At 70.0% G+C, this 55,865-nt stretch carries 56 protein-coding genes, 1 tRNA gene and 1 rRNA gene (1 of these 58 running past the window's edge); 41 read left to right on the forward strand and 17 right to left on the reverse strand.

Annotated elements, in window-relative coordinates; genetic code table 11:
- The first annotated feature begins 72 nt into the window (after positions 1–72).
- From rrf to AC07VM_RS13545, 18 genes are all read left to right on the forward strand, one after another.
- Positions 73–189: ribosomal RNA gene (gene rrf, locus AC07VM_RS13460) — 5S ribosomal RNA — on the forward strand.
- A 75-nt stretch (positions 190–264) separates the two neighbouring features.
- Entirely contained in the window at positions 265–2,301 is a 2,037-nt protein-coding gene (locus AC07VM_RS13465; protein ID WP_494911725.1) for a primosomal protein, read from the forward strand.
- Positions 2,301–3,338, forward strand: a complete 1,038-nt coding sequence (locus tag AC07VM_RS13470) for an HAD-IIA family hydrolase (RefSeq protein WP_494911727.1) — start codon at positions 2,301–2,303, stop codon at positions 3,336–3,338. The genes AC07VM_RS13465 and AC07VM_RS13470 overlap by 1 nt, the downstream gene beginning before the upstream one ends.
- Before the next feature lie 52 nt (positions 3,339–3,390).
- Complete coding sequence (locus AC07VM_RS13475) at positions 3,391–3,567, forward strand: hypothetical protein (RefSeq protein WP_267415152.1); 177 nt, start codon at positions 3,391–3,393, stop codon at positions 3,565–3,567.
- Entirely contained in the window at positions 3,564–4,361 is a 798-nt protein-coding gene (locus AC07VM_RS13480; protein ID WP_494911728.1) for a TlyA family RNA methyltransferase, read from the forward strand. Before AC07VM_RS13475 ends, AC07VM_RS13480 begins: the two co-directional genes overlap by 4 nt.
- Positions 4,358–5,278: an NAD kinase gene (locus tag AC07VM_RS13485; RefSeq protein WP_494911730.1), complete on the forward strand. Its 921-nt coding sequence runs from the start codon at positions 4,358–4,360 to the stop codon at positions 5,276–5,278. The genes AC07VM_RS13480 and AC07VM_RS13485 overlap by 4 nt, the downstream gene beginning before the upstream one ends.
- The gene (gene recN / locus AC07VM_RS13490) at positions 5,275–6,966 is read left to right on the forward strand and encodes a DNA repair protein RecN (RefSeq protein WP_494911732.1); all 1,692 of its coding nucleotides are present in this window, start codon (positions 5,275–5,277) and stop codon (positions 6,964–6,966) included. The genes AC07VM_RS13485 and recN overlap by 4 nt, the downstream gene beginning before the upstream one ends.
- A gap of 17 nt (positions 6,967–6,983) precedes the next feature.
- Positions 6,984–8,678: a CTP synthase gene (pyrG, locus tag AC07VM_RS13495; protein ID WP_267415146.1), complete on the forward strand. Its 1,695-nt coding sequence runs from the start codon at positions 6,984–6,986 to the stop codon at positions 8,676–8,678.
- Positions 8,671–9,252, forward strand: coding sequence for an NUDIX domain-containing protein (locus AC07VM_RS13500; RefSeq protein ID WP_267415144.1), 582 nt, complete (start codon positions 8,671–8,673; stop codon positions 9,250–9,252). Before pyrG ends, AC07VM_RS13500 begins: the two co-directional genes overlap by 8 nt.
- A 3-nt stretch (positions 9,253–9,255) precedes the next feature.
- Positions 9,256–10,158 carry a site-specific tyrosine recombinase XerD gene (gene xerD / locus AC07VM_RS13505; RefSeq protein ID WP_494911734.1) on the forward strand — a complete coding sequence of 301 codons (903 nt, stop codon included), beginning with the start codon at positions 9,256–9,258 and terminating at the stop codon, positions 10,156–10,158.
- A gap of 168 nt (positions 10,159–10,326) precedes the next feature.
- Entirely contained in the window at positions 10,327–11,160 is an 834-nt protein-coding gene (locus AC07VM_RS13510; protein ID WP_267418565.1) for a ParA family protein, read from the forward strand.
- Positions 11,144–12,001 carry a segregation and condensation protein A gene (locus AC07VM_RS13515; protein WP_416383314.1) on the forward strand — a complete coding sequence of 286 codons (858 nt, stop codon included), beginning with the start codon at positions 11,144–11,146 and terminating at the stop codon, positions 11,999–12,001. Before AC07VM_RS13510 ends, AC07VM_RS13515 begins: the two co-directional genes overlap by 17 nt.
- Complete coding sequence (gene scpB / locus AC07VM_RS13520; protein WP_494911735.1) at positions 11,991–12,647, forward strand: SMC-Scp complex subunit ScpB; 657 nt, start codon at positions 11,991–11,993, stop codon at positions 12,645–12,647. The genes AC07VM_RS13515 and scpB overlap by 11 nt, the downstream gene beginning before the upstream one ends.
- On the forward strand, positions 12,644–13,450 hold the full coding sequence (locus AC07VM_RS13525; RefSeq protein ID WP_267415141.1) for a pseudouridine synthase: 807 nt from the start codon (positions 12,644–12,646) through the stop codon (positions 13,448–13,450). Before scpB ends, AC07VM_RS13525 begins: the two co-directional genes overlap by 4 nt.
- Positions 13,447–14,583 (forward strand): prephenate dehydrogenase, encoded by a 1,137-nt coding sequence (locus tag AC07VM_RS13530; protein ID WP_267415140.1) that lies wholly within the window; start codon positions 13,447–13,449, stop codon positions 14,581–14,583. The genes AC07VM_RS13525 and AC07VM_RS13530 overlap by 4 nt, the downstream gene beginning before the upstream one ends.
- On the forward strand, positions 14,576–15,298 hold the full coding sequence (gene cmk / locus AC07VM_RS13535) for a (d)CMP kinase (protein WP_267415139.1): 723 nt from the start codon (positions 14,576–14,578) through the stop codon (positions 15,296–15,298). The genes AC07VM_RS13530 and cmk overlap by 8 nt, the downstream gene beginning before the upstream one ends.
- Positions 15,299–15,338: 40 nt before the next feature.
- Complete coding sequence (der, locus tag AC07VM_RS13540) at positions 15,339–16,811, forward strand: ribosome biogenesis GTPase Der (RefSeq protein WP_267418563.1); 1,473 nt, start codon at positions 15,339–15,341, stop codon at positions 16,809–16,811.
- Positions 16,812–16,872: 61 nt separating this feature from the next.
- Positions 16,873–17,778 carry an NUDIX domain-containing protein gene (locus AC07VM_RS13545; protein ID WP_494911736.1) on the forward strand — a complete coding sequence of 302 codons (906 nt, stop codon included), beginning with the start codon at positions 16,873–16,875 and terminating at the stop codon, positions 17,776–17,778.
- A 79-nt stretch (positions 17,779–17,857) separates the two neighbouring features.
- Here AC07VM_RS13545 and AC07VM_RS13550 read toward each other — a convergent pair whose 3' ends face one another.
- The 5 genes from AC07VM_RS13550 to AC07VM_RS13570 form a co-directional block, all read right to left on the reverse strand.
- Positions 17,858–19,279: an HNH endonuclease signature motif containing protein gene (locus AC07VM_RS13550; protein ID WP_494911737.1), complete on the reverse strand. Its 1,422-nt coding sequence runs from the start codon at positions 19,277–19,279 to the stop codon at positions 17,858–17,860.
- A 53-nt stretch (positions 19,280–19,332) separates the two neighbouring features.
- Positions 19,333–19,704 (reverse strand): RNA-binding S4 domain-containing protein, encoded by a 372-nt coding sequence (locus AC07VM_RS13555; RefSeq protein ID WP_267415136.1) that lies wholly within the window; start codon positions 19,702–19,704, stop codon positions 19,333–19,335.
- A complete protein-coding gene (locus tag AC07VM_RS13560; protein ID WP_494911738.1) occupies positions 19,704–20,372 on the reverse strand; it encodes a lysoplasmalogenase family protein in 669 nt (222 codons plus the stop codon). Before AC07VM_RS13560 ends, AC07VM_RS13555 begins: the two co-directional genes overlap by 1 nt.
- Before the next feature lie 62 nt (positions 20,373–20,434).
- Positions 20,435–20,890, reverse strand: a complete 456-nt coding sequence (locus AC07VM_RS13565; protein WP_494911739.1) for a hypothetical protein — start codon at positions 20,888–20,890, stop codon at positions 20,435–20,437.
- A 34-nt stretch (positions 20,891–20,924) separates the two neighbouring features.
- The gene (locus tag AC07VM_RS13570; RefSeq protein WP_494911740.1) at positions 20,925–21,509 is read right to left on the reverse strand and encodes a GNAT family N-acetyltransferase; all 585 of its coding nucleotides are present in this window, start codon (positions 21,507–21,509) and stop codon (positions 20,925–20,927) included.
- Between the two features lie 108 nt (positions 21,510–21,617).
- Between AC07VM_RS13570 and AC07VM_RS13575 the strand changes: the two genes are divergently transcribed.
- Positions 21,618–21,694: transfer RNA gene (locus AC07VM_RS13575), tRNA-Pro, on the forward strand.
- Positions 21,695–21,752: 58 nt separating this feature from the next.
- On the opposite strand, the gene AC07VM_RS13580 is transcribed toward AC07VM_RS13575, so the two are convergent.
- Positions 21,753–22,049, reverse strand: coding sequence for a site-specific integrase (locus AC07VM_RS13580; RefSeq protein ID WP_267415132.1), 297 nt, complete (start codon positions 22,047–22,049; stop codon positions 21,753–21,755).
- A 262-nt stretch (positions 22,050–22,311) separates the two neighbouring features.
- The gene (locus tag AC07VM_RS13585) at positions 22,312–23,049 is read right to left on the reverse strand and encodes an ankyrin repeat domain-containing protein (protein ID WP_494911741.1); all 738 of its coding nucleotides are present in this window, start codon (positions 23,047–23,049) and stop codon (positions 22,312–22,314) included.
- Positions 23,050–23,721: 672 nt separating this feature from the next.
- On the opposite strand from AC07VM_RS13585, the gene AC07VM_RS13590 reads away from it, so the two are divergent.
- From AC07VM_RS13590 to AC07VM_RS13605, 4 genes are all read left to right on the forward strand, one after another.
- A complete protein-coding gene (locus tag AC07VM_RS13590; RefSeq protein WP_494911742.1) occupies positions 23,722–23,847 on the forward strand; it encodes a hypothetical protein in 126 nt (41 codons plus the stop codon).
- A 62-nt stretch (positions 23,848–23,909) separates the two neighbouring features.
- Complete coding sequence (locus AC07VM_RS13595; RefSeq protein ID WP_494911744.1) at positions 23,910–24,353, forward strand: DUF6389 family protein; 444 nt, start codon at positions 23,910–23,912, stop codon at positions 24,351–24,353.
- 52 nt (positions 24,354–24,405) lie between these two features.
- Positions 24,406–24,825: a hypothetical protein gene (locus tag AC07VM_RS13600; protein WP_494911745.1), complete on the forward strand. Its 420-nt coding sequence runs from the start codon at positions 24,406–24,408 to the stop codon at positions 24,823–24,825.
- A complete protein-coding gene (locus AC07VM_RS13605; RefSeq protein ID WP_494911747.1) occupies positions 24,825–25,583 on the forward strand; it encodes a pentapeptide repeat-containing protein in 759 nt (252 codons plus the stop codon). Before AC07VM_RS13600 ends, AC07VM_RS13605 begins: the two co-directional genes overlap by 1 nt.
- Here the strand turns inward: AC07VM_RS13605 and AC07VM_RS13610 are convergent.
- Together AC07VM_RS13610 and AC07VM_RS13615 are read right to left on the reverse strand one after the other, a co-directional pair.
- A complete protein-coding gene (locus AC07VM_RS13610) occupies positions 25,580–26,146 on the reverse strand; it encodes a hypothetical protein (RefSeq protein ID WP_494911749.1) in 567 nt (188 codons plus the stop codon). The two genes, AC07VM_RS13605 and AC07VM_RS13610, sit on opposite strands and share 4 nt — an antisense overlap.
- The gene (locus AC07VM_RS13615; RefSeq protein WP_494911751.1) at positions 26,143–26,964 is read right to left on the reverse strand and encodes a leucine-rich repeat domain-containing protein; all 822 of its coding nucleotides are present in this window, start codon (positions 26,962–26,964) and stop codon (positions 26,143–26,145) included. Before AC07VM_RS13615 ends, AC07VM_RS13610 begins: the two co-directional genes overlap by 4 nt.
- 170 nt (positions 26,965–27,134) lie before the next feature.
- Here AC07VM_RS13615 and AC07VM_RS13620 point away from each other — a divergent pair, with 170 nt between their 5' ends.
- The 3 genes from AC07VM_RS13620 to AC07VM_RS13630 all read left to right on the forward strand — a co-directional run bounded on the left by AC07VM_RS13620 (position 27,135) and on the right by AC07VM_RS13630 (position 29,591).
- A complete protein-coding gene (locus AC07VM_RS13620) occupies positions 27,135–27,821 on the forward strand; it encodes a hypothetical protein (RefSeq protein WP_494911752.1) in 687 nt (228 codons plus the stop codon).
- A complete protein-coding gene (locus AC07VM_RS13625; RefSeq protein WP_494911753.1) occupies positions 27,818–28,396 on the forward strand; it encodes a DUF8467 domain-containing protein in 579 nt (192 codons plus the stop codon). The genes AC07VM_RS13620 and AC07VM_RS13625 overlap by 4 nt, the downstream gene beginning before the upstream one ends.
- Positions 28,397–28,499: 103 nt before the next feature.
- A complete protein-coding gene (locus AC07VM_RS13630) occupies positions 28,500–29,591 on the forward strand; it encodes an ATP-binding protein (RefSeq protein ID WP_494911754.1) in 1,092 nt (363 codons plus the stop codon).
- 7 nt (positions 29,592–29,598) lie between these two features.
- Here AC07VM_RS13630 and AC07VM_RS13635 read toward each other — a convergent pair whose 3' ends face one another.
- The gene (locus AC07VM_RS13635; RefSeq protein ID WP_494911755.1) at positions 29,599–31,413 is read right to left on the reverse strand and encodes a 2-isopropylmalate synthase; all 1,815 of its coding nucleotides are present in this window, start codon (positions 31,411–31,413) and stop codon (positions 29,599–29,601) included.
- A gap of 173 nt (positions 31,414–31,586) precedes the next feature.
- Here AC07VM_RS13635 and AC07VM_RS13640 point away from each other — a divergent pair, with 173 nt between their 5' ends.
- Together AC07VM_RS13640 and AC07VM_RS13645 are read left to right on the forward strand one after the other, a co-directional pair.
- The gene (locus tag AC07VM_RS13640; RefSeq protein WP_267415118.1) at positions 31,587–32,255 is read left to right on the forward strand and encodes a FadR/GntR family transcriptional regulator; all 669 of its coding nucleotides are present in this window, start codon (positions 31,587–31,589) and stop codon (positions 32,253–32,255) included.
- Positions 32,255–33,100 (forward strand): ABC transporter ATP-binding protein, encoded by an 846-nt coding sequence (locus tag AC07VM_RS13645; RefSeq protein WP_494911757.1) that lies wholly within the window; start codon positions 32,255–32,257, stop codon positions 33,098–33,100. The genes AC07VM_RS13640 and AC07VM_RS13645 overlap by 1 nt, the downstream gene beginning before the upstream one ends.
- A gap of 225 nt (positions 33,101–33,325) precedes the next feature.
- Here AC07VM_RS13645 and helR read toward each other — a convergent pair whose 3' ends face one another.
- Positions 33,326–35,458, reverse strand: a complete 2,133-nt coding sequence (helR, locus tag AC07VM_RS13650; protein ID WP_494911758.1) for an RNA polymerase recycling motor ATPase HelR — start codon at positions 35,456–35,458, stop codon at positions 33,326–33,328.
- A gap of 159 nt (positions 35,459–35,617) precedes the next feature.
- Here helR and AC07VM_RS13655 point away from each other — a divergent pair, with 159 nt between their 5' ends.
- From AC07VM_RS13655 to AC07VM_RS13665, 3 genes are all read left to right on the forward strand, one after another.
- Positions 35,618–36,202, forward strand: a complete 585-nt coding sequence (locus tag AC07VM_RS13655) for an NADPH-dependent FMN reductase (RefSeq protein ID WP_494911759.1) — start codon at positions 35,618–35,620, stop codon at positions 36,200–36,202.
- A 9-nt stretch (positions 36,203–36,211) separates the two neighbouring features.
- On the forward strand, positions 36,212–36,586 hold the full coding sequence (locus AC07VM_RS13660) for a DUF2255 family protein (protein WP_267415112.1): 375 nt from the start codon (positions 36,212–36,214) through the stop codon (positions 36,584–36,586).
- 286 nt (positions 36,587–36,872) lie between these two features.
- Positions 36,873–37,256 carry a hypothetical protein gene (locus tag AC07VM_RS13665; protein WP_267415111.1) on the forward strand — a complete coding sequence of 128 codons (384 nt, stop codon included), beginning with the start codon at positions 36,873–36,875 and terminating at the stop codon, positions 37,254–37,256.
- Between the two features lie 14 nt (positions 37,257–37,270).
- On the opposite strand, the gene AC07VM_RS13670 is transcribed toward AC07VM_RS13665, so the two are convergent.
- The 3 genes from AC07VM_RS13670 to imuA' are packed head-to-tail and all read right to left on the reverse strand — an operon-like array spanning position 37,271 to position 43,046.
- Positions 37,271–40,735 (reverse strand): error-prone DNA polymerase, encoded by a 3,465-nt coding sequence (locus tag AC07VM_RS13670; RefSeq protein ID WP_494911761.1) that lies wholly within the window; start codon positions 40,733–40,735, stop codon positions 37,271–37,273.
- On the reverse strand, positions 40,735–42,270 hold the full coding sequence (locus tag AC07VM_RS13675; RefSeq protein WP_494911763.1) for a DNA polymerase Y family protein: 1,536 nt from the start codon (positions 42,268–42,270) through the stop codon (positions 40,735–40,737). The genes AC07VM_RS13670 and AC07VM_RS13675 overlap by 1 nt, the downstream gene beginning before the upstream one ends.
- Positions 42,267–43,046, reverse strand: coding sequence for a DnaE2-dependent mutagenesis accessory factor ImuA' (gene imuA' / locus AC07VM_RS13680; protein ID WP_494911764.1), 780 nt, complete (start codon positions 43,044–43,046; stop codon positions 42,267–42,269). Before imuA' ends, AC07VM_RS13675 begins: the two co-directional genes overlap by 4 nt.
- 131 nt (positions 43,047–43,177) lie before the next feature.
- On the opposite strand from imuA', the gene AC07VM_RS13685 reads away from it, so the two are divergent.
- The 6 genes from AC07VM_RS13685 to AC07VM_RS13710 all read left to right on the forward strand — a co-directional run bounded on the left by AC07VM_RS13685 (position 43,178) and on the right by AC07VM_RS13710 (position 47,569).
- Positions 43,178–43,648, forward strand: a complete 471-nt coding sequence (locus tag AC07VM_RS13685; protein ID WP_494911766.1) for a prepilin peptidase — start codon at positions 43,178–43,180, stop codon at positions 43,646–43,648.
- A 50-nt stretch (positions 43,649–43,698) separates the two neighbouring features.
- On the forward strand, positions 43,699–43,911 hold the full coding sequence (locus AC07VM_RS13690; protein WP_267415105.1) for a response regulator: 213 nt from the start codon (positions 43,699–43,701) through the stop codon (positions 43,909–43,911).
- Positions 43,904–44,518 carry a CYTH domain-containing protein gene (locus tag AC07VM_RS13695; RefSeq protein ID WP_494911767.1) on the forward strand — a complete coding sequence of 205 codons (615 nt, stop codon included), beginning with the start codon at positions 43,904–43,906 and terminating at the stop codon, positions 44,516–44,518. The genes AC07VM_RS13690 and AC07VM_RS13695 overlap by 8 nt, the downstream gene beginning before the upstream one ends.
- A gap of 63 nt (positions 44,519–44,581) precedes the next feature.
- Positions 44,582–45,742: a type III polyketide synthase gene (locus tag AC07VM_RS13700; RefSeq protein ID WP_267415103.1), complete on the forward strand. Its 1,161-nt coding sequence runs from the start codon at positions 44,582–44,584 to the stop codon at positions 45,740–45,742.
- Positions 45,739–46,464, forward strand: coding sequence for a methyltransferase domain-containing protein (locus AC07VM_RS13705; protein WP_494911769.1), 726 nt, complete (start codon positions 45,739–45,741; stop codon positions 46,462–46,464). Before AC07VM_RS13700 ends, AC07VM_RS13705 begins: the two co-directional genes overlap by 4 nt.
- Positions 46,451–47,569 carry an FAD-dependent oxidoreductase gene (locus tag AC07VM_RS13710; RefSeq protein WP_494911770.1) on the forward strand — a complete coding sequence of 373 codons (1,119 nt, stop codon included), beginning with the start codon at positions 46,451–46,453 and terminating at the stop codon, positions 47,567–47,569. The genes AC07VM_RS13705 and AC07VM_RS13710 overlap by 14 nt, the downstream gene beginning before the upstream one ends.
- Before the next feature lie 242 nt (positions 47,570–47,811).
- Here the strand turns inward: AC07VM_RS13710 and lpdA are convergent, their stop codons facing one another.
- Both lpdA and AC07VM_RS13720 read right to left on the reverse strand, forming a co-directional pair.
- On the reverse strand, positions 47,812–49,209 hold the full coding sequence (lpdA, locus tag AC07VM_RS13715) for a dihydrolipoyl dehydrogenase (protein WP_267415099.1): 1,398 nt from the start codon (positions 49,207–49,209) through the stop codon (positions 47,812–47,814).
- Between the two features lie 9 nt (positions 49,210–49,218).
- Positions 49,219–49,866, reverse strand: coding sequence for a copper resistance CopC family protein (locus tag AC07VM_RS13720; RefSeq protein WP_494911772.1), 648 nt, complete (start codon positions 49,864–49,866; stop codon positions 49,219–49,221).
- A gap of 99 nt (positions 49,867–49,965) precedes the next feature.
- On the opposite strand from AC07VM_RS13720, the gene AC07VM_RS13725 reads away from it, so the two are divergent.
- From AC07VM_RS13725 to AC07VM_RS13735, 3 genes are all read left to right on the forward strand, one after another.
- The gene (locus AC07VM_RS13725) at positions 49,966–50,451 is read left to right on the forward strand and encodes an FHA domain-containing protein (RefSeq protein ID WP_267415097.1); all 486 of its coding nucleotides are present in this window, start codon (positions 49,966–49,968) and stop codon (positions 50,449–50,451) included.
- A complete protein-coding gene (gene ftsR / locus AC07VM_RS13730) occupies positions 50,451–51,137 on the forward strand; it encodes a transcriptional regulator FtsR (RefSeq protein ID WP_494911774.1) in 687 nt (228 codons plus the stop codon). Before AC07VM_RS13725 ends, ftsR begins: the two co-directional genes overlap by 1 nt.
- Positions 51,138–51,237: 100 nt before the next feature.
- A complete protein-coding gene (locus AC07VM_RS13735; RefSeq protein ID WP_324170110.1) occupies positions 51,238–51,783 on the forward strand; it encodes a MerR family transcriptional regulator in 546 nt (181 codons plus the stop codon).
- Positions 51,784–51,865: 82 nt separating this feature from the next.
- On the opposite strand, the gene AC07VM_RS13740 is transcribed toward AC07VM_RS13735, so the two are convergent.
- Entirely contained in the window at positions 51,866–52,678 is an 813-nt protein-coding gene (locus AC07VM_RS13740) for a ParA family protein (RefSeq protein ID WP_105671693.1), read from the reverse strand.
- A 93-nt stretch (positions 52,679–52,771) separates the two neighbouring features.
- Here AC07VM_RS13740 and AC07VM_RS13745 point away from each other — a divergent pair, with 93 nt between their 5' ends.
- Positions 52,772–55,865 carry the 5' portion of a pyruvate carboxylase gene (locus AC07VM_RS13745; RefSeq protein ID WP_494911776.1) on the forward strand. The gene runs 314 nt beyond the window's last position, so 3,094 of the gene's 3,408 nt are visible here — the first part of the coding sequence; the start codon lies at positions 52,772–52,774; its stop codon lies off the right edge, out of view.

Here is a 55,865-nt window from a genome sequence, read left to right on the forward strand (position 1 = left end):
TCTCGATGTACGGTCGAGAACCGCATAACAACAATGACTTTGTTATGTGTTTGATTGAAACATCAATAGTGTTTCGGTGGCCATAGCGTGAGGGAAACGCCCGGTTACATTCCGAACCCGGAAGCTAAGCCTCACAGCGCCGATGGTACTGCAGGGGGGACCCTGTGGGAGAGTAGGACACCGCCGGACTCCTTTTAGTCAAAATGGCCACCCATCGTTGGGTGGCCATTTTGCGTTTACACGAAAAGAACAGGGAGCATCATCATGCCGGAAGAGGAACAGCGCCGTCCGCGTCGCAACGACGACAATGGATCGCGCGCGAATCGCCCTTCCGGCGGACGCCCCGATCGCAGCCGTGATGGCTCCGCACCGCGCCGTGAAGGCGGCGGTGGCTACAACCGTGATGGTGGTGCGCCTCGTCGCGATGGTGGTGGCTACAACCGTGATGGTGGTGCCCCGCGCCGCGATGGCGGCTACAACCGTGATGGTGCTGCGCCGCGCCGTGAGGGTGGTGGCTACAACCGTGATGGTGCAGCTCCCCGTCGCGACGGCGGTGCCCCGCGCCGCGATGGCGGCTACAACCGTGATGGTGCAGCTCCTCGCCGTGAAGGTGGTGGCTACAACCGTGACGGTGGTGCCCCTCGCCGTGAGGGTGGTTACAACCGTGACGGTGGTGCGCCTCGCCGTGAAGGCGGCTACAACCGTGATGGTGCCGCGCCCCGTCGCGAGGGCGGCTACAACCGTGATGGTGGTGCGCCGCGCCGCGAGGGCGGCTACAACCGTGATGGTGGTGCGCCGCGCCGCGAGGGCGGCTACAACCGTGATGGTGGTGCTCCGCGCCGCGAGGGCGGCTACAACCGTGATGGTGGTGCGCCGCGCCGCGAGGGCGGCTACAACCGTGACGGTGGTGCCCCGCGCCGCGAGGGCGGCTACAACCGTGACGGTGGTGCCCCGCGCCGCGAGGGCGGCTACAACCGTGACGGTGCTGCTCCCCGTCGCGAGGGCGGCTACAACCGTGATGGTGCTGCCCCGCGCCGTGAAGGCGGCGGCTACAACCGTGATGGTGGTGCCCCGCGCCGTGAAGGCGGCGGCTACAACCGTGACGGTGGTGCCCCGCGCCGTGAAGGTGGCTACAACCGTGACGGTGGTGCCCCGCGCCGTGAGGGTGGCGGCTTCAACCGTGACTCCGGTCCCCGCCGGGAGGGTGGCGATCGCGACCGTTCACGTTCCTTCCCGCAGCGTGGGGGAGCGGGCCGCGAGCGTCCGGCCCAGGCCGCGAACGAGCGGCCGCGGTTCGACGAGCCGCAGATTCCCGATGACGTCACCGCGCGCGACCTCAACGGCGCTGCGCGCAATGAGCTCAAGACGCTGAGCAAGGAGAACGCCGAGCACGTGGCGCGCCACCTGGCCATGGCTTCGCGCCTCATCGACGAGGATCCGGCGCTCGCCCACGAGCACGCGCTGGCAGCTTCCCGCCGTGCCGGCCGCATCGCGATCGTTCGCGAGACGCTCGGCATCACTGCTTACGCCAACGAGGACTTCGCCCTTGCGCTGCGCGAGCTCCGCACCTACCGGCGGATCTCCGGCAAGGACGATCAGATCGCGTTGATGGTCGACAGTGAGCGTGGCATCGGTCGTTCCGATCGCGCCCTCGAGACCGGTCGCGCCGTCGACCGTTCTGCGCTCGAGACGCCCGTCCGTGTCGCACTGGCCATCGCGATGTCGGGAGCTCGTCTCGACCAGGGCGACCTCGAGCTCGCGCTCGGTGAGCTCGAGATCCCTGAGCTCGACCCGGATCGTGCCTTCGAGTGGAGCCCCGCGCTGTTCGCCGCGCGGGCGGCCGTGCTGGAAGACCTCGGACGAACAGACGAGGCCGAGTTCTGGTCTCACCGCGCGGAGGTCGCAGCCGAGGCTCTGGGCGTCGACGAAGCCGGCGACGAGGAGATCTTCATCGAGGACAGCCTGATCGAGGGCGAGTTCCCCGACGACGAGATCACCGAGCAGCCCGACGCCGAGCAGCCCGACGCTGAGCAGCCCAACGCTGACGCTGACGCTGAGCAGCCTGACGCTGACGCTGACGCTGACGCTGACGCTGAGCAGCCTGACGCTGACGCTGACGCTGACGCTGACGCTGAGCAGGCGGATGAGCCTGCGGCGGATGAGCCTGCGGTCGAGGAAGAGCCGACGGTCGAGGACGAGGTGCGCGAGCTCCTCGGCGAGGACGAGTCGGAAGACGAATCCGCGTCCGCGGCGGGCACCGCTGATTCCACGACCGGCACCGACGAGGACCCGGAGGCGTAGTGGCGCTGTTCTCCCGGAAGCGCGCCCCGCGTACACCGCTCGATGGCGTGGACACGATCCTCGCCGACCTCGACGGCGTCGTGTACGCGGGCCCCGGCGCCCTGCCCTTCGCCGTCGACAGCCTCAACGAGGCCGCGAAGTCGGCGCGACTCGGCTACATCACGAACAACGCAGCGCGGACGGATGCCTCGGTCGCGGAGCACCTGAGCAGCCTCGGGCTCCGGGTCGAGCCGTCCGATGTGGTCACGAGTCCGCAGGCGGCGATGCGCCTGATGGCGCAGATCGTGCCGGCGCCCGCGACGATCCTCGTGATCGGCGGCGACGGACTGGTCGATGAGGTGCAGAAGGCCGGCTACACGGTGACGCGCAGCGCGGAGGACTCCCCGAGCGCCGTCGTCCAGGGGTTCGCTCCGGAAGTGGCCTGGACGGACCTCGCCGAGGCTGCCTTCGCCCTCAAACTTCCGGAGGACGAGGGCGGCATCCCCTGGATCGCCACCAACACGGACTGGACGATTCCGCGCGAGCGCGGCGTCGCACCGGGTAACGGCACCCTGGTCTCGGCCGTCCACACCGCCATCGGCCGCCTGGCCACCGTCGCCGGGAAGCCCGAGGCGCCGATCTTCGAGGAAGCGCTCGCCCGGTTCGGGGCGGAGAAGGCGCTCTTCATCGGCGACCGCCTCGACACCGACATCATGGGCGCGAGCCGCGTCGGCATCGACTCGGTCCTCGTCCTCACGGGCATCGATCGACCGAAGCACGTCCTGGCGGCGCCGGAGGGCTCGCGGCCGACCTACATCCTCAGCGATCTGCGCGAACTGCACGAGCCGTACCCGGAGGCGAAGGAGCGCGACGGCGTCTTCGACGTCAACGGCGCGGCCGTGCGCGTGACCGGTGCGGATGTGGAGATCGTGGCGGAGTCCGGTTCGCAGATCGACCTGCTTCGGGCCGGCGCGGCCGCGATCTGGGCCTCGGGCACTCCGGTGTTCGTGCTGCGCGTTCCCGAGCGGCTCTACGACGACCCGTTCCACCGCCCCTAGGCGACCTCGCGTGGCTCCGGCACGTGTCGGAGCGGCCGCGTACAGTGGAACCGTGAGCGAAGAGACGACGAGCGCGCCGACCGACGGCCTGTGGAGCCGCCTGCGCCTGATCGAGGGACAGCCCCTCCCGGCCCGGGCCGACGCCTACGCGGCCCTGCACGACGAGCTCTCCCGACGCCTCGAGAGCGGTGCGAAGCTCGACCAGCGGGAGACCTCGGGATCCCGATGACGCGACTCGACGCTGCCCTCGCCGCCCGAGGACTCGCCCGCTCGCGCAGCCACGCGGCCACCCTCATCTCCGGCGGTCTCGTGAGCGTCGACGGCCGTCCGGTGGTCAAGGCCTCCACCGCGGTCGACGATTCCGCCGAGATCACCATCGCGGGCGCCGACCACTACGTCGGCCGCGCCGCCCACAAGCTCATCGCGGGCCTCGACGGCTTCGGCATCGAGGTGCACGACCGGCTCGCTCTCGACATGGGGGCATCCACCGGCGGTTTCACGCAGGTGCTGCGGGAGCGCGGTGCCCGCAAGGTGCTCGCGGTCGACGTCGGACACGGGCAGCTGGCACCGTCGATCGCCGCGGACGCCGGCGTCGTCGCGGTCGAGGGCTACAACGTCCGACACATGACGCCGGAGAATCTGGCGGAGGCGACCGGCGAGACCACCGCCCCCGACCTCGTGGTGGGCGACCTCTCGTTCATCTCCCTCGAACTCGTGCTGCCGGCCGTGGCCGGCGTCGCGGCTCCGGGCTCCGATGTGCTCCTCCTCGTGAAGCCGCAGTTCGAGGTGGGACGCACGGCGGTGCGCGGGGGACTGGTCACCGACCCGGCCACCCGTGCCGACGCCGTCGCGCGCACCGTGTGGAGCGCGTGGGACACGGGACTCGGGATGCTCGGCATCCTTCCCTCCCCGATCCTGGGCACGCACGGCAATGCCGAGTATCTGGTGCATCTCGCGCCGGGCCGCGGCAGCAATCCGACAGAATGGTTGGACAGCATCAACCGACTGGCAGGAGGACGATGAACGAGCGCAGCATCCTGGTCGTCGCCCACGCCGGCCGAGTCGACACCGTCGACGCCGCCCGTCGTGTGATCACGGCCCTGCGAGAAGCCGGGGCACGACCGGTCCTGGCCGACGACGACCACGCCGCCCTCACCGCGGTGGACGACTTCTTCGCCGACGCCGACGTCCTCGGCACCTCGGTCGATCCCGCCGATCTGGAGCTGGCGATCGTGCTGGGAGGAGACGGGACGATCCTGCGCGCCGCGGAACTCGTGCGCGACAGCGGGGCGCCCGTGCTCGGCATCAACATGGGCCACGTCGGCTTCCTCGCCGAGATCGACCGTGACGACATGGACAGAGCGGTGCGCCGCGTGATCGACCGCGACTACGAGGTCGAGGAGCGCCTCGCCCTGTCAGTGCGGGTGAAGGACGCTGCTGGCGCCGTCGTCTACGAGACCTGGGCGCTCAACGAGGCCACGGTCGAGAAGGCCAGCCGGGAGCGGATGATCGAGGTGGTGCTCGAGATCGACGGCCGCCCGCTGTCGAGCTTCGGCTGCGACGGCATGGTCGTCTCCACGCCGACCGGTTCGACCGCCTACAACTTCTCCGCCGGAGGGCCGGTCATCTGGCCCACCGTCGAGGCGATCGCGGTCGTGCCGCTGTCGGCCCACGCCCTGTTCGCCAAACCGCTCGTGGTCAGCCCCGATGCCGCGGTCGCGATCGAGATGCTCGAGCGCACCGACGGCTCCGGGATCCTCTGGTGCGACGGCCGCCGCTCGCACGATCTGCCGCCCGGCGCTCGCGTCGTGGTGCGTCGGTCGTCCCGCCCCGTCCGACTCGCACGACTGCACCCGACGGCCTTCACCGACCGCCTCGTGCGCAAGTTCCAGCTGCCCGTCGAAGGATGGCGCGGTCAGGATCAGGGGGCGCCGTCGTGATCGAGGAGATGCGGATGCAGGGGCTCGGCGTCATCGCCGATGCCGTGCTGCCCCTCGGTCCCGGATTCACGGCGATCACCGGTGAGACCGGTGCCGGCAAGACGATGGTGGTCACGGGCCTCGGGCTGCTGCTCGGCCAGCGCGCCGACTCCGGCGCCGTGCGCGCCGGCGCCGCGCAGGCTTCCGTGGCCGGCGTATGGATCGTCCCCGAGCGCGGAGACGTGGCCGAGATCGTCGCGGATGCCGGCGGAGAGCTGGAGCCCGCGGGATCCGGCACCGCCGAGCTCTACGTGTCGCGCACGCTGAGTGCGGAAGGCCGCAGCCGCGCGAGTGTCGGCGGACGAGCCGCACCGGCCGGCGTGCTCTCCTCGCTCGCGGAAGAACTCGTCGTCGTGCACGGTCAGTCCGAGCAGTTGCGCCTGCGCTCGGCGGCCGCTCAGAGAGACGCCCTGGACCGCTTCGGCGGAGCCCCGATCGCGGAGGCGCTCGAGCTGTACGCCGGCTCCTTCACGCGCTGGCGCACCATCGACACCGAGATCACCGAGATCACCGAGAACCGCGACCGCCGCGCCGAGGAGGCATCGCGGCTCCGGGAGGCGCTCGCGCTGATCGAGGCGACGGCACCGGAACCGGGGGAGGACCAGGAGCTCACCGAGCGCGCCGAACGCCTCGCGAACTCCGAGGAGCTGCGCCTCGCCGCCTCCCTCGCCCACGGAGCACTGTCGAGCGAGGAGGGCGAGCCGGACGCCTCGGCGCTGGTCGCGGAGGCGCGTCGTGTGCTCGAGCGGGCGTCCGACGCCAAGCTGACCGAGATCGGCGAGAGCCTCGCCGACATCGGCTACCGCATCGCCGACACCGCGGGACTCCTCTCGGCATACCTCGCCGACCTCGACGAGTCCGGGCCCCATGAGCTCGCCGCTGTGGAGGAGCGCCGCGCCGCGCTCGGCACCCTCGTCCGTGCGCACGGCTCCCTCGATGAGGCCCTCGCGCTCTGGCAGACCGGATCGGCGCGCCTGGCGGAGCTCGACGACGACGGAGAGCGCATCGAGAGGCTCCTCGCCGAACGCGACGCGGCCCGGGCGGAGCTGGACGCGCACGCGACCGCACTGACGGCCGCCCGGACCGACGCCGCCGCTCGCCTCGGTGAGGCGGTGACGGAGGAGCTCCACGCACTCGCTATGCCCGACGCGCGCCTCGAGGTCGCGGTCTCCGAGGGCGCCGAGAGCACGCACGGTCGCGATGACGTCGCGATCCTCCTCGCCCCGCACCCGGGCGCCGAGCCCCGCTCGGTCTCGAAGGGCGCCTCCGGGGGAGAGCTGTCCCGCGTGATGCTGGCGATCGAGGTCGTCATCGCCGGGACAGACCCGGTCCCCACGTTCGTCTTCGACGAGGTCGATGCCGGCATCGGCGGCGCCGCGGCGATCGAGGTGGGTCGGCGACTCGCCCGACTCGCCGAGAAGTCGCAGGTGATCGCGGTGACCCATCTCGCGCAGGTCGCGGCCTTCGCGAACAACCACCTCTCGGTCGTGAAAGCCAATGATGGCGCGGTCACGGCCTCCAGCGTCCGCCGTCTGGAAGGCGCGGAGAGGGAGGCCGAGATGGCCCGTCTGCTCTCCGGACTCGCCGATTCCGACGCCGCTCTGACGCACGCCCGCGAACTTCTCAGCCTCCGCGTCCCCGCCGCCTGATAGGATCGAAGCCCGTGATGAACTCTTCTTCTGCGGGACCCAAGAACGACACGACCAAGCACATCTTCGTGACTGGTGGTGTCGTTTCGTCTTTGGGCAAGGGGCTGACGGCTGCCAGCCTCGGCAACCTCCTCACGGCCCGTGGTCTGCGCGTCGTGATGCAGAAGCTCGACCCGTACCTGAACGTGGACCCGGGCACCATGAACCCGTTCCAGCACGGCGAGGTCTTCGTCACGGACGACGGCGCCGAGACCGACCTCGACATCGGACACTACGAGCGCTTCCTCGACATCAACCTGTCCGAGGCGGCGAACGTCACCACCGGCCAGATCTACTCGCAGGTCATCGCCCGTGAGCGTCGCGGCGAGTACCTCGGCGACACGGTGCAGGTGATCCCGCACATCACCGACGAGATCAAGCGCCGCATGCGCCTCCAGGCCTCCGAGGACCCGCGTCCCGACGTGATCATCACCGAGGTCGGCGGCACGGTCGGCGACATCGAGTCGCAGCCGTTCCTCGAGTCCGCTCGTCAGCTCCGTCACGAGCTCGGCCGCGACAGCGTCTTCTTCGTGCACGTCTCGCTCGTGCCGTTCATGGGCGCGTCGGGGGAGCAGAAGACCAAGCCGACCCAGCACTCCGTCGCCGCGCTCCGCCAGGTGGGCATCCAGCCCGACGCGCTCGTGCTCCGCAGCGACCGTCCGGTGAGCGTGAGCAACCGGAACAAGATCGCCCTCATGTGCGACGTCGACGTCGAAGGCGTCATCAACACGGTCGACCTGCCGAGCATCTACGACATCCCCTCGACGCTGAACGAGCAGGGCCTCGACTCGTACATCGTGCGTCGCCTCGGCCTCGACCAGAAGGCGGCCGACGTCGACTGGACCCGCTGGAACAAGGTGCTGCACGCGGTCCACAACCCCAAGCACGAGGTGACGATCGGCCTCGTCGGCAAGTACATCGACCTGCCGGACGCCTACCTCTCCGTGACCGAGGCCCTCAAGGCCGGCGGCTTCGCGCAGGAGACCAAGGTCAACATCCGCTGGATCCCCTCGGACCTGTGCGAGACGCCGGAAGGCGCGCAGGAGCAGCTGGCCCCGCTCGACGGCATCTGCGTGCCCGGCGGCTTCGGCATCCGCGGCATCGAGGGCAAGCTCGGCGCGCTGAAGTTCGCCCGCGAACAGGGCATCCCGACGCTCGGACTGTGCCTCGGCCTGCAGTGCATGGTCATCGAGTACGCCCGCGACGTCGCCGGCATCGCCGGAGCCTCCTCCAGCGAGTTCGACCCGGAGACCGCGGAGCCGGTCATCGCGACCATGGCCGAGCAGATCGACATCCTCGACGGCGGCGACCTCGGCGGCACCATGCGTCTCGGTCTCTACCAGGCGGCCCTCGCCGAAGGCTCCCTCGCCCGCGAGCTGTACGGTGCGCCGGAGGCCTCCGAGCGCCACCGCCACCGCTACGAGGTGAACAACGCCTACCGCGACCGTCTCACCGAGGCAGGACTGGTGTTCTCGGGTCTCAACCCCGAGCTCGACCTGGTCGAGTACGTCGAGCTGCCGCGCGACGTGCACCCGTACTACATCGCCACGCAGGCGCACCCGGAGCTGCGCTCGCGTCCGACCGACCCGCACCCGCTGTTCCGCGGCCTCGTCGGCGCCGCGATCGAGCGTCACCGGGCGAGCGAGCTGTTCGACGTCAGCGCCGATGACTGACTCGTCGCGGGACCTCCGGGACGAGCCGTTCGAGCCGGAGGTCCTCGACAGCGACCTCGTCTACGAGGGACGCGTGTGGGACGTGCGCTCCGACCGCGTGCGCTACGGCGACGGGGAGATCGTCCGCCAGTACGTCGCCCACACGGGCGCGGTGGCGATCCTCGCACTCGACGACGAGGGGCGCGTCCTGCTGATCCAGCAGTACCGCCACCCGATCCGCCATCGCGACTGGGAGCTGCCCGCCGGTCTGCTCGACGTGGAGGGCGAGGAACCGCTCGAGGCGGCCCGCCGCGAGCTCGCGGAGGAGGCCGACCTCGTCGCCGCGCACTGGGAGCCGCTGGTGTCGTCCTGGACCACTCCGGGCGGCAACGACGAGATCATCCACATCTTCCTCGCGACCGGTGTCTCGCCGGCCCCGTCGGCGCATGACCGCGAGGACGAGGAGGCCGACATCCGCGTGGAGTGGGTGCCGCTCGCGGATGCCGTCGACGCCGTGCTCGACGGGCGGATGCACAACGGCATCCTCACGATCGGCGTGCTGGCCGCCGCGCAGAGGCTGCGCGATCGGAGCTGAGGGATGCAGCTCGAGCGCGCTCTCGACGCCTACCTGCGTCATGTCACGATCGAGCGCGGCCTGAGCGAACACACGATCGCGGCCTATCGCCGAGACCTCGGCGGCTACGTCGACTGGCTGGCGGCGGAAGGCGTGGTCGACACGTCGGAGGTGACTCCGGCGGTCGTCGACCGCTTCATCACGGACCGTGCCTCGGCCGTGCCCGCCCCGGCATCGACGAGCCTGGCGCGGCTGCAGTCCTCCGTCCGCGGGTGGCATCGGTTCCTGGCGCGCGAGGGCATCGAGGACGACGACCCGAGCGGTCGGCTGCGCCCGCCCAAGGCTCCGCGTCGGCTGCCCAAGGCCCTGACCATCGACCAGGTCGAGCGGTTGCTCGCCGCACCGTCGCCGGAGGAGCCGATCGGCGTGCGAGACCGTGCCCTCCTGGAACTCCTGTACGCCACCGGGGCCCGCGTGTCGGAGGCGATCGGCCTCGATGTCGACGACCTCGCCCACGGCGACGTGCTGCGCCTGCGCGGCAAGGGGTCGAAGGAGCGCATCGTCCCGATCGGGTCGTATGCGCGGGCGGCCGTCGACGCCTACCTCACCCGGGTCCGTCCGGAGCTCGCGGCCAAGGGGCGGGCCTCGGCGCGACTGTTCCTCGGCGCGCGCGGAGCACCGCTGTCCCGGCAGAGCGCCTGGCTCGTCATCCGTGCCGCGGCGGAGCAGGCCCAGATCACAGCGGAGGTCTCGCCGCACACGCTGCGGCACTCCTTCGCGACACATCTGCTGCAGGGCGGCGCCGATGTGCGCGTCGTGCAGGAGCTGCTCGGACACTCCTCGGTCGCCACGACCCAGATCTACACGCACGTCTCCGTGGACACGCTGCGCGACATCTACGCGACCTCGCATCCCCGCGCCCGCTGAGACCGGGACACGCCCGCAGGATTCCCGGGAGGGGCCCGCGCCGCGTGCCGAGGCGGCCGAGCCACAGCCCGGCCGGTACAATCGACCAAGCACGAAGGAGCAGGAGAACCGGTGGCTGAGAAAGCGGCGAAGTCCAGGGCGAAGGCACAGAAGGCCGACGAGACCCCCATGGGACCCACCGGCCGCCCGTATCACGGGTTCCCGACCCCCGAGCCGTTGAAGTCCCACGGCCCGGCGCGCATCATCGCGCTGTGCAACCAGAAGGGCGGCGTCGGCAAGACGACGACCTCCATCAACCTGGCCGCCGCCCTCGCGGAATACGGCCGCAAGGTGCTCGCGGTCGACTTCGACCCGCAGGGTGCTCTCTCCGCGGGCCTCGGCATCCAGACGCACGACGTCCCCACGGTGTACGACCTGCTGCTCGACACCAAGCGCGACGCGCACGACGCGATCGTGCACTCGGGCGTCGAGGGCCTCGACGTGATGCCCGCCAACATCGACCTCTCCGCCGCCGAGGTGCACCTGGTCAACGAGGTCGCCCGTGAGACGATCCTCGCCCGCGTGCTGCGCCAGGTGGCGGGGGAGTACGACGTCATCCTCATCGACTGCCAGCCGTCGCTCGGCCTGCTGACGGTGAACGCGCTGACCGCTGCGCACGGTGTGATCATCCCGCTGGAGTGCGAGTTCTTCGCGCTGCGCGGCGTGGCCCTGCTCATCGAGACCATCGACAAGGTGCGCGACCGGCTGAACCCCTCGATCACGATGGACGGTCTGCTGGCGACGATGTACGACCCCCGCACCCTGCACTCCCGCGAGGTCCTCGAACGCGTGGTCGAGGCCTTCGGAGACGACGTGCTGGAGACCGTGATCGGCCGCACCGTGAAGTTCCCCGACGCCTCGGTGTCGGGTGTGCCCATCACCGAGTTCGCCCCCGAGCACGCGGCCGCTCAGGCATACCTGCGGCTGGCGCGGGAGCTGGTCGCCCGTGGCGCCGTCGCCTAGCGAGGGTCCTGTCGACGCGACGCTCGAGGAGAGCGCGGGCGATGCCGTCGCGGCGGAGAACGCCGGCTTCCGGGTCTCGCTGTCCAACTTCGACGGCCCGTTCGACCTGCTCCTCAACCTCATCTCGAAGCATGAGATGGACATCACCGAGGTCTCGCTGAGCGCGGTCACGAACGAGTTCATCGCCTACCTCGGCGCGCTCGACGATGAGGCGGAGCTGGACCAGGCATCCGAGTTCCTCGTGGTCGCGGCCACGCTGCTCGACATGAAGGTCGCCGGCCTGCTGCCGCAGGGGGAGCTGGTCGATGCCGAGGCGGTGGCCCTGCTCGAGGCGCGCGACCTGCTGTTCGCCCGCCTGCTGCAGTACCGGGCCTTCAAGGAGGTCTCGGCGTGGTTCTCCCGTTGCCTGCAGCGCGAGGACCGCAGGCACGTGCGCGCGGCACGGCTCGACGAGAAGCACCGTCGGCAGACGCCTGAACTCGTGTGGTCGCTGACCGCCGACGACTTCGCCGCGCTGGCACTGCTGGCGTTCGCGCCCAAGGAGATCCCGCACGTCGGCCTCGACCACCTGCACGCGCCGCTGGTCAGCATCCGCGAGCAGGCCGCGATCGTCGTGACGCTGCTGCGCGGCACCGAGTCGCTGAGCTTCCGCGAGCTGGTGGCGGGGGTGAGCGAGCCGGGCATCGTCGTGGCGCGCTTCATCTCGGTGCTGGAGCTCTACCGGCATGCGGCGCTGTCCTTCGAACAACTGGAACCGCTCGGCGAGCTCACGCTGCGCTGGGCAGCCGACTCCTGGTCGGACGAGACACTCGCGACCCTGGGGGCCGACTATGACCGATGACGCGACGGATGCCGTGACGGACGACGTGACGGAACCGACCGATTTACTGACCGATCCGCCGACTGATGACGTGACGGATGCCGCCGCCGAGATCCCGCTCTCCGAGCGCATCGAGGCGATCCTGCTCATCGTCGACGAGCCGCTCGGTCTGGTGGCCCTCGCCGCCGCGGTCGGCTCGCCCGTTCCCGCTGTGCGGCAGACGCTCGAGACCCTCGTCGAGGATTACGACGGCCGGGGCAAGGGGCCGCGACGCGGCTTCGAGCTCCGCGAGGTCGGTGGCGGCTGGCGGCTGTACGTGCGCGAGGATCTGGACACCCTGGTCGCGGACTTCGTCGGCGGGCAGGCTCCCGCCCGGCTCTCGCAGGCCGCGCTCGAGACGCTGGCCGTCATCGCGTACAAGCAGCCGGTGACGCGCAGTCAGGTCGCGTCGATCCGCGCCGTGAACGTCGATTCCGTCGTGCGCACGCTCCTCGCCCGCGGGCTGATCACCGAGCTGTTCGCCGACTCCGAGACCGGCGCGATCAACTACGGCACGACCGACGCACTCCTGCAGCACCTGGGCATCAACTCGCTCGACGAGCTGCCCCCGATCTCCCCGCTGCTCGATGACGGTGCAGACGGCTTCGACGAAGGGACCATCCGATGACGGGCTTCGACGCCTCCGCAGACTCCGAGGGCGCACCGGAGGGTGTGCGCCTGCAGAAGGTGCTCGCCGCCGCCGGCGTGGCCTCCCGCCGCGTGGTGGAGCAGTACATCGCCGAGGGACGCATCCGCGTCAACGGCATCGTCGTCTCCGAGCAGGGGCGACGGATCGACCCCGAGCACGATCTCGTGGACGTGGACGGCACCGCGATCCAGCTCGACGTCTCCAAGCGCTACGTCATGCTCAACAAGCCCACCGGCGTCGTCAGCAGCATGAAGGACGAGAACGGCCGCCCCGACCTGCGTCGCTTCACCGAGAAGTACGAGGAGCGCCTCTACAACGTCGGCCGCCTCGACGCCGAGACGAGCGGGCTGCTGATCCTCACGAACGACGGCGCCCTCGCGCACGTGCTCGCCCACCCCTCGTTCGGTGTGACCAAGGTGTACATCGCGAAGGTCGAGGGCACGGTCCTCCCGCAGACGATCTCGAAGCTGACGAAGGGCATCGAGCTCGAGGACGGGCCGATCGCCGCCGACAAGGCGAGGCTGCTGGACACCTCCCGCGAGGAGAGCCTGGTCGAGCTGACGCTGCACTCCGGACGCAATCGGATCGTGCGCCGGATGCTCGCCGCGGTCGGACATCCGGTCACGGAACTGGTCCGTCGGCAGTTCGGCCCGCTCCACCTGGGAACCCTCCCGGCCGGGAAGACGCGGGAACTGAGTAAAATCGAACTCGGCGCGCTTTTGACCCTGTCGCGCCGTGATTCCGGTGTCGCCGAGGCGCCAGGCGAGCAGGAGAGCGAATGACCGATACGACGAGTGCGCCCACGGCGCGGAGAGCGGGCACCGTCGCGCCGCGCCTCTCCGGCACCGTCCGCATCGTCGGCGCCGGACTCCTCGGCGCGAGCGTCGGCCACGCGCTCCGCTCGAAGGGCGTCGACGTGGTGCTCACCGACGCCTCGCCCGCGCAGTTGCGCCTCGCCGTCGACTACGGCGCGGGACGTCTCGCCGCGGAGGACGATGCTCCGTCGCTGATCGTCGTGGCCGTGCCGCCGGACGTCACCGCCGACGTGATCCAGGCCGAGCTCGAGCGCTTCCCGGAAGCCGTCGTCACCGACGTCGCCAGCGTGAAGCTCGACCCGTTCCGCACGCTGAAGTCGCGCGGTGTCGACCTCACCCGCTACATCGGCTCGCACCCGCTCGCCGGACGCGAGCGCGGCGGTGCGATCTCCGCCCGCGCCGATCTGTTCATCGGACGCCCGTGGGTCGTGTGCCGCGATGAGGACACCAAGGCCTCCGACCTGGCGCTCGTCGAAGCGCTCGCCCTGGACGTGGGCGCGATGCCGCTCGAGATGACGCCGGAGGAGCACGATCGCTCCGTCGCCCTCACCTCGCACGTGCCCCAGGTGGTCGCGAGCCTGCTCGCCGGTCGCCTCGCAGGGGCCGAAGAAGGGGCTCTCCGCCTCGCCGGGCAGGGCGTCCGCGACACGACGCGCATCGCCGCATCCGCGCCCGAGCTCTGGGTGCAGATCCTCGGTGCGAACGCGGGACCCGTCGTCGAGATCCTCGACGCCCTCGCCTCCGACCTCGGAGAGATCTCCGACGCGCTGCGCGAGCCGGCGGCGCCCGGAGCCCGGCGCATCGTCGCCGAGACCATCCGCCAGGGCAACGACGGCGTCGAACGCCTGCCGGGCAAGCACGGGCAGAACCGTCGCTTCGAGTCGCTCATCGTCATGGTCGACGACACGGCGGGCCAGCTGGGTCGTCTGTTCGGCGAGCTCGGCGAACTCGGCGTCAACGTCGAAGACCTCCGTCTCGAGCACTCTCCGGGGGCGCAGTTCGGTCTGGCGGAGATCAGCGTCGACCCGGCCGCGCTGCACGGTGCGATCACCGGACTTCAGGAACGCGGCTGGCGGATTGCAGGGAACACCAATGACTGACACCTCGACCTCCTCCACGGCGCCGGAGCACGTCGCCGACGCCACGAAGTTCATCGCGATCGACGGGCCTGCCGGTTCCGGCAAGTCCAGCGTCTCGAAGGCCGTCGCCCGCAAGCTCGGCTTCGGCTACCTCGACACCGGATCCGCGTACCGCGCTCTCGCGTGGCACGTGCTCGACCGCGGCACCGACACGGACGACGCCGACGCCGTGCTCGCCGCTGCATCCGACTTCCCGGTGCGTCTGGGGCTCGACCCCGACGACCGGACCGTCCTCGTCGGTGACACCGAGATCACCGAGGCGATCCGCGAACCGCGGGTCTCGGGCGCCGTGAGCGGCGTGGCGCGCGTGCCCGAGGTGCGCGTGCAGGTGAACGAACTCTTCCGACGTCTCGTGTCCGAGTCGTCGTACCCCGCCGTTGTCGTCGAGGGCCGTGACATCACGACCGTCGTCGCACCGGATGCCCCCGTGCGCATCCTGCTCACCGCGGCCCCCGAGGTACGGGCCGCCCGCCGTGCCGGCGAACTCGCCGGCGAGAACGCGGAGGCCGTCGCCGCAGCACTGCACAAGCGCGACGCCTCCGACAGCGCCGTCGTCGACTTCCTGAACGCCGCAGAAGGCGTCGAGGTCGTCGATTCGACGGAGCTCGATTTCCCCCAGACCATCGACGCCGTCCTCACGGTGATCGAACGAATCCAAGGAGCACACCGTGGCTGACGAAGAATACGAAGGCGGCCCCGACCAGCTCGCCGAGAAGATGGACCAGCTCGACGAGCATCTCGCCGAGCAGCGCGCGGAGACCCTGCGCGCCGGCCTCTCCGACTACGAGCTGGACGATGAGGACGCCGCGCTCCTCGCGGGCATCACGCTCGGCGAGGACGGCATCCACTACAGCCCCGCGCTTCCCGTGGTGGCGATCGTCGGACGCCCGAACGTCGGCAAGTCCGCCCTCGTGAACCGCATCCTCGGTCGCCGCGAGGCCGTCGTGGAGGACACCCCCGGCGTGACCCGCGACCGCGTGACGTACAAGGCCGAGTGGGCCGACCGCCGCTTCTCGCTCGTCGACACCGGTGGGTGGGAGCCCGACGCCCGCGGCATCGACCGCTCGGTCGCGATGCAGGCCGAGGTCGCGATCGACCTCGCCGACATGGTGCTGTTCGTCGTCGACGCGATGGTGGGTGCCACCTCGACCGACGAGCACGTCGTGAAGCTGCTCCGCAAGAGCGGCAAGCCCGTGTTCCTCGTGGCCAACAAGATCGACGACGCCCGCCAGGAGCCCGAGACCGCAGCCCTGTGGAGCCTGGGGCTCGGCGAGCCGTACCCCGTCTCGGCCATCCACGGACGTGGCGTCGCCGACCTGCTGGACGCCGTGCTCAAGAAGCTCCCCGAGGTCTCGGCCGTCGCGAAGCAGGAGATCGGCGGACCGCGCCGCGTGGCCATCCTCGGTCGCCCGAACGTGGGCAAGTCGTCGCTGCTGAACAAGGCAGCCGGCGAGGAGCGCGTGGTCGTCAACGACCTGGCCGGCACCACTCGTGACCCGGTCGACGAGGTCGTGGAGCTCGGCGGGAAGATGTGGCGCCTGGTCGACACGGCCGGCATCCGTCGTCGCGTGCACATGGCGCAGGGCGCGGACTTCTACGCCTCGCTGCGTACTTCCGCGGCTCTGGAGAAGGCCGAAGTGGCCGTCGTCGTGCTGGATGTGTCGGAGACCATCAGCGAGCAGGACGTGCGCATCATCGACCTCGTGCTGGAGTCGGGCCGCGCGCTCGTGCTGGCGTTCAACAAGTGGGACCGTCTGAACGACGACGACCTCGAGAACGCCGACCGCCGTCGCTACCTGGAGCGCGAGATCGAGCAGGACCTGGCGCACGTCGCCTGGGCTCCGCGCGTGAACATCTCCGCGAAGACCGGACGCCACCTCGATAAGCTCGTGCCCGCGCTGGAGACCTCGCTGGAGAACTGGGACCGTCGCATCCCGACGGGCAAGTTCAACGCGTTCCTCGCAGAGCTCGTGGCCGAGCACCCGCACCCGCTGCGCGGCGGCAAGCAGCCGCGCATCCTGTTCGGCACGCAGGCGTCGACGCGCCCGCCCACGTTCGTCCTGTTCACGACCGGGTTCCTCGACCCCGGGTACCGCCGGTTCATCCAGCGCCGCCTGCGCGAGCTGTACTCGTTCGAGGGCACGCCGATCGTGATCAACATGCGCGTGCGCGAGAAGCGCCAGCGCTGACCTGTTCCGGCGCATGTCGCGCCGTGGTGCTCGTACCCCGATGCTGTGAAAGGCTGTGGGGGTGACCGTCGTACCTCCTGCCGCAGGTGAGCCGCGCCGCCCCGAGGGGCCGCGGAACCCGGGTGATGCCTGGGTGATCGCAGAGTCGGGGGAGAAGTACTGGGGGCGCTTCGGCGCCGCCGGTCTTCTCGCCTCCGACCCGGTGCGGGGGATCCTGCTGCAGCATCGCGTCTCGTGGAGTCACTTCGGCGGCACGTGGGGCCTGCCCGGTGGGGCACTGCACGAGGGCGAGAGCGCGATCGTCGGCGCCATCCGCGAGGCGCAGGAAGAGGCCGGGGTGCCCGATGAGGCGGTGCGGCCGCGGTTCACCAGCGTCCTCGATCTCGGGATCTGGTCGTACACGACCGTGGTCGCGGATGTGCGGGTCCCGTTCGATCCGGTGATCAGCGACCCGGAGAGCGTCGCGCTGGAGTGGGTTCCGCTCGATGAGGTCGCGGATCGTCCGCTGCACCCGGGATTCGGGGCCGCCTGGCCGGCGCTGCGCGCGCTACTCGAGGTGCGGCCGGCCGTCGTGGTCGATGCAGCCAATGTCGTGGGCTCCGTGCCGGACGGCTGGTGGAAGGATCGTGCAGGTGCGGCATCACGGCTGCGTGCTCGCCTGGAGGGTCTGACCGTGCCGGCGAGGGCTTTGGAGCTCGAGGGCGACGTCTGGTTCCCCGAGGTGTCGATGGTCGTCGAGGGACAGGCGCGCGACATCGATCACGAGTCGAGCGAGGTGTCGGTCCTCCGTGCGCAGGCAGCGGGGGATGACGCGATCGTCGCCGAGGTCGAGCGCCGGGTCGCATCCGCGCAGACCGTCGTAGCGGTCACCAGCGACCGAGGGCTCCGCGAACGCGTCGAGCGCGCCGGGGCCGCCCAGGTCCGGTCGGCAGGGTGGCTGCGCGACCTGCTCGACGGGCGCGGCTGACCCGCGACATCCGCCCAGGCAAGGCAGGCGGGCGGGCAGGCAGGCAGGCAGGCGACGCGGTGCCGACGGGCTGCGTGGGTCAGACGAACATCACTCGCCGGGGAGGCGGGTCGGAATAGTCGCGTCCGAGCGGACTGTGCCACGTGACGCTGCCGTCCCTCTCCTGCCGGGCGGTCCATCGATGCAGGTCGGGAACGTCCGGATGCTTGAGGGTGTGGTGGCTGCGGCAGAAGTGCCCGAGGTTGTCGAGGCGGGTTCTCCCGCCTTTCGCATGATCGTGGTTGTGGTCGATCTCGCAGCGGTGCACCGGCATGCGACACCCTGGGAACCGGCAGTGCTGATCGCGGGCGCGGAGGAACCGGCGCATCCCCTCGGTCGGAGTGTAGGTGTCGGTCTCGACGACCATTCCCGCCGCATCGAGGAACAGGCGAGTCCACCCGGCGTGGCGTCCGGCGAGGTCGCGGGCGATGTCGGGATGGATCGCGCCATGACCGTCGAGCTCGGCGGGCTGGTCGTCGGCACCGAGCAGCGTGGTCGCGGCGACGGTGACCTGGATGCGGGCCTGAATGCCGTCGAGTCCGTCGCCGTTCGCGGAGCTGGGGTCGGCGGTGAGCAGCAGGTCGGTGAAGAGATCGGCCTGGGTCTGCGCCCAGGTCCGGGTGTCGGGCGGGAAGTGCTCGATCTCCGGGTCCGTCGCGAAGGTTTCGCCCTCGGTGCTGCGGATGACGCCGTCACCGGCGGGGTCGAAAGAGGGGTCGTCGAGGGTGAAGTCTTCAGGACGGAGGCTGTCGGCATCCGCTTCGAACCACCGCGTGAGGGGCAGGACCTCTCGATCGTCTCGGGCGCGCAGGACCTCGCGGGTCATCCGGCTCAAACGGTCGGAGATCGCGTTCGCGATCCACTCGGGGAGAACCGCGGTGAGCAGTGCGAGCCCGTCGTCGAGTGACTTCACCGTCACGCATCGTTCGTCTGCCGCGCGTCGATGCCGTTCGAGGAGAGTGTCGCCGACGAGGGCGGCCGCGACCTGCCGCGCGTGGGCTCTCGTGCGCGCAGCCGTGTCCTGTTCGGCGACGACGAGCACCGCGGTCTCGAACAGGTCCATGACCGCGGGGTCGGCCTGCCGGTTGCGGACCGCTTCGTCGACGAGCGCGCTCGCCCTCGCGATCTCCCGAACGTGCCCGGCGCTGATCGACCCGCGTGTGAACGCGGCGCGGACAGCGGGGAGGTGCGCGTCGAGGGCTCGCGCATCCGCGAAGGCGAACTCGACGGAGCCCTTCGAGACGTGTGCGGCAGCCGAGAACTCCGCGATCATCGACCGGTAGATCGCGTCACGGTGGTGGGGACTGGTCGAGACGTCGGCGTCGTGAAGGGCGATCTGCTCCACGAGCAGCTCTGCCGCTTCCGCTTCGAGGACGGCTATCCGGCGTCTCGTATCGACCCAGGTATCCAGGACGCGTCGTCGTTCCTCGAGTTCGAGGTCGAGATCGGTCGTGTCTGCCATGCCTCCATTTTAGAAGATACGTTCGAAGAGGGCCAGCGGTCCATACCGGGATATCAACCCGGCCACTCGTCGTTCCGACCACGCAGCTTGTCGATGTCGCGACGCTCCCGCTTGGTCGGGCGGCCGGCTCCTCGATCCCGCAGTCCGAGGGCTGCCTGAGGTTCCCGCTCCGGTGTCCGGTCTTCGTAGGCGAGGGCGGCCACGGGGGCACCCACACGCTTGACGAGAAGCTGACGGACGATGAGGATCCGATCGAATCCCGCGATGCGGATGCGCAGTTCGTCGCCCACACGCACCTGCTGCGCCGCCTTCACCTTGTCGCCGTTGACACGTACATGCCCGGCGCGGCATGCAGTCGTCGCGGCCGATCGGGTCTTGTAGACCCGGATGGCCCAGAGCCAGCTGTCGACGCGTGCCGCGTCCATCAGGCGCTCCGCTTCCGCAGCGTGATGAGGGCCCCGGCGACGATGAGTCCCTGGCCGAGCGTGTACGTGAGCATGACAGCCGGACTGCTCCACGCGGGGAGGCCGTCCGGCAGGAAGAGTCGGAAGGCGAGCAGAGTGTCGCTCGCGAGGAAGAACGCGCCGCCGACCGCGACGAGCGGATGGCATCGCGCCGAGAACGCGGCGGTGCCGCCGAGGACGAGTCCATAGAGGGCGACGCCGACGAGCAGCCCGCCGGTGTGCGGGCCGAGGAACACGATCATCGCGATCCACCAGGCGGCATAGACGAGTGCCCACCAGGGCATCCGGCGTACCGTCAGATGGCGGGCGAACAGAACGATGTACGCGATGTGGGCGATGCCGAAGAACAGGAGCATCAGGGGCAGCTCGGGGGCGGCGGGGAAGAAGGCGCCCGCACCGTCGCCGAGCCAGGAGAAGAGCAGGGCCGCGAGCAGCAGAACGAACGTCGAGCGGGGCGTCAGCCGTCGGGCGGAGAGCAGGACGGGCACCGCCAGCATCGGCATCAGCAGGAGTTTGGTCGGCCCGGCGAGCGGGCTCCCCGTAGCCAGCAGGACGACGTGGAGGATCGACACCACGGCGAAGGGGAGGAACGCCCACACGAGTGCGGTGAGCGGGGCGCGACGCTGCATCCTCTCATCGTATGGTCGCGACGTCGGTGTCTCCGACGTCGTGCTCGCCGCGCGTCGGCTGCTCACGACTCGACGGTGACCTGCGCGACGCTGTCGTCGACGGCGAGGTGCACGGCGGGCCAGTACCCCTCGGGGAAGTGCTCGGCGCAGGTGTCGATCAGGTGGAGGATGACGGTGCCGTCGGCGGCGGCCTCGAGGGCCTCGATCGTGAGGTCGGTGGCGGCATCGTCGAGGTCGTCGGGTTCGGGGTCCCCCGTGCTGAACTTCGCGACCACGGCATCCGTCGCGATCCGGCGCAGCGTGTGCAGGCGCTTCACGGTGTCTCGCAGGCGGGGGAGGAGCGGGGTGACCTCGTCGGCTGTCGTGCCCTCCAGCATGAGCTCGATCTCGGTCCCCTCGACGGAGACGGTGCCGACGAACCAGTCATGCGTCAGCACGCTGCCGTCGGTCAGCTCGGAGCGGGCGCGGGTGAAGGTGCCGAGTTCGGGATCGTCGATGGTCGGGTTCTCGTCGCTCATGCCTTCACGCTAGCGGCTCGTTCGTGTCGCTCGTTCATGCGGCGAGGTCGAGCGCGACGAGCGTCCGCCCGGGCTTGAGCGCGGTCTTCTCGGTGAAGCCGGCCGCGAGGAACGTGCTGAGCGTGCCGTGGAAGAGGTCGTTGGTGCGCTGCTTCTCGCCGCCGGTGTCGACGGGGTATCCCTCGATCAGCCGCGCGCCGGATTCCCGCGCGAAGTCGACCGCGGCGGTGAGCAGCTCGAGGTTGAGTCCCGAACCGCGGTGTTCTCGGCGCACGACGAAGCAGGTCACCGCCCACACGGACTCGTCGTCGAAGGGCTCGGTGGTCGCCGCCGCGATGATCCGCGTGCGGGGAATCCGGGCCTGTCTCGTGCGCGGGCCGATCCGGATCCAGCCGGCGGCCTCGCCGTCGACGTACGCGATGAGCCCGGGTGGCGGGTCCTCGTCGATCTCCGCGCGAAGCATCTCCGTGCGCTGCGGCGTCGTGGTCGCGTTCCATTCCTTGTTGGTCAGCACCGGCCAGATGCACTGGCAGCTGGCGCCGTCGCCGCCACCGGTGAGCGCGTGCTGGACATCATCCCAACGCGCCGCCGTGGCCACCTGGGTCGTGATCGTCACCATGCCCGCGACGCTACGCCCGGCATCCGACACCCGCAACGCCGCCGGTTCGCGGAGGGGGCCGGGATGCGGCTAAGATAGGGGAGTTGCCTGCGCGAGAGTGCAGAACAACGGGCTGTGGCGCAGCTTGGTAGCGCACTTGACTGGGGGTCAAGGGGTCGCAGGTTCAAATCCTGTCAGCCCGACCACAAAGCCCCGGAGAACCGCAGAATCATGCGGATCTCCGGGGCTTTTTCTGTGTCCGGATCAGGGCGACTTGGCGTCCGTCTCACATTCCTCGGGGTCGCGACCGGTGACGATCTCCCGGATGCCCTCGACGACGAAGTCTGCGAGTGGCAACCAGCGCTTCTCGCAGGTGTGCACCGGCCAAGGCTTGCGCAGCCCCGCGCGATCAGTCGTACATGTGCGGTGGATGCGGGCACGCTTCTGATCGAGATCGAGGTCTTTGATCTTCAGCGCGGTGGCTTCGCCGATGCGGGGTCCGCTGTGCGCGAGCGTGTCGAACAGAACGCCGTCGATCGGCCGGCGCGCGACCGCGGTCACAGCCGACGAGTTGCACGTACGAGAGTGAGGGGAGATCGTTCTCGATGTCTCCCTCGTCGCGCGGGAACTCGACCTTCGCGAGTGGATTGCGACCGATTCATCGACTTGTCCGTGTTGGAGCTGGCGGCTGATGGCGCTCTGGCCCGCCTCAATGGCATGATTAGAGGCTTCTCCAGCCCGAGGATTGTGACCCCTCACAGTTCTGGCTCATCGGAGCAACGGGCTAGAGTGCGTTGCTGATGGTGTCGTCCCAGGCTGTGCATCAGGATTGGCCTGCGGCAAGGTTGTCCAGGTACGCGGCGATGTCGTGGTGGTTTCGACGCCGCGCGTAATGGCTCGCGGTGTGGCCCTCGATCCGCATGGCCGGATCGGCGCCGTGGGCCACGAGCGCGCGGACGCAACGTAAGCTTCCCGCTTCAGCGGCGGCGATCAGTGGCGAATCTTGGTTCGGGTCCGCACCAGCGCTCAGAAGGAGGACGAGCACCTCGAAGTTGTCCCACTCCGCGGCACGACTCAGTGGGCGCCATCCTAAGTGGGCGTCCGACACTTCGACGTCGGCGCCAGCATGTAGCAGCGCCTCGACGCTTGCAGCGTCCCCGGGGCCGGACGCGTTGAGAAGCGGTGTGAAACCGTACGAGTCGGCAACATTCGGATCAGCGCCAGCCGCGAGTAGTGCCTCGACGATCTGAGGGTATCTGCGGACAGCTGCTGCATGCAGAGCAGTCCATCCGACATCGTCGGTCTCACTGGCCGACGCGCCGGCGGCCAGAAGCACACATACCCGCTCGAGGTCACCTACAGCGGCTGCGCGCACTAAAGGGGGCAGCGCCCTGAGGAACTCCTCTTCCTTCTCACTCTCCAACGACATCCTGCGACTCTCGCACAGATTTGTTGGTGAGCCAGTGGAGAGTTGCGGCGAGGCGGAGTCCAGCGGGTAGTTGCTGGCGGTGTTGTCTGAGCGCGTCGCAATTCGCGGCACTGCTTGAGCTTGTTGCAGCATCGCTCCACTTCAAGATCGGGGCACTCGGCACCGTTCCGTTACCACCCCGGAAACTCACGTTGATGGCGCCCGATCAGAGCACCTGCATCTAGCGTCATCTGTTTCAACAACGATCCGTCCCTCGTTGCGCTGTCGGAACTGAGCGACAGCGCAACGAGGTTCACTTGACAGATAGAGAAGCGTCCAGCAGCGGAACGTCTGATCTTCCGCGCGAAACTCGATGCCGGCGGCGGAGGGGAGTGGACCGCACGAGCTTCGCATCGATGCGCACGGCTTCGGGGCTAAAGCGCACCCATGCGCGGACGCGCTTCGGCCGTGGGTAGATAGCCATTGGCTGCTCGTGCACGTCCATCTCGCGCTCCGTGAGCGACTGCATTGGGCCGTGCTTGGCGGCCTCGAGGACCGAGCGTGCCTGTGATTGCATGTCGCGGTAGGCGGAGAGCCTCGCCCCGGGGTTCCCCTGGTCAGTTGGGCTAAGTCAGGGTCAGTGTCCGTCGGTGGCCTGGCCTGCGTGCGGTAGCGCTGACCGAAACGCCATATGCCGAGTCCATCCCGGCCCTGGTGCGGATCGATGACGAACCCGTCCTGATCCAGGGAGAACCTGCGTTCGCTGATGCGGTGCGCGCCGATGGGCATCGATTCCTGTTCCAGATCGATGAGGAGGGGTGGCCTGTGGAGGGAGAGCTCGAGGACGTCATCGCGGAGTATCTGTGGGGATACGGCTCGGTGTACTTCTACGGCACACCGGGCGCGGACGGGACCGTGCGCGACGTCGTCGCGGGCTTCATCGACTTCTAACCGGATGCGAATACGGAACATGCCGCGCGCAGCCCTCGAAGCGCTGTCGATATGGTGATCCGGTGGGAACTGTCGAATACCGTGATGCGCTGAGAGCCGTGCTCGACTCGGTGTCACCGTCCACGGCCGTACGGCTCTCCGTGCTCCATCGCGCGGCAACTGCGGGTGCGGACGGCGTGCTGATCGACGTGTTCCTCGATCCGGATGCCGAGGGTCCGTTCGGTGTCTGGGCGCGCTTCGAGGGCGCCGACTCGTTCAGCCTCGACCGGCAACTCGGCGATGGACGGGAGCTGTTCAGCGTGATCTGGGGCGAGGAAGGCTGGGAGCCCCCGGTTCCGTCCCGACCCGCTGGTTGGTCGCGAGAACAACTGGAAGATGCCATCGTCGAAGCCGTGGCTGAATGGATCGACCCGCTCATCCCTAGGGGAACGCCCGTTCTGCGGTGGGAAGTCGTGACGCCGGACGGTGCCACCGACCCGATCCCGGTGGGGCCTCACGATGACTGATCCCTCCGGAAGCGAAGCCCCGCGAGAGCCGGTCACAACGGCACGCGACACCGTGCCGAACGGGCGGCTCACGTTTCGCACGGTGTGGGGTGGTCCGTCGCCGCAGGCGGGGTTCATCGAGGAGGTCGGGCGGATCAAGCGGCACCTGCGCACCGTGGACTTCTCGTATCAACTCGACCTCTTCCTGACCGTCGGTGGCGAGATCACTCCGGTGCCCAGGCCGTCCGGGTTGCGGAACCCGCGAGTGTTTCTGGCGCGGCGCACCGTCACCGGAGAGATCCGGATCAGCAACGACGACGTCGGCGCCGCCTCTGATCCGGTCGCCTTCCTGCGGCAGACCATCCACACGGCAGTCGCCGATCTCATCGGACGCATCGCAGCTCGTGACTCTGCCTTCGACGCGGACGCGGAGCGCGGGAAGATCGCGTTCCTCATCGACGAAGATCCAGCCGCTGCCGACAGGATGAGCTAGTGAAAGCGCCGCGCAACGCCGCGCTGTCACGCCGGTGGACACCTGATCGGCTGGCTGCACTGCAGGAACAGATACTGCAGCAGGCGCGCATCGTGAAGGGGCCGCATCGGTTCGTCACCGAGTGGCCGGAAACGGATGAGGGTCGGCTCGACCTGCGCGGCGTGAAAGCGGGGCGTGAAGGGCTGCAGTTCCGGTTCCTCACGCTGTCCCGCGCCGATTTCCGTCATGCCCGCGGCCGCCTGATGTTCTTCGAGTCCGAGCTCTCCGACTGCCTGTTCGATTCCGCATCGCTCACCGGGCAGCCCCGTTTCGATCGCAGCTTCGTGCGGTGCAGTTTCCGTGCCGCGTCACTGAAGGGACTGGCGATCGGACCGCAGGTCACCGACTGCGACTTCACCGGGGCGGATCTGCGCACCTTGCGGTCGTTGCCGAATACTCGATTCGAACGCTGCCAGTTCGACGGTGCCGACCTCAGCGGCGCAGATTTCTCGGACACCACCTTCACGGACTGCACGTTCGTCGATGCGACGTTCTCGGCGAGCACGACCTTCACCCGGTGCACCTTCGTGAACACGTTCGTCGCGTTCGGTCCCGCACGCGTGACACGCTCGCGCCGTGAGGGCGAGCCGCTGCCCGACCAATGGGACGGCGAGGAGCAGGCCGATGCCGCGCGTGCCGCATACGCGCAGCGCTATGCGCGTGCCGCGGCTGCGGGGCGTGCAGACGATCTGCCCTTGGACCCGGAGGTCGAGAGTTAGAGGCCCGGCGTCGTGTCAGGGGCGCTGTCGCCATCGAACAGCAACCCGTCGACGATGTCGTCGCGTCGCGCCGGCCGCGCGTCGATGTACCTCAGCAGATCCTCGAAGTGAGGGAACACGACAACCGCCTCTTCGAACTCCGGCTCCGTTCCGTGCACGACTGCCCCGTCGTCTCGCACAGCCAAGTACTCGTATCCGTTGCGAACGGAGAGCAGGATGGGGAGGTGGCGCTCCCAGAAACGCGAGACCGCGAGCGCCTCATCATCCGTCGTCGCGGCCTGGATGCTCAGCTGCTCCCACTCGTTCCACGCGAAGGTGCTCACCGCTCCGGTGGAGGAGTAGTCGTCGCGAGACAGGAACCACACGGTCTCATCGGAACTCGACAGCAGCGAGAACGAGGACACCCAGCGGATCGCCGTTTCGGATGCCGTGCGCAGCGCGGACGGAACATCGCCTTCCGCGGAGGTAGGCGGCTCACATGTCCAGCCGGCTTCGCGCAAGCGCTCGATGGCACGTCGGAAGCTCTCCTCCTCACCGAGCGGAGTCTCCCGGCCGGCGGTCATGTGGTCGCGCCCGTGTTGGCCCATTCCAGCGTCGACAGCTTCGCCTCGATCGTCTCGAGGCCGACGTGGCCGCATCCGACCAGCGTGAGCTTGCGCAGCCGCGGGATGTCGTTGACGGCGGCGATGCCGGTGATCTTCTTGCAGTACTGGATGTTCACGATCTCGAGTCGCTGGAGAGCGGCCAGCTCCGAGATGTCGCCCAGGGAGGTGAGGTTCTTGAGCCGCAGCGACTCCAACCGGGACAGCGCGCTGATCCCGGTGAGGCTCGTCAGCGTGCGTCCCCCGATCAACCCGAGCCGGCGAAGCCCGACCGGTTCGACGAGGCGGAAGATCTCCTCATCCGTGGGCACATTCAGCAGGTTCAGTTCCTCCAGCGGCAGGTCGAGCGCCTGCCGCACGTTGTTCAGAGAGCGCTGCGGGTAGAGGGAGAGCGCGCGGAGCCGGGGGAAGTGCTCGTTCTGGAAGCGGAAGGGTTCGCCGACGTAGAGGGTCTTCAGATTCGGCACCACCACATCCGGCCACACCAGGGTCCGCTCGCCGATGTGCACCGAGAGCTCTTCCAGGCTCTCGGGGAGGTCGCCCTGCCGCAGCCCGGTGACGACGGTGGGGAGGACCCTGCCCGGGCCGATGCTGAGGGTTTTCAGGCTCGTCATCGCCGTGATGACCTCCGGGAGACGGTCGATGGGCCCGTCTGGGGGAGACCACAGGTGCACATCGGTGACGCGCGACAGCTGCTCGGGAGAGGAGGGCTGGTCGTAGAAGACGAGGTCCCGGTCCGATGCATCGAACTGATGCCGGTGGGCGCTGTGCAGCACCATGGTCCGCTTACCCGTTGACGCCCTCATCCGCTCACCCCTGAATCCGCCGGCTGTCCGCCACGCCCCGACCCAGATTAGCGGCGCCTGATGTCGTGGTTCCCGCCGCGTCGCGCCGGTCCCGCAGCGCCTGCGCACGTTTCGCGCGTCCTGGTCGTCGGGATAATGGAGGGGTGACGTGGACTCAGGAGGTCGTGACCTACGACGGATTGCCGACCTCGGCGGGAGGTGCGCACTCGCTTCGCACCAAGAAGCCACGCACGGCCCACGAGAGCGTGCAGGCGTTCCTGGACGCCGCCGGCGTGACCATCGGCGCCCCAGAGACGTCCTTCCAGCTCTGGGCCGGAGGCCCGCCCGACGTCGCAGGGCGCTTCGAGGCCTTCGCGGCAGCGCACCTCGGCGGACCGCAGAGTCGACAGCGCACCCACACCCGGTGGCGGGTTCGCTCCGATGACGTCGATGCCACGCTCGATGCCCTGAGCGGTGCTGACGCGGGAGCGGTGACCGGCCACGGGCATCCGCTGGCCTCGCTGGTCTGGACCGCGCAGATCGCGCTGGTCGACCCGGCGACACGCGCGCCGTACGACGGGATCGACCCCGATGCGTTCGGTCGGTTCGCGGTGGACGGCTATGGGCGCCTCCTCGGCGCGTCCGGGGTGCGAGCCACGTTCGGCACGACGGCCTCGTCCCTCTCGCTCTGGCTCGGGTTCCCCGCCGACGACCGGTTGCACGATGCTGTCGCTCACGTTCAGGAGCACCTGCCTATCCGGATGTCGACGAAGCACTGGCGCCGGTGGTGTGCCACGAAGGACCGACAGTCCTACCGGGCGACCAAAATCACGTCGCCACTGGTTTCATGAGTACACCGTCGAAGCTCCACCGGCTCTGCGTCTTCATGACGCCCGGGGACGAAGATCAGTTCAGCGACGCGGTGCGAACCAGCCTCCCCGCGGTGAGGTTCGTCGACGCATTCCAACAGCCCGAGACGCGCACCCCGACGTTCCGCCCCTCGCTGAGCGAGTGCGCAGGCCCGCACGTCACCCTCGTGGACACGAGCATCATCTCCGAGAGCATGTTCCATCGTGACTATGTGGTGCGTCACCCGTCCGGTCAGGGGTGGGTGTACGCGATCGTCGGCGCCGGCCTCGCGAGCCTCGTGCGGTCACGGTCCGAGGAGGGCGGCTTGCGGAACGGCGAGTTGCGGGCATCCGTGCCACTCGGTGACACCCGCACCGCCGAGTACGTCAGTGAACTGATGCGTGTGGTGCGCACCGGCGGGACGGGCGTGTTCGCCGTCGATCCGCTGACGGGTGACACCGCGCGGCGCGCCGAGAGGAGCTTCGTCGCGTGGCCGCGCGCCGCATCCCGTTTCGGGGCGAAGGAGGCCCCGTCGCTCACCAACGGCCCGACGGCCTGGTTCACCGTCGACCGCTGACGGTCCGCGATGCGCGGCCCACTCCGCACTGGTGCGTACCCGCGCGAGCGAGGATGATGTCGTTCACCACGACGGCACCGGGGATGAAAGGCGTACTCAGGCGATGACGAACCTCACGATCGGGACTGTTCCCGGAGAGCCCGACACCGATGTCGCGCTCGATGCGCGACGCTTCAACCGGCACACGTTCTGGGTCGGTCAGAGCGGCAGCGGCAAGACCTATGCGCTGGGCGTGGTGCTGGAGCAGCTGCTGCTCCACACCGAGCTGCCGCTGCTGATCCTCGACCCGAACGGCGACTACACGCGGCTGCGGGAGACCCGTCCGACGGCAGGCGATGCGGACGCCGCCCGCATCGCGGACATGGACATCCGGGTGTTCCGCTCCGGTGCCGGTGAAGGCGAGCCGCTGCACGTGCGCTACGTCGACCTGGCGGCGGCGTCGAAGGCGGCCGTGCTGCAGATGGACCCCATCGCGGATGCCGAGGAGTACAACGCCCTGCTGCACGAGGAACGGGAGGCCGAGTCCTTCGACGCCCGGGACATGCTCCCGTCGCTGCGCGGCTCGGGCGACCCGGCGCGGGTGCGGCTCGCCAACCGGATGGAGAACCTCCAGGTGCTGGAGTGGGCGCTCTGGTCCCGGGGCGCGGCATCCGTCGTCGACGTGATCGAGGAGCGACCCCGCGCCACGGTCCTCGACCTGGGCGGCTTCGAGCATCGTGCGGAGCCGAAGGTCGCCGCGCTCGCCGTGCTCGAGCACCTGTGGGCGCGTCGGGAGGAGCGGCGTCCGGTGCTGATCGTGATCGACGAGGCCCACAACCTGTGCTCGCCGCATCCGGAGACCGCGGTCGAGCGCGCCCTCACCGAGCAGCTCGTGCAGATGGCCGCCGAGGGACGCAAGTTCGGCCTGTGGCTGCTGCTCTCCACGCAGCGCCCCACGAAGATCCACCCCAACGTCCTCTCGCAGTGCGACAACCTCGCACTCATGCGGGTGAACGCGCCCCGCGACCTCGCCGAGCTGGCCGACGTCTTCGGCTTCGCGTCGGAGGGCGCCATCCGGCGGTCCGCGGAGTTCCTGCAGGGGCAGGCGCTGTTCGCCGGCGGCTTCATCTCCGCCCCGACGTTCGTGCAGATGGGGGAGCGGATCACGGAGGAAGCCGGCGGCGACGTGAAGGTGCCCCTGCGCGCCGCCGGCTGATCGACCGCTACCGCTGAGGAAGCGCCTCCGGCAGGATCCGCGCGACGCTCCGGGCTGCGGCCATCACTGCGGACAGGCTCGCGGTGAGGACGGACCGTCCCTGCCCGGCGACCCATTCGATGCCGTCGGCGGTGCGGTGCTCGAGCAGTGTGAGCGCGTCGCTGTCGTCGCCCGTGCCCACGCTCGTCTGGTGCAGGCTCACCACGTCGACCGGGAACCCCTCGGCGGCGAGCGCCGCGATCAGGGCCTCCACCGGCCCGCCCTCCTCGTGCGTGCTCGTGTGCTCGCGCCCCTCGACGTCCAGGGTGATCCGGGTGCGCGAGCCGTCCTCGCTCTCCGTCGTGTCGTAGGCCCGCAGCGTGACCGGGGCCGGGGCCGGAGCCGTGTCGTCCGGGGCTCCGAGGTACACGCGGTCGAACACGTCCCACAGCTCGGCGGCCGTGACCTCCGTCCCGGTGGCATCCGTGTGCCGCTGCACGTGGCGGGCGAAGTCGATTTGCAGCCGTCGGGGCAGCTCGATGCCGTATCCGGTCTCCAGGAGGTAGGCGATCCCGCCCTTGCCGGACTGGGAGTTCACCCGGATCACGGCGTCGTAGTCGCGGCCGATGTCGGCAGGATCGATGGGCAGGTACGGCACCCGCCACTCGATGTCGCGCTCCGGACGGCCCTCGGCGATCGCACGGGCACGATGCTCGGCGAAGCCCTTCTTGATCGCGTCCTGATGGGTGCCGCTGAACGCCGTGTGCACGAGGTCGCCGACGTAGGGGTGGCGCTCGGGGATGTCGATCCGGTTGCAGTACTCCACCGTCCGGCGGATCTCGTCGATGTCGGAGAAGTCGATCATGGGATCGATGCCCTGCGCGTGCAGGTTGAGCGCCAGAGTCGCGATGTCGACGTTGCCGGTGCGCTCGCCGTTGCCGAAGATGCAGCCCTCCACCCGCTGGGCGCCCGCGAGCACGGCCAGCTCGGCGCAGGCGATCCCGGTGCCGCGGTCGTTGTGCGGATGGACCGACAGGATCACGGCGTCGCGGCGTGCGAGGTTCCGATGCATGTACTCGATCTGGTCCGCGTACACGTTCGGAGTGGCGACCTCGACCGTGGCGGGGAGGTTGAGGATCACGGGTCGCTCGGGCGTGGCCTGCCAGAGCTCGGTCATCGCATCGCAGATGTCGAGCACGTAGTCGGGCTCGGTCAGGTTGAACACCTCGGGCGAGAACTCGAACCGGACGTTCGGCATGTCCCCGGCGAACTCGAGGACGTCGCGGCCGCCGGCGAGGATGAGCTCCTTGAGGCCTTCGCGCGAGTGCCCGAGCACGAGGTCCCGCCAGGCCGGAGCGGTCGCGGTGTACATATGGATCACGACCGGTTGGGAGATGCCCTGGATCGACGCGACCGTGCGTTCGATGAGGTCCCGCCGTGCGGGGGTGAACACCACGATCGTGACGTCCGACGGGGCGATGCCGCCCCCCGCGATCAGGCGCACGAAGTCGTAGTCGGTCTGCGAGGCCGAGGGGTATCCGACCTCGATCTCCTTGTACCCCATCGACACCATCAGCTCGAAGAAGCGCCGCTTGCGTGCCGGGTCCATCGGCTCCGCGAGCGCCTGGTTGCCGTCGCGCAGGTCGACCGGCACCCACAGCGGCGCTTCGGTCAGGCGCCGGCTGGGCCAGTCGCGTCGCGTCAGGGGGAGCTCCACGCGGGAGTGCACGTCCCGGTAGCGATGCGAGGGCATCTGGGACCGGCGCTGGCGGTTCCAGGAGGGCGCCTGGTCGGGGATGGGACCCGCCGGCGTGGAGATGCGGGTGAACGGGGTCGTGGTCATGTCGGTGCTGCTTCCTTCAACGAGTCGGCGACCGGCACACGTTCGACTCCACGACGGGGAGCCGGTCCGGCTAGGCCCCGTCGTGGCGGTGAAGAAGGAGGAACTCGCCCGAGAACATGGTTAGACTGTAACACAACTCCTCAGACAAGTAGACGAGATGGGAAAGAGCGCAGATGGCTCAGGTGAGACGCGCACCGCTCGCGGATCAGGCGGCGGAACTGCTCCTGGAGCGGATCCGATCCGGCGAATGGGCGCTGGGCGAGAAGCTCCCGGGCGAGACCACGCTCGCGCCCCAGCTCGGTGTCGGCCGCTCCACGGTCCGTGAGGCCATCCGCCAGCTGGCCGGCCGCGGCGTGCTGGCGTCGCGGCAGGGTGCCGGTGTGTTCGTGACCGCACTGGACGCGCCGGAGGACTGGGACGCGGTGCTCCGCAAAGCCGGAGTCGTCGCGGTGATCGAGGCGCGCATCGCGATCGAGGCCGAAGCCGCCGCGCTCGCCGCCGAACGCCGCACCCCGGCCGACCTCCGCGCCATCCGCCGAGCTCTCGACCAGCGCGAGGCGCAGCGCTCCGACCTCGAGGGCCATGTCGACGCCGACACGGCCTTCCACCGAGCGGTCGTCGCCGCCGCGCACAATCCCGTGCTGCTCGACCTCTTCGACACCTTCACCCCTCGACTGCGGGAGGCCATGATCGAGATGCTCCGCATGCGCAGGGAGTTCGGCGGGGACGAGGATCACGAGGCCCACGCCGACCAGGCCGCCGCGATCGCCGACCGGGATGCGGTCGCCGCGTCGGAGCGCAGCCGTGCGCACCTGCGCGCCCTGCGGGACGGGCTCGCGTGATGGCGGGGGAGCGCGTGACCGGGGAGCACATGACGGGAGAGTCGTCTGCAGCTGCCGAGGTGCTGCGGCTGAGCGGGGTCGACGTGGTCCGCGGCGGCCGGCGGATCCTCGCCGCCATCGACCTCACGGTCCGGGCAGGGGAGCACTGGGCGCTGATCGGCCCCAACGGCGCCGGGAAGAGCACGATCCTGAGCATGTGCGGCGCGCAGGACCACCCGACACACGGTGAGGTGCATGTGCTGGGGCGGCAGCTCGGTCGCGTCGAGATCCGTCTCCTCCGCGAGTCGATCGGACACGTGAACCCGCGTCACCCGCTGCGCTCGCCGCTGACCGTCCGCGAGGTCGTGCTCACCGGTGCCACCGGGACGATCGAGCTCATGAACCGGTGGGCTCCCGAGCCGTCGACCCTGGCCAGGGCCGACAGTCTCATCGCGATGCTGGGCCTGGACGCTCTCGAGGGCACGACATGGCCGACCATGTCGCAGGGAGAGCGCGGCCGTGCCCTCATCGCGCGGGCCCTCCTCCCGGATCCCGCCCTGCTGCTTCTCGACGAGCCCTCGACGGGACTGGACGTCGCCGCCCGCGAGCAGTTCCTGGGGACGCTCGACCTGCTGCACGAGTCGCAGCCGGGACTGGCGACCGTCCTCGTCACGCACCACCTGGAGGAGCTGCCCACCACGACCACGCACGCCGCGCTGATCGCGAAGGGGAGGATCGTCGCCCGAGGCGCCGCCGACGACGTGCTCACCACGGAGCTGGTGACGGAGAGCTTCGAGTATCCGATCCGGATCGAGCGCCGCGATCAGCGCTGGCAGGCCCGCGCCGGGCGCGTCCTCGTGGGCTGAGCCCGGCGTCAGGCGCCCGGCCTCCGGTCCGCCGACCACCGCGCTTCGACATCCTGGCGCTGTCGCAGGTGCCCGCATTCCGGGCACCGCCACCCACCGGCCACTTCCCGCATCACGACGTCATCCTCGGGGCAGTGCGGTGGAGTCTGATCGAGGATCTCCATCCGTCCAGAGTAGGACGGTCCGCGGGTCGGGTACAGGGGCTGGACGCGAAGGCCTCGGGGCTCAGCTCAGCACCACGAGCTCCCTCGTCGTGCGGGTCATCGCGACGTAGCGATCCACCGCCCCGGTCACGTCGTCGCCGAACTGGTCGGGGCGGACCAGCACGACGAGATCGAACTCGAGCCCCTTGGCCCCGGTGGGGGTCAACGACCGCACGCGGGCCGTCGGTCGGAACCCGGAGTCGCCGATCACGCAGGCCACGCCCTCCGGATGCGCGTCGAGCCAGGTCTCCAGCACCGACGCCAGCGACGCGACCGCGTCGAACCGGACGGGCACCCCGCTCTCGCGCACCGAGGCCGGGACGTTCGCATCCGGGATCGCGGCGAGGATGGCGGGGGCGGCCTCGGTCATCACCTCGGCCGGGGTCCGATAGTTCACACCGAGATGCGCGATCCGCACGTCCCGCAGACCCACGCGAGCGAGCCGCGCCTCCCAGCTCTCGGTGAAGCCGTGTCGGGCCTGGGCGCGGTCGCCCACGATCGTGAAGCTGCGGGACGGGCACCGTGCGAGGAGCATCCTCCACTCGGCGTCCGTGAGCTCCTGCGCCTCGTCGACGACGATGTGTCCGAACGGTCCGGCGAGTTCGTCGGGGCGAGGCGGCGGCGGGGCGTCGACGCCGATCAGGACGTTCCGTGCGTCCTGTCCGCGGAGGATCGACATGACCTTCATCTCGCTGTCGTCGTCTTCGATCAGGTGGTCGACGACGTGCGACATCTGCTCCTGCGCCGAGGTGATGACGGCCTGACGGCGATGCTCCTCGCGCACCGCATCCGGATCGCCGATGCGGCGGCGGGCGGCGTCGAGGAAGGGGAGGTCCGCGGTCGTCCACGGCGCGGAGCCGTCGCGCCGGAGGAGTGCGGCATCGGTCGCCGACAGCTCCGGAGCGCACTGCCGCAGGAACTCGGGCGAGCTCCACAGTCGGGAGACCACGGACGTCGGAGACAGCATCGGCCACGCGCGCACGAACGTCCCGGTGAGGTCATCGTCCTGACGGAGCCATCGGCGGACGGCGTGCGGGGGGACCTCGTCGTCGTCGACCTGGTCCGCGAGCAGTTCCAGCACCTCCTCCCAGACCTCGTCCCGCGCCTCGTTGTGCGAGGCGGCGGGATCCGCACCGGAGAACAGCTCCGTCCACTCGGTCCGGCTGATCCAGAGGTCGGCCCAGGGCGACTCGAGGCGCATCGCGTGCCGGGGCGGACGTTCGAACGCCCGGGCGGCGGCGTCGAGGACGGCGCCCGGATCGAGGGCGGCCTTGAGCCGGGAGACCCGCGGATCGCTCTCGTCGCCGGCGGCGGCTCCCTCCGGCACGAGGTCGCGCAGCGTGCTCAGGCGCACCGTGTCCTCGCCGAGGCTGGGCAGCACGTCCCCGACATAGGCGAGGTAGTGGGCGTTGGGGCCGACGAGCAGCATGCCGCCCGCGCTCTGCGTGAGGTGCGGCTCCGCGTAGAGGAGATGCGCGGCGCGATGCAGCGCGACCACCGTCTTCCCGGTGCCCGGTCCGCCGTCCACGACGAGGGCTCCGGCGGAGGGCGTGCGGATGATGGCATCCTGATCGGCCTGGATCGTGGCGAGCACATCGCGCATCCGTGATGTCCGGTGCGTTCCGAGACTCGCGATGAACGCCGACTGGTCGTCGAGCGACGCCGCGCCGTCGAAGCCGGCCGGAGTGAGCGCCTCGTCCCAGTAGTCGCTGACCCGGCCGTCGGTCCAGCGGTAGCGGCGCCGCGAGATGATCCCGCGCGGATCCTCCATGGTCGCGGCGAAGTACGGCTCGGCCGCGGGTGTCCGCCAGTCGAGCAGGAGTCGGGTGCCGTCCGCCGCCGCCAGCCCGGTGCGGCCGATGTAGACGGGTTCGCCGTGGGACGGCGTCATCCGGCCGAGGCAGATGTCGATCCCGAAGCGCTCCAGCACCCGCAGTCGTCCGCTGAGGCGACGGATCTGCAGGTCGCGGTCCACTGCGGCGTCTCCGTACCCCGCGTGCTGGCGGCGCGCCCGTTCGAGCCGCAGCGCGACGTCGGCGCGCTGTTCGTCCAGGGCATCCGCGATGCGCCGGAGGTGCGCGCGGTCGGCGTCGAGGAGTGCGGGTGAGGACTTCGCCTCGAGGTTGTCGGGGAGATGGAAGGGATCGGTGGGCATGAGTCTCCTTCACGCACGCGCGCAGATCGCACGAGCGAGGGTCGATTCTGCCCCACGGAGGGGGCCTTGCGGCAAGCCCCCATCGCGGAGATATCCTGGAGATGGAAGGACGCGGGGATCACGCTGACGAGATTCGACCGGCCTCCCCGCGGAACGGACATGACCCACCGCATCGGCTACATCATCGGAAGCCTCGCCACGGACTCGATCAACCGCGTCCTCTCGAAGGCCCTCGTGCGGCTGGCGCCGTCCGACCTGGAGCTCGTGGAGATCCCGATCCGCGACCTCCCGCTCTACAACCGCGACGACGAGCTCGATCCGGTCGAGGCCGTCACCGTGTTCAAGCGTGCGGTCGAGGGCGCCGAAGGGCTGCTCCTCATCTCGCCCGAGTACAACCGCTCCATCCCGGGCGCGCTGAAGAACGCGATCGACTGGGGCTCGCGGCCCTGGGGGCACAACTCGTTCGCCCGCAAGCCCACCGGCATCATCGGGGCCTCCACCGGCGCCATCGGCACCGCGGTGATGCAGTCGTCGATGCGCAGCGTGCTGAGCTTCCTGAACGCCCCGCAGCTGAACGCCCCTGAGGCCTACATCACCTTCCGTCCCGAGGTCTTCGGCGCGGACGGCGAGGTGAAGGATGAGGCGACGGAGGAGTTCCTACGGCACTACATGCACGAGTACGCGGCCTTCGTCGAGCGGGTGCTGTCGCTCACGGCGCCGGGGCACGTCGGCGACCAGAGTTAGAGTTCTCAGATGACGAAGTGGAATGCCGAAGAGCTCGCGGCGATCGCGGCGCCGGAGATGTTCGATCTGTCCGCGCAGCTCGAAGACGGGACGACGCCGAAGACGGTTGGGATCTGGGCGGTCGCCGTGGACGGTCGTCTGTTCGTGCGCTCGTACACGGGCCTGGAGGGCAAGTGGTACGCCCCGGCCCTCGCGAGCCTCCGCGGTCGGGTGTCGGCCGGCGGCGTGACGAAGGACGTACGCTTCGAGAGCGTCACCGACGAGGCCACGAACGCGGCGATCGACGCGGCCTATCTCGACAAGTACACCCCGAGCCCGTATGCGCCCGAGATGGGCCAGGAGCCGGTGCGTTCGAACACGCTCGAGGTCATCCCCGTCGACTGAGGCCGCGCTCCGGGCGGCGCGTTCGGGGAGGTATGCCCTCCCGAACGACCCGCCCCAGACGGTGTCGCCGAGAGGGCTCACCGTCCTTCCCGGACGGTTGGGGAGGCGGCGAAGATCTCGCTGCGCTCACGGCTGATTCCCCAGTCCATCAGCCTCGTAGCCCCTGCTACGAGAGAAGAGTACCTCTTAATCGGCTTGTCCGCCATTTGGGGGACAAAGAAATATCCGAATGTATCCGACGCGTGGTCCCTGTTGTCTTCCGGCGGCGTGTGCCTAGGGTGGATCCATGGACAGATTGCTGGTTTTCGACGCGCAGGTCGCCATCCCTCACGGCCATCGGGTCGAGGTGACCGAGCAGGTCGATCCGCTCACGGAGGAGCCTGTCGTGCTCGCCCTCGTCGACCTCGACACGGGCATCCGCTACCGGCGTCCGGAGGAGCCCGGCCGCGACGTCTCCCGGTGGATCGGTCGAGTCCTGAAGTGCACGGTGACCATCGGCGGTGCCGGTGCGCGCACCGCTCTGCTCGTCGATCCGATCGGTCCGGGCGCGACGGGAGCGAAGGTCGCGCTGCGCGGGGCGGACGCCGCCGCGGATGCCGCGAAGGCCGAGGCGGACCGCTGGGGCGGTGTGGACCGACCGCTCGAGGAAGAGCCCGAACGCTTCTGGTGATTTTTCCGCGTCCCTCAGCGGAAGTCCCGGGATCGATGCGTCAGACCGGTGCGCAGATCCTCGAACCCGTCGGCGAGCACATTGACCACGCCCTCGGCCGACCGCTCCAGGATGCCGCGGATGATGAGCGCCGGTGACTCCCGGGCGACACGGCGGTAGCGGTTCCAGACCCCCGCCGAGCAGACGACGTTCACCAGGCCGCGCTCGTCCTCGAGGTTCACGAACGTGATCCCGGCCGCCGTCGCCGGTCGCTGGCGGTGGGTGACGAGCCCGGCGACCTCGATGCGTCGTCCGACCTCGTGCTCCTGCAGATCGGCGGCGGTCAGCACCCCGCGGGTGCGCAGCGCCTCACGGAAGTGCGCCATCGGATGGTCGTCGGTCGACACCCCGGTCGCCCAGAGATCGGCGGAGAGGCGTTCGTAGCTGGTCTGGTCGGCGAACAGGGGCGGCTGCACGGCGACCGTGGTCCCGGGAAGGAACCGCGACCGGTCGTCCGCCGCGGCGCCCGCGAGCCAGATGGCCTCCCGTCGCTCCAGCCCGAGGCAGGCGAACGCGCCGGCGGTCGCGAGAGCCTCCAGTTGCGCGGCGGTGGCATCCGTCCGTCGCACCAGATCGTTCAGGTCCCGGTAGCGGCCGTGCGCCTCGCGCTCGGCGACGATCCGCTCCGCCATCGGGACGCCGATGCCGCGGATGCCGCTCAGCCCCAGCCGCACCGCGAACCTCCCGTCCCGGCGATGCGCGGCGGATTCATCCGGAGCCTCCCGGTCGAAGCGGAGGACGGGGGGCTGGGGGTCGGCGAGGCATGTGTCCCGGCCGGTCGGCCCGTTCCCCACGGAGTCGGCGAGCGGCTCCAGGGTCTCCGTCGCACCGGAGACATGCAGATCGGGGCGATGGACCTCGACCCCGTGCCGCCGGGCGTCCGCGGTGAGCGTCGCCGCGGAGTAGAAGCCCATCGGCTGCGAGCGCAGCAGGCCGGCGAGGAACGCGGCGGGGTAGTGCAGCTTCAGCCAGGAGCTGGCGTAGACGAGCAGGGCGAACGACAGGGAGTGCGACTCGGCGAATCCGAAGTTCGAGAACGCCTGGATCTGCGCGTAGATGCGGTCGGCGGCCTCGTCGACGAGTCCGCGCCGCGCCATCCCGGCGTAGAGCTTGTCCCTGACCTTCTCGATCTTCTCCAGCCCGCGCTTGGAGCCCATGGCCCGGCGCAGCAGATCGGCCTCGTCGGCCGTGCAGTCGCCGACCGCCGTCGCCATCTGGATGAGCTGCTCCTGGAAGATGGGGATGCCCAGCGTGCGCTTCAGGATGTCCTCCAGATCGCCGTGCGGGTACGGGATCGTGAACTCCACCGGCGCCTGCCCGCGAGTCGCCCGCTCCCGGTTCTCCTCGTCCACACGGTCCTTCGCCATCTTGCGCCGCACGAACGGATGCACCGCCCCACCCTGGATGGGTCCGGGGCGGATGAGCGCGATCTGGATGGCGAGGTCGTAGAAGCACCGGGGCTGCAGACGGGGGAGCAGGCCGATCTGCGCGCGCGACTCCACCTGGAAGACCCCGATCGAATCCGCGCGGCAGAGCATGTCGTAGACCGCCGCCTCCTCCTTGGGAATGCTCTCGAGTCGCCACTCCTCCCCGGTGGTCTCGCGGATCAGGTCGAAGCAGTGCTGGAGGGCGGCGAGCATCCCGAGCCCCAGCAGATCGAACTTCACCAGTCCCATGAAGGCGGAGTCGTCCTTGTCCCACTGGATGACGGTGCGATTCTCCATGCGGGCGTGCTCCACGGGCACGACCTCGCCGACCGGGCGCGCGGTGAGCACCATGCCGCCGGAGTGGATGCCGATATGCCGAGGCGCCTTCAGCAGCTCACCCGCATAGGCGAGCACGTTCGCGGGGATGTCATGCCCCTCGACGGCCTCCAGCCCCGCACCCCAGCCGTCGACCTGGCGGGACCAGGCATCCTGCTGACCGGGGGAATGGCCGAGCGCCCTCGCCATGTCGCGCACCGCGTTCTTCGGACGGTACTGGATGACGTTCGCCACCTGGGCCGCCCGCTCCCTGCCGTACTCCCGATAGACCCACTGGATGATCTCCTCGCGGCGGTCGGAGTCGAAGTCCACGTCGATGTCGGGCTCCTCCGTGCGCGTGGTCGCCAGGAACCGCTCGAAGGGAAGGCGGTAGAGGATCGGATCGACCGCGGTGATGCCCAGCAGGTAGCAGACCGCGCTCGCCGCGGCCGAGCCTCGGCCCTGACAGAGGATGCCGAGCCTGCGCGCCTCGGTCACGATGCCGTGCACGATCAGGAAGTACCCGGGGAAGTCCTTCTCCTCGATCACGTCGAGCTCGCGCGCGATCCGGTGCCGGCCGTCGTCGTCCAGCCGCGGATACTTCGACGGCACGGCCTCCCAGACCAGATGACGTAGCCAGCTCATGGGCGTGTGCCCCTCCGGCACCTTCTGCTGCGGCAGCGCCGGCCGGGCGAGGCGCAGCGGGAAGGCGGAGGCCGCCGCCAGCTCGAGCCCGTACGAGATCGCTCCGGGGTAGCGCTGGAAGCGGGCCGACATCTCGGCTCCGCTGCGCAGATGCGCCCCGCCGTGCGCGGGCAGCCAGCCGTCGAGCTCGTCCATGCTGCGCACCGCGCGGACCGCGGCCACGGCCTCGGCGAGCGGCGCCTGGGCGGGGGTGGCGTAGTGCACGTTGTTCGTCGCCACCAGCGGCAGCCGCATCCGCCGGGCGAGCGCGGCGAGGGTGTCGTTCCGACGCGTGTCGAGGGGGTCGCCGTGATCGAACAGCTCGACCGCGACGTGGTCGCTCCCGAACCGATCGACGAGGGAGCGCAGCGGGGAGGCCGCGTCTCCGGCCTCGAGCCCGCGGCGCACGGCGCCCTTGCGGCATCCGGTCAGGATCGTCCAGTGGCCGCCCGCACGTGCGGCCAGGTCATCGAGGTCGTACACCGGGCGTCCCTTCTCGCCGCCGCGCAGCTGCGCCGCCGTGATCGCGCCGGAGAGCCGGTGATACCCCTCCATGCCGCGGGCGAGGACCAGCAGGTGCTCGCCGGTCGGATCCGCGGAGCCCCGCTGAGGCGCAGGAAGGTCGAGCGACAGCTCGGCGCCGAACACCGTCTGCAGGGGGCTCTCCATGAGGTCGGCCGATTCGGCGAAGCGCGCGGCACCGTAGAAGCCGTCGTGGTCGGTGAGGGCGAGTGCGGTCAGGCCCAGGCGCTCGGCCTCGGCGAGGAGGTCCTCGGGAGAGGACGCCCCGTCGAGGAACGAGTACGACGAATGCGCGTGCAGCTCGGCGTAGGGGACCGCGTCCTCGGGGCGGGCGACGGCGGTGGGAGGGGTGCGCTTGCGGCGACGGCTCACCGGTCCGGGATCGGTCCGCTGCCCCCGCGGCTCGGCACCCGGGGGGTGCGGCGCCGACTCCTCCCCGCTGAGGGTGCGCTCCAGCTCGTCCCAGGACAGTGGCGGGTTGTGCCAGCCCATCAGCGGTACCGCCCCTCGGCCCACCAGCGCTCGCCGGTGTGGAACACCAGCCAGGCGCGGTCGAGGTCGTCGACGATCTGCAGCCGATGACCTCTCTTCCCGCCGCCGGCCGTCCACCGTCGCTCGTGGACGGGCCAGGGGCCGGCCCAGGCCTGCACGGCGGCTCCGTCGATGTGGGCGGGGTCGTCCGAGAGCGCCCCGCGTTCATCCACGCCGACCGTGGTCTCGTCCGCGGCGAGCACCCCGATCGGACGCGGGGGCAGGAACACCTCTGCGGGCAGCGGATCCGGGAGGCTCCCCGGCCAGGGCGACCCCGGGTCCCTCGGCGCGACCGTGCGCTCTCCCCAGGGGGTGAGCACCTGACGGTCGGCCAGCCAGCGACCGCCCGCGACCGCGGCGGTGACCACGCCCTGATGCCCCAGCATGGTCTGCACGCGCGAGACCGCATGGTGCAGGCGCTCATCGGTACCCGAGCCGAAGAGCCCCGGCTGGTGATGGGCGGCATCGTCCACGGCCACCGGGATGACGCGCACCGCGACGATCCCGCCGAACGCCCGCGCCTCGTCGACCGGATCCTTCGCGCTCTGCGCCGCCAGTGCCTCCAGCTGCCAGCGCACACGGTCGACGAGGTCGGAGGCGTCGAAGCAGGTCGGATGCAGCCAGGACCGGGAGAAGACCACGCCGTTGTCGTCGGTCAGATCGATCCGCACCTCGGTGCAGACGACCGAGGCATCGCCGAGCGCGAGCATCACCGCGTCGGCCGTCTGCCGCACCGCGAACGCCACCTGATCCGCACCGCCCAGCGGCGAGTCGAACTCGATGTTCCGCACGAGCTCGGGATCGGGGGGACGAGGCGTCAGCGGACGGGAGTCGGCGCCGGCGGCGAGCGCGTACAGCCGGGCGCCGTGCTCGCCGAAGCGGTCGCGCACATCGAGCGGGGCGAGGGCGGTGAACTCGCCGAGGGTGCGCACTCCGAGCCGGAGGAGGAGACCGGCGATCTGCTCGTCCCGCAGCACCTGCACGGGGTACGGGGCCAGGAACTCCCGAGAGCCGCCGGGGGGCACGACCGTGCAGGGCACGGGACCCCGCGCGGCGATCTCCGCGGTGAACGGACCGTCGGCGACGCCGATCCGCACCTCGGGGAAGCCCGCCTCCGCGAGGACGGCGGTGAGCGCCTCGGCCGCCTCCGCCTCTCCGCCGTGGTACCGGGAGATGCCCCTGGCCCGGAGGATCGCGAGCCCGGGGCGCAGCAGCGTGACCCCGGGGGCGTGCTTCTCGATCAGGTGCAGCACGGGGAGGAAGGCGCGCTCGTCCCGGTCGGGGTCGTGGGGGAGCACCCGCAGGGACGAGAGGTGCCCCTGGGCGACTCGGCGGCGCTGGCCGGTGCGCACGCCGTGCTCCCGGGCGGAGGCGGTGCAGGCGACGATCGTGTTCGCCTGCACCAGGGCGGTGGGCGGATGCGGGGGTGCGCCGAGTGCCGCCCGCATCGGCCAATCGGGGAACCACAGCACGAGGACGCGGAGCGGGCTGTTCATCCGGCCTCCGCCCAGCGCAGGAGCTCGGGGGGAGCCGCCTCGACGGGGGCGGTCTCCGGGGAGAGCGCGGGCAGCGCGGTGAGCTCCGCCCCGACGGCCTCGACGGCGCCATGGCCTCCGGGCAGCTGCACCCGCACGCTCGACGGACGGGGGCTGTGCCGGGTCTGCGCCGTGACGGTCACCGTGCAGTCGGAGAGCAGCCCCCAGCCGGCGCCGAGGCCGTGCCAGTGCGGGTCGTGGAGACGGATCGTCCCTTCGCTCTGGGGCCAGCGTCCGGTGCCGGGCGTTTCGGTGACGAGCAGGGTGCATCCGCGGTCGCGGAGGCGTGCGCTCAGGCGGGAGACGTCGGCGTCGCGTGCCCGTGAGCCGGGGGCCACCACGATCAGGGGCACGACCTCGGCCAGGGCGGAGGTCGCCGCGAGCCAGCGCTCTCCGGGCTCGGGGACCAGGATCAGGCGGGCGAGGTCGATCCCGAACGCGGCCGCCGCCTCGACGCCGAGCGTCGGCATGCCCACCACGGCGCACCAGTGCCCCTTCTGCGATGCGGCACTGAGCAGTGCGAGCACGAGGCTGGGCGAGGGGGAGACGGTGTAGGAGGTGCCGGTCTGCAGCCCCTCCTCCGGCAGGAGCGCGGTGAGGGCGGGGTCGAGGGGGAGCAGCGTATGCTCGCTGCGTCGCCGCTGCATCCGACTGATCTCGCGGCGCAGTCGCAGTACCTCACCTGCTCGGGAGTCCCCGGCCGGAGAGAGCGAGGCCACCGCATCGAGACCGATCACCCTGCATCCTTTCTCGAAGATATATTCTAATATACCAAGTCGTGGGAATGACGATAGTTCGTACATCGGACATCGGTGGGGTTGTCCACAGGGGGCCCGTGCGAGGGTCGCAGATCTCCTAACCTGCGGGGATGGACATCCGGCTCGCTCTCCTCGCCCTCGTGCACGTCGCGCTGGTCGGCGTCGGCGGATGGCTGGTCGTCGTCGACGCCCGCACCCACCGCCTGCCGAACCGGATCGTGCTGCCGACGCTCGCCTGCCTGGTCGTGCTCGCCGGGATCGACGCGCTGGGCACCGGGCAGAGCAGGGACCTCGTCCGAGCCGTGCTCGGCATGCTGATCCTCGGCGGGTTCTACGCGGTCCTGCGGGGGATCAGCCGTGCGGGGATGGGCGGGGGAGACGTGAAGCTCGCCGCCGTCATCGGCCTCGTGCTGGGGTGGCACGGCTGGACGTCGCTCGCGATCGGCGCCGCCTCGGCCTTCGTGCTGGGCGCGCTCTACGCGCTCGTGCTCATCCTGCTGCGGCGGGCGGACGGTGCCACGCGCATCGCCTTCGGTCCGTGGATGATCGCCGGTGCGCTCCTCGGCATCGTCCTCGGATGATTCCGCTCGCCTCGCGCCGATACCGCAGGGACGGCGCTACCCTGAAGCACATGGCACTCGCGCGACTTCACGGCGGCCCGCTGGACGGGCAGATCATCCCCCTCGGCGACGCGGACGACAAGCTGATCGTCCCCTACAGCGAGACGCAGGTGGTGTACAACCGCCGCGGCGGACCGCAGAACACCGGTCCGTCCGACGGTCCCACCGAGGTCGACTACTGGTTCGAGGAGTCGCTCGAGGACCTCACGCTCGACGATGACTGAGCCCTCCCGCACCGTCGAGGTCGAGCGCAAGTACGACGCGGAGTCCGAGACTCCGCTGCCGCGGTGGGACGCCCTCCCCGGCGTCGACACCGTGAGCACGGGCGAGGTCAGGGCGCTGGACGCCCGGTACTTCGACACCGCCGACGGTGCGCTCTCCCGCGCCGGCGTGGCGCTGCGTCGCCGGACCGGCGGTCCCGATGAGGGCTGGCACGTGAAGGGGCCGCGGCAGGGGGACGGCCGGCTGGAACTCGGCTGGCCGCTCACCGAGGGCAATGAGCTCCCGGCCGCCGTCGCCGAGACCGTGTCCGAATGGACGACCGCGCCGCTCACTCCGCTCGCCCGGATCGAGAACGACCGCACCGCGTACCTGCTCACCGGACCCGACGGGATCGTGGCGGAGTTCGTCGACGACCGGGTGCGGGCCACCGACCTGCGCCAGGGCGTGCAGCGCGAATGGCGGGAGTGGGAGATGGAGCTCGGTCCTGCCGCCCCGGCCGACGACGAGGGACGCGCCGCCTTCTTCGATGCGGTGGAGCGGGCCGTGCAGGCTGCCGGAGGGCACGAATCGGCATCCGGTTCCAAGCTCGCCCGCGCTCTGGGGTTCTAGTCGGAGGCGGCGGTCGCACGCAACCCCTTTCCCCGGGGCGGCGCGGAGTGCTTGAGTGACAGCATGAGCCGACCGCCTGTGCTTCGATCGCTGCAGACGATCGTCCCCGAAACCGTCCTCGTGCAGGAGCAGGTGCGCGATGTCTTCGCGCAGCAGCCCGACCTCGGACGGCTGGCGCAACGCATCGTCACGACCTCGTTCAACGTCTCGGGCATCGACACGCGGCACACCGTGATTGACGAGCTGTCGCTGGAATCCGACGTCGCCGACCCGGTGTTCTTCGACCGCGCCTCCGGTGCGCTCCTCGCGCCGGGGACGAAGGCGCGCAACGACATCTACACCCGCGAGGCCGCGAAGCTCTTCGTCGATGTGGCGCGCAAAGCGCTCGAGGCCGACCCCGACCTCGGACCCGCCGACGTGACGCACGTCATCACGGTCTCCTGCACCGGCTTCCACGCCCCGGGCCCGGAGTACGAGATCGTGCGCGCGCTCGGGCTGTCCGACGCGGTGCAGCGCTTCCATCTCGGCTTCATGGGCTGCTACGCGTCCATGCCCGCGCTCCGTGCGGCGAGTCAGTTCTGCGCCGCGGACGAGAACGCCGTCGTCCTGGTCGTGAGCGTCGAGCTGTGCACGCTGCACCTGCGCTCCTCGGAGAACCCCGACACGATCGTCGCCTCCTCGCTGTTCGCCGACGGCGCGGCCGCCGGCATCGTCACGGCGCGCGACCTCCCCTCGACGACGCCCGCGCTGCGTCTGGACCGGTTCCACACCGCCATCGCTCCGGAGGGCGAGAAGGACATGGCCTGGACCATCGGCGACTCCGGGTTCGAGATGATCCTCTCGACCGCCGTGCCGCAGATCATCGGCGAGACGATCATCGGCGCGCTCCGACCGCTGTACGCCGCGGAGGACGAGCTGTCCGCCGCCTTCGATGCCGGCGGTGTGGGCGACGCGGTCCGGCACTGGGCGATCCACCCCGGCGGACGCAGCATCCTGGACAAGGTGCAGGAGCGGATGCAGCTCAGCGACGTGCAGCTGCACCCCGCCAGGGAGGTGCTGCGGGAGAACGGCAACATGTCCAGCGCGACGGTGCTGTTCGTGCTCAAGCGCATCCTGGACGAGGAGGGCGCAGAAGTGGGCGACCGGGTCTCCGCGATGGCGTTCGGTCCCGGGCTGACCGCGGAGAGCGCGCTGATGACCGTCGTCGCACCGACCGGTTCATGAGTCCGGCGCTCAGGGAGCGGGACGTCGACACCCGCGAGCTGATGGACGACCCGCACGCCGATGCGCGGATGCTGGCGAGGACCTACGGCCGGTTCGGTCTCGTGAACGCGCTGGTCTCGCGACCGGGCACGCTCTATCGGCGCGACATCCGTCCGCGGGCGGCGCGTTCCCGACCGCTGCGGATCCTGGACGTCGGTGCGGGCGGGGGAGACCTCTGCCGCATGCTCGCCGGGCGGCTGCGGCGCGACGGCCTCGAGGCGGAGATCACGGCCCTCGACGTCGACGAGCGGGCGATCCGCTGGGCATCGGCGCACGACCGCGGTGCCGGCATCCGCTACCGCCGCGCCCTGACCACCGAGCTGGTGGCGGAGGGCGAGACCTACGACGTCGTGCTCTCCAACCACGTGCTGCACCACCTCGACGATGCCGAGCTGCGGGTCGTGCTCGACGACTCCCTGCGTCTGCTCGCCCCCGGTGGTCTGGTGACGCATCGCGACATCGCCAGGAGCCGCGGCGCCCACGCGCTGTTCGCCGCCGCGACCTGGCCGCTGTCGGGCACGGTCCTCGCCGACTCCTTCATCCGCGTGGACGGGCTCATCAGCATCCGACGCTCCTACACGGTCGCGGAGCTCCGGACGATCGCCCCGAACGGCTGGACCGTGCGCGGGGGTGTGCCCTCTCGCCTGGAACTGCGGTGGGAGGGCGATCATGCCCGACCATGACGTGCTGATCGTCGGCGCCGGGCCGGTCGGCTTGCTGCTGGCGTGCGTGCTGGTGCAGGAGGGGCTGCATGTCGTCGTCTGCGAGCGCCGGGTGGAGGCGGACACCCGGACCCGGGCGATCGGCATCCACCGGCCGGGGCTGGACGCTCTGGATGCGGCAGGTGTGGGCGCCGCGGTCCGGGCGGAGGCGCTGCGGCTGGAAGGCGGCGAGGTGCGCAGCCGGCGTCGGACTCTCGCGACGCTGACGTTCGCGCCGGATCGCCCGGTCCTGATCCTCCCGCAGCCGCGCACCGGCGCGCTCCTGCGCGACCGGCTGCAGGCGCTCTCCGCGGACTCGCTCCGTCTCGGATACGCCGTGCGGGGCTTCCGGCAGACCGCGGACGCCGTGCACGTGGCGGCCGAGACCCCCGACGGGCCGCGTGAGCTCTCGGCCGCCGTGGTGGTCGTCGCGGACGGCGTGCGGGGTCGACTCCGCCCCGACCTCGATGCCGGATGGCGCCGTCGTCCGGGCCGTGCCTCGTACGCGATGCTCGATGTCGTGGATGCGGCACCGGGGGAGCAGGCCGTGCTGCACTGCGAGCCGGACGGCCTCGTCGAGTCGTTCCCCCTCCCCGGCGGGCATCGCCGCTGGGTCGTGCGCGAGGCCGGCGGCGGTCTGCGCACCGCCGACGCCTTCCGTGCGGCGATCGAGAAGCGCACGGGGATCAGCGTCGCGGTCGGGCCCGGCGTGGTGCCGACCTCGTTCGTCGCCGAACAGCACCGTGCGACCCGGTTCCACCGGGGGCGGGTGGTGCTCCTCGGTGACGCCGCGCATGAGATCAGCCCGATCGGCGGTCAGGGGATGAACCTCGGCTGGATGGATGCGGCTCGCCTCGCCGCAGAGCTGGCACGGGCACTGCCGGAGCGGATGCCGGATCTGACGGGATTCGAGCGCCGGGTGCGTCGCTCTGCGGCCCGCGCTCAGCGACGCTCGGCGTTCTACATGTCGATGGGTGCTCCGGCGGCGATCCCGGTCGTGCGCGGCAGGGAGCTGCTGATGCGCGGGCTCGGGGCGCCGCCGCTGCGCGGGTGGACGGCCGGACTGCTCACGATGCGCGGTCTCTGACGACAAGCCGAGATGCACGGAAGGGCCGAGATGCACGGAAGGTCGAGATGCGCGAAGGGCCGAGACGCACGAAAGGCCGAGATGCACGAAAGGCTGAGACGCACGAAAGGCCCGATCCGCGATGTGCGGGGGACCGGGCCTTCGTGAAAGGGGAAGGGGCGCGTGGGTTTCGGCTCGCTGCGCTCGCTCAACCCTGATACAGACGGGCTCAACGCTCCTTCGTCGCATTGAGCCCGTCTGTATCAGAAGTTGATCATGTGGCCGGCGAGGCCGTGGAAGCCCTCCTGCAGTGCCTCCGACAGCGTCGGGTGCGTGTGCACGTTGCGGGCCAGCTCGAGAGCCGTGAGGTCCCACTTCTGCGCCAGGGTCAGCTCGGGGAGGAGCTCGGACACGTCCGGGCCGATCATGTGCGCGCCGATGAGCTCGAGGTGCTCGGCGTCGGCGATCAGCTTGACGAAGCCGACGGGCTCGCCGAGGCCGTGCGCCTTGCCGTTGGCCATGAACGGGAAGGTCGAGACCTTGATCTCGCGCCCCTCGTCCTTGGCCTGCTGCTCGGTGAGGCCGAACGAGGCGACCTGCGGGGAGCAGAACGTCGCGCGCGGCATCATGCGGTAGTCGCCCAGCGTCTGAGTCTCGGCGCCACCGATGGTCTCGGCGGCGACGACGCCCTGCGCCTCTGCCACGTGGGCGAGCTGCAGCTTGGCGGTCACATCGCCGATGGCGTAGATGCCCTCGACGTTGGTGCGCATGTGGTCGTCGATGTCGATCGCGCCGCGCTCGGTGAGCTTCACGCCGGTGTTCTCGAGACCGAAGCCCTCGATGTTCGGGGCGAAGCCGACCGACATGAGGACCTTGCCGGCCTCGATCGAGCTCTGCTGCCCGTCCTTGCCGGTGTAGGTGACGGTGACGGAGGAGCCGTTGTCGACGACCGACTCGACCTTGGTGGAGGTGAGGATGTCGACGCCGTAGTTCTTGTACTGCTTCGTGATCTCCTTCGACACGTCGGCGTCCTCATTGGGGAGCGCGCGGTCGAGGAACTCGATGATCGTGACCTTGACGCCGTAGTTCGTCAGGACGTAGGCGAACTCCATGCCGATCGCGCCGGCACCGACGATGACGATCGACTCGGGCAGCTCGCGGGTCATGATCTGCTCTTCGTAGGTCACGACGTTCTCGCTGAGCGTCACGCCCGGGAGCAGGCGGACCTTGGAGCCGGTGGCGATGATGACGTTGTCGAAGGTGACCTCTTCGGTCGTGCCGTCGGCCTTGGCGACCGAGATGGCCTTGGGTCCGGTGAAGGTGCCGCGACCGTTGTACTCGGTCACCTTGTTCTTCTTCATCAGGAAGTGGATGCCCTTGACGCGGCCTTCGGCGACCTCGCGGCTGCGGTCGAACGCCTTGCCGAAGTCGATCGTGAACTCGCCGGAGATTCCGAAGAAGTCCGCCTTGTGGTTCAGCGTGTGGGCGAGTTCCGCGTTCTTCAGGAGCGCCTTGGAGGGGATGCAGCCGACGTTGAGGCAGACACCGCCCCAGTACTTCTCCTCGATGATCGCGGTGGACAGGCCGAGCTGCGCGCTGCGAACCGCAGCGACGTATCCGCCAGGACCTGCACCAAGGATGACGACGTCGTAATGTGGCATGCCTTAAGCCTATCGCTCCGAGGGGGCGTCGGAATCGGGCGCCTGACCGTTCTTCCGGGTGCGCATGCTGTACCAGAGCATCAGGGCCACGATGACCAGGATCCCGCCGATCGAGAGCCCCCAGATCCACGCGGACGCGCTGCTGGAGCCCTCGGACTCCGTCGGCGTGGTGGTCGGCTCTGGCGCCACGGTCTGCTCGGCCGTCGGAGCCGCGGTCGTCGGCACGGCGCTGGGCGATCCGGTCGCGGCGCCGTCGTCGCCGACGGTCACGGTGAAGGAGTACTCGCCGGAGGTGGGGTGTCCGTCGCTGGAGACGACCTTCCAGACCACGTGGTACTCGCCGGCCGGGCCCGATGCGCGCAGCGGCTGCGTGACGATCGCGCCGTCCACCGTGGCGTCGCCGTCGGTGACCGGAGCGCCGGACGGGTCCGTCACGACCACCTCGGTCGCCCCTTCGCCGTCGATGAGCTTCGCGCTGAACGTGAGCGTCAGCTCGGCAGGAACGGTCTCGACCGACTCGTCTGCCGCCGGGGACGACGACACCAGCGCGTCGTGCGCCGACGCGGAGAGCGGGGAGAAGAGCACGAGGAACGCGGCGAGCAGTGCCGCGGCGAGGGCGATCGGGGCGGCCGGGTGGCGCAGAGCTTTGGTCTTCACGAGTCCACCCTATGAATACCCGGTATGTGGCGGCTGAGTGTGAACCGGCCTCCCGCGGGCGGCCCGGCATCCGTTAGTCTGGACAACCAGGAGGGCACAGTGACTGACAGCGACAGCCGACCGGCCGGAGAAGCCGCGATCCACCGTTCCGGTGAGCAGAAACATGACGTGACGCAGACGTTCGGACACGATTCCGACCTGTCGTTCGTGCCGTTCGGGGTGGAACTCACCGACGTGGAGCAGCAGGCGATCTCGGCGCTGCCCGCGGGATCGGCCCTGCTGCTGGTCCGCTCGGGCGCCCTCGCCGGTGCCCGCTACCTCCTCGACACCGACGTCACCACCGTCGGTCGTCACCCCGAGGCCGACATCTTCTTCGACGATGTGACCGTCTCCCGTCGGCACGCGGAGATCACCCGCACCGGGTCGACCTTCGAGATCATCGATCAGCGCTCGCTCAACGGCACGTACGTCAACGGCGAGCGGGTCGACCGCAGTGCGCTGGTCGACGGCTCCGAGCTCCGCGTCGGGAAGTTCCGTCTGAACTTCTTCTCCTCTCCTCGCGATCGCGCGGCGGCGACCGACTGATGGCGGCCACTCCCGCCCGCGAACGTTCCGCGTCCGCGGGCTTGCTGAGTATCGGTCAGGTCCTTGCTCGGCTGACACCGGAGTTCCCCGACCTCACCTCCAGCAAGCTGCGTTTCCTCGAGGTCCAGGGGATCGTCAGCCCCTCTCGCACGGATTCCGGTTACCGCAAGTTCTCCGCGGCCGACATCGAGCGTCTGCGCCTCGGGTTGACCCTGCAGCGGGATCACTATCTTCCGCTGAGCGTCATCCGCGAGCAGCTCGACGAGGCCGACGCGGGCGGGGAGACCACCTCTCTCGCGCCGCCGCCGTCGATCGCTCCCGCGCCGCGCCGGTACCGCCGAGACGAGCTCCTCGCCGCCGCCGGTGCAGGACCGCAACTCCTCAACGATGCGATCAGCACCGGCGTCATCACGGCGCAGGAGAGCTACCCCGAGCCGACCGTCACGCTGCTGCGCGGCCTGGTCGCGCTCGACCGTCACGGCATCGAGCCCCGCCACCTCCGATCGCTGCGCCAGGGTGCCGAGCGCGAGGTCGCCCTCATCGAGTCCGCGATGTCCGCGCTGCTGCGCCGGACCGATGCCGCGTCCCGTGCGAAGGCCAGCGAGCTGGCTCCGGAACTCGCCTCGCGGATCGACGAGGTGCGCTCGCTCTTCGTCAAGGACGCCCTGTCGCGAGTGCTTTCGTAACGAACTGATTGCGACACACCTTCGCGGTCGCACGGATGTGATTGCCGGTGCCGGGGCACTGCTCTACCGTGGAAGATAACCGTTCCAGGGAGGATTTCAGATGAATGCGGATGAGCTCACAGGCGACCCGCGGTTCGTACCCGAACTCCTCTTCACGGACGGTCTCCCGGCCATGGATGACGAGGTCGGCTACCGCGGCGCGGTCGCCGCTCGTGCCGCCGGCATCACCTACCGTCAGCTGGACTACTGGGCACGCACCGAGCTGGTGGAGCCCACGGTCCGCGGCGCCAGCGGCTCCGGGTCGCAGCGCCTCTACGGCTTCCGCGACATCCTCGTCCTCAAGCTCGTCAAGAGCCTGCTCGACACCGGGATCTCGCTGCAGCAGATCCGCACGGCGGTCGAGGAGCTGCGTCGCGCCGGCATCCGCGATCTCGCGGGCACCACGCTGATGAGCGACGGAGCCTCGGTCTACCTCTGCACCTCGAACGACGAGGTCATCGACCTCGTCAGCCGCGGCCAGGGCGTGTTCGGCATCGCCGTCGGCAAGGTCCTCCGCGAGGTCGAGTCGACGCTGGTCGCCTTCGACGCGACCGCCCCCGACCCCGTGGACGAGCTCTCCGCCCGCCGGGCCCAGCGCTCCGCCTGAGTCCGCACTCCGCCCGGTCACCCGGCACACGCATAACGGCCACCCTCGATGAGGATGGCCGTTTCGCTGTGCGCGTCGGTGGTCAGCTCTGCGGGCCGCTCTCCGGAACGGCGATGCGCCCGGTGCGGATGATCCGATCGAGCAGCTGGTCGAAGTCGGCCGCGAGCTCCTGAGCGGAGTCGCCGGGCCAGATGTGCAGCGGCTTGGCCGCGCCCTGAGCCTGCTGCAGCGAGGTGCGCTCGGGCAGCTGCGGGGAGAGGACGAGGGGGCCGAACATGTCGCGCAGCTCCTTGATGCGGAACTGGTGCTCGATGGACTGCGGGCGCACGCGGTTCACGACGATGCCGAGCGGCTGCAGTCGCGGCGAGAGCCCGCGGCGGATCTCCTCGATCGCGCGGAGGGCGCGGTCGGCGGCGGCCACGGAGAAGAGGCCCGGCTCGGTGACGACCATGACGCGGTCGCTCGCCGCCCACGCCGTGCGGGTCAGCGCGTTCAGCGACGGCGCGCAGTCGACCAGCACGAGGTCGTAGTCGGCCTCGACGGACGCGAGCGCCTCCTCGAGCTTCCACACGTCGCGGACGCTCGGGTGCGGGCCGTCGAAGTTGATGGCCGAGGGGCTGCCGATGAGGACATCGATGGTCCCGGGGTGCACCTTCGCCCAGCCGCTGGAGGTGATCGCCTGACGGACGACCTTCTCCTTCGGGTTCGCCAGGACGTCGGCGATGTTGAGTCGTCCGGCCACCTGGATGTCCATCCCGGTGGAGACGTCGGACTGCGGGTCGAGGTCGACGACGAGAGTCCGGACTCCTCGGGCGAAAGCCGCTGAGGCCAGCCCGAGTGTCACGGTCGTCTTGCCGACGCCCCCCTTGAGAGAGCTGACGCTGAGTACGTGCACGGACACCACGTTACCTTCCCCTAGGCTGGGGGAACACTCAGCCCCGCCCCATGTGCATCGAAAACGCTGCGCATCGAGCTCCCAGAGGTGTGCATGTTCCAGAAGATCCTTGTGGCGAACCGCGGCGAGATCGCGATCCGTGCCTTCCGAGCGGCAGTCGAGGTGGGAGCGCGCACCGTCGCGGTCTTCCCCCATGAAGACCGCGGATCCGTGCATCGGCTGAAGGCCGACGAGGCGTACGAGATCGGTGAGCGCGGGCATCCCGTGCGCGCCTACCTGAACGTCGACGAGATCATCCGCGTGGCGCTCGAGTCCGGGGCGGATGCGATCTACCCGGGGTACGGCTTCCTCTCGGAGAACCCCGAGCTCGCGGAGAAGGCCGCCGCGAACGGCATCGTCTTCATCGGACCGCCCTCGAACGTGCTCGAGATGGCCGGCAACAAGGTCGAGGCGAAGCGCCACGCGATCGAGGCCGGCGTGCCGGTCCTCCGCTCCACGGAGGCGTCCGACGACGTCGATGTGCTCGTGGCCCAGGCCGAGGAGATCGGCTTCCCGCTGTTCGCCAAGGCCGTCGCCGGCGGAGGCGGGCGCGGGATGCGTCGCGTCGAGACCCCCGGCGACCTCGCTCCCGCGCTGGCCGAGGCCATGCGCGAAGCCGCCAGCGCCTTCGGCGACGCGCGCATGTTCCTGGAGCAGGCGGTCGTCCGGCCCCGGCACATCGAGGTGCAGATCCTGGCGGACAAGACCGGTGAGACGGTGCACCTCTTCGAGCGCGACTGCTCGGTGCAGCGCCGGCATCAGAAGGTCGTCGAGATCGCGCCGGCGCCGAACCTCGACGACAGCGTGCGCACCGCGCTGCACGGGTACGCCGTGGCCTTCGCGCGCTCCATCGGCTACGAGAACGCCGGCACCGTCGAGTTCCTCCTGGAGACCGCGGGGGAGCGCACCGGCGAGGTCGTCTTCATCGAGATGAACCCGCGTATCCAGGTCGAGCACACCGTGACGGAAGAGGTCACCGACGTCGATCTGGTGCAGAGCCAGATGCGCATCGCCTCCGGTCAGTCCCTGGCTGACCTCGGTCTGCAGCAGGAGAACCTGCACCTGCGCGGCGCGGCCCTGCAGTGCCGGATCACGACGGAGGACCCGACGCAGGGCTTCCGCCCCGACACCGGGAAGATCACCACCTACCGCTCGCCCGGCGGCGCCGGCATCCGTCTCGATGGCGGCACGGTGCACCAGGGCGCGCAGATCAGCCCGCACTTCGACTCCATGCTGGCGAAGCTCACCTGCCGCGGACGTGACTTCCCCGCGGCCGTCGCCCGCGCGCGCCGCGCACTCGCGGAGTTCCGCATCCGCGGCGTCTCCACCAACATCCCCTTCCTCCAGGCCCTCCTCGAGGACGACGCCTTCATCGCGGGTGACGTGAGCACGTCGTTCATCGACGAGCGCCCCGAGCTGCTGCGCGGCCGCGTCTCGAAGGACCGCGGCACGAAGTTCCTGAACTGGCTGGTCGACGTCACGGTCAACAAGCCGCACGGTGCGCACCCCGGTGTCATCGACCCCGCCGCCAAGCTGCCGACCGTCGACCTGAGCACGGATCCGGCTCCCGGTTCCCGTCAGCGTCTCCTCGAGCTGGGACCGGAGGGCTTCGCGCGGAGTCTTCGCGAGCAGACGGCGCTGGCCATCACCGACACGACCTTCCGCGATGCGCACCAGTCCCTGCTGGCCACCCGCGTGCGCACGAAGGACCTCGTCGCCGCGGCTCCGTACATCGCGCGGCTCACCCCCGACCTGCTCTCGGTCGAGGCCTGGGGAGGGGCGACCTACGACGTCGCCCTGCGGTTCCTCGGCGAAGACCCCTGGGAGCGACTCGACAAACTGCGTGCCGCACTGCCCAACGTCGCGATCCAGATGCTGCTGCGCGGGCGCAATACGGTCGGCTACACCCCATACCCAACGGCGGTGACCGAGGCGTTCGTCGCCGAGGCGGCCGCCAGCGGCGTCGACATCTTCCGCATCTTCGATGCGCTCAACGACGTGGAGCAGATGCGCCCCGCGATCGAGGCCGTCCGCAAGACCGGCACCGCCGTCGCCGAGGTCGCCCTCTGCTACACGGGAGATCTGCTGGACCCGGCGGAGGATCTCTACACCCTCGACTACTACCTGCACCTCGCGGATCAGATCGTCGACGCCGGCGCGCACATCATCGCGATCAAGGACATGGCCGGGCTGCTGCGTCCCGCCGCGGCCGCCAAGCTGGTGGCGGCGCTGCGCGAGCGCTTCGATCTCCCGGTCCACCTGCACACGCACGACACCCCGGGTGGGCAGTTGGCGACGCTCCTCGCGGCCAGTGCGGTCGGCGTCGATGCGGTGGATGCCGCATCGGCTCCGCTCTCCGGGACCACGAGCCAGCCTTCCCTGTCGTCCCTCGTCGCGGCGCTCGCGCACACCGAGCGCGACAGCGGCATCTCGCTGGACGGCGTGTCCGACCTCGAGCCGTACTGGGAGGCGGTGCGTCGGCAGTACGCGCCGTTCGAGTCCGGACTCGCGGGACCCACGGGGCGTGTGTACCACCACGAGATCCCCGGCGGTCAGCTGTCGAACCTCCGCCAGCAGGCCAAGGCGCTCGGCCTCGCCGACGACTTCGAGCTCATCGAGGACATGTACGCCGCGGCCGACCGCATCCTCGGCCGGGTGCCGAAGGTGACGCCGTCGTCGAAGGTCGTCGGTGATCTCGCACTCCACCTCGCGGCGGTCAAGGCCGATCCGGCCGACTTCGAGGCCAACCCCGAGAAGTACGACGTGCCGGACTCGGTCGTCGGCTTCATGGCGGGGGAGCTCGGAGACCTTCCCGGTGGATGGCCCGAGCCCTTCCGGACCAAGGTGCTCGCCGGGCGGACGGTGCGCACCGGCCTCACCGAGATCTCCGCGGACGACGAGGCGGCCCTCGCCGGCACCAGTGCCGAGCGTCGCACCCGACTCAACACCCTGCTCTTCCCCGGGCCCACCGCCGAGTTCGCGCAGCGTCGCGAGCTGTACGGCGACCTCTCCGTGCTCGACACCGGCGACTACCTGTACGGGTTGGTCCCCGGGCAGGAGCACCTGATCGAGATCGATCGCGGTGTGCAGCTCTACGTCGGCCTCGAAGCCATCGGCGAAGCGGATGACAAGGGCATGCGCACCGTGA

The sequence above is a fragment of the Microbacterium sp. GW821-FHT01D02 genome (assembly GCF_059422585.1).

Coding starts and splice junctions, on each gene's coding strand:
- AC07VM_RS13465 (WP_494911725.1), top strand. CDS start 265: ATGCCGGAAGAGGAACAGCGCCGTCCGCGTCGCAACGACGACAATGGA.
- AC07VM_RS13480 (WP_494911728.1), top strand. CDS start 3,564: ATGACGCGACTCGACGCTGCCCTCGCCGCCCGAGGACTCGCCCGCTCG.
- AC07VM_RS13485 (WP_494911730.1), top strand. CDS start 4,358: ATGAACGAGCGCAGCATCCTGGTCGTCGCCCACGCCGGCCGAGTCGAC.
- pyrG (WP_267415146.1), top strand. CDS start 6,984: ATGAACTCTTCTTCTGCGGGACCCAAGAACGACACGACCAAGCACATC.
- AC07VM_RS13500 (WP_267415144.1), top strand. CDS start 8,671: ATGACTGACTCGTCGCGGGACCTCCGGGACGAGCCGTTCGAGCCGGAG.
- xerD (WP_494911734.1), top strand. CDS start 9,256: ATGCAGCTCGAGCGCGCTCTCGACGCCTACCTGCGTCATGTCACGATC.
- AC07VM_RS13510 (WP_267418565.1), top strand. CDS start 10,327: ATGGGACCCACCGGCCGCCCGTATCACGGGTTCCCGACCCCCGAGCCG.
- scpB (WP_494911735.1), top strand. CDS start 11,991: ATGACCGATGACGCGACGGATGCCGTGACGGACGACGTGACGGAACCG.
- AC07VM_RS13525 (WP_267415141.1), top strand. CDS start 12,644: ATGACGGGCTTCGACGCCTCCGCAGACTCCGAGGGCGCACCGGAGGGT.
- AC07VM_RS13530 (WP_267415140.1), top strand. CDS start 13,447: ATGACCGATACGACGAGTGCGCCCACGGCGCGGAGAGCGGGCACCGTC.
- cmk (WP_267415139.1), top strand. CDS start 14,576: ATGACTGACACCTCGACCTCCTCCACGGCGCCGGAGCACGTCGCCGAC.
- der (WP_267418563.1), top strand. CDS start 15,339: ATGGACCAGCTCGACGAGCATCTCGCCGAGCAGCGCGCGGAGACCCTG.
- AC07VM_RS13550 (WP_494911737.1), bottom strand. CDS start 19,279: ATGGCAGACACGACCGATCTCGACCTCGAACTCGAGGAACGACGACGC.
- AC07VM_RS13555 (WP_267415136.1), bottom strand. CDS start 19,704: ATGGACGCGGCACGCGTCGACAGCTGGCTCTGGGCCATCCGGGTCTAC.
- AC07VM_RS13560 (WP_494911738.1), bottom strand. CDS start 20,372: ATGCAGCGTCGCGCCCCGCTCACCGCACTCGTGTGGGCGTTCCTCCCC.
- AC07VM_RS13565 (WP_494911739.1), bottom strand. CDS start 20,890: ATGAGCGACGAGAACCCGACCATCGACGATCCCGAACTCGGCACCTTC.
- AC07VM_RS13570 (WP_494911740.1), bottom strand. CDS start 21,509: ATGGTGACGATCACGACCCAGGTGGCCACGGCGGCGCGTTGGGATGAT.
- AC07VM_RS13585 (WP_494911741.1), bottom strand. CDS start 23,049: ATGCTGCAACAAGCTCAAGCAGTGCCGCGAATTGCGACGCGCTCAGAC.
- AC07VM_RS13610 (WP_494911749.1), bottom strand. CDS start 26,146: ATGACCGCCGGCCGGGAGACTCCGCTCGGTGAGGAGGAGAGCTTCCGA.
- AC07VM_RS13615 (WP_494911751.1), bottom strand. CDS start 26,964: ATGGTGCTGCACAGCGCCCACCGGCATCAGTTCGATGCATCGGACCGG.
- AC07VM_RS13625 (WP_494911753.1), top strand. CDS start 27,818: ATGAGTACACCGTCGAAGCTCCACCGGCTCTGCGTCTTCATGACGCCC.
- AC07VM_RS13630 (WP_494911754.1), top strand. CDS start 28,500: ATGACGAACCTCACGATCGGGACTGTTCCCGGAGAGCCCGACACCGAT.
- AC07VM_RS13635 (WP_494911755.1), bottom strand. CDS start 31,413: ATGACCACGACCCCGTTCACCCGCATCTCCACGCCGGCGGGTCCCATC.
- AC07VM_RS13640 (WP_267415118.1), top strand. CDS start 31,587: ATGGCTCAGGTGAGACGCGCACCGCTCGCGGATCAGGCGGCGGAACTG.
- AC07VM_RS13645 (WP_494911757.1), top strand. CDS start 32,255: ATGGCGGGGGAGCGCGTGACCGGGGAGCACATGACGGGAGAGTCGTCT.
- helR (WP_494911758.1), bottom strand. CDS start 35,458: ATGCCCACCGATCCCTTCCATCTCCCCGACAACCTCGAGGCGAAGTCC.
- AC07VM_RS13655 (WP_494911759.1), top strand. CDS start 35,618: ATGACCCACCGCATCGGCTACATCATCGGAAGCCTCGCCACGGACTCG.
- AC07VM_RS13660 (WP_267415112.1), top strand. CDS start 36,212: ATGACGAAGTGGAATGCCGAAGAGCTCGCGGCGATCGCGGCGCCGGAG.
- AC07VM_RS13665 (WP_267415111.1), top strand. CDS start 36,873: ATGGACAGATTGCTGGTTTTCGACGCGCAGGTCGCCATCCCTCACGGC.
- AC07VM_RS13670 (WP_494911761.1), bottom strand. CDS start 40,735: ATGGGCTGGCACAACCCGCCACTGTCCTGGGACGAGCTGGAGCGCACC.
- AC07VM_RS13675 (WP_494911763.1), bottom strand. CDS start 42,270: ATGAACAGCCCGCTCCGCGTCCTCGTGCTGTGGTTCCCCGATTGGCCG.
- AC07VM_RS13685 (WP_494911766.1), top strand. CDS start 43,178: ATGGACATCCGGCTCGCTCTCCTCGCCCTCGTGCACGTCGCGCTGGTC.
- AC07VM_RS13690 (WP_267415105.1), top strand. CDS start 43,699: ATGGCACTCGCGCGACTTCACGGCGGCCCGCTGGACGGGCAGATCATC.
- AC07VM_RS13695 (WP_494911767.1), top strand. CDS start 43,904: ATGACTGAGCCCTCCCGCACCGTCGAGGTCGAGCGCAAGTACGACGCG.
- AC07VM_RS13700 (WP_267415103.1), top strand. CDS start 44,582: ATGAGCCGACCGCCTGTGCTTCGATCGCTGCAGACGATCGTCCCCGAA.
- AC07VM_RS13705 (WP_494911769.1), top strand. CDS start 45,739: ATGAGTCCGGCGCTCAGGGAGCGGGACGTCGACACCCGCGAGCTGATG.
- AC07VM_RS13710 (WP_494911770.1), top strand. CDS start 46,451: ATGCCCGACCATGACGTGCTGATCGTCGGCGCCGGGCCGGTCGGCTTG.
- lpdA (WP_267415099.1), bottom strand. CDS start 49,209: ATGCCACATTACGACGTCGTCATCCTTGGTGCAGGTCCTGGCGGATAC.
- ftsR (WP_494911774.1), top strand. CDS start 50,451: ATGGCGGCCACTCCCGCCCGCGAACGTTCCGCGTCCGCGGGCTTGCTG.
- AC07VM_RS13735 (WP_324170110.1), top strand. CDS start 51,238: ATGAATGCGGATGAGCTCACAGGCGACCCGCGGTTCGTACCCGAACTC.